This is a genomic window from Pantoea sp. ANP04 (assembly GCF_041982285.1).
GTDB lineage: Bacteria > Pseudomonadota > Gammaproteobacteria > Enterobacterales > Enterobacteriaceae > Pantoea > Pantoea eucalypti.
Genome location: NZ_JAUTYS010000014.1, coordinates 57672 through 114798, shown reverse-complemented (window position 1 = coordinate 114798; position 57127 = coordinate 57672). Strand labels below are relative to the sequence as shown.

Here is a 57127-nt window from a genome sequence, read left to right as displayed (position 1 = left end):
CCCTCGCCATCGATGCGGCCAGTGCCGCTGATAGTGATATTGCGCTGGCCCAGCGCATAGAGCAGCACGTTATGGGACTTCTCAGCACAGCTGAGTGCCTGCACCGCCTGGTAGTCAGCCAGCCGCGGACTGGCGATCAGCACCGCACCCGCTTCCAGGTGCAGTTCAAAATCAGATGGCAGATTCAGGCAGCCGCTGCGATAACGCCCGGCAGGCAGGGTAAGACGCCCCCCGCCGGCCGCCGCAATCTGATCCATGGCGCGCTGCAGCACGGCCGTGTCCGGGGTTTCGCCATCGGCGACAGGATGAAAATCAGCAAGGGAAAGGTGCATCATGCGTCTCCCGCAGGATTGAGGAGGAGAAATTCCAGCACGACACGGCGCGGGAAACCTTTGTCTGGTCGCCAGTACGCCGTTTCGTGCGGGATATCACAAATTACTTCACGGCCCCTTCAGTGACGCCGCTGATAAACTTGCGCTGGAAAATCAGGAACACCACGATCAGCGGCATAATCACAATCATTGCGCCCGCCATCAGCACCGGAATGTCGATGGTGTTTTTGTTCTGGAAAAACATCATGCCAATCGGCAGCGTGCGCAGCTCATCCTTGTTGACCAGAATCAGTGGGATCAGAAACTCGTTCCAGGTCCAGATAAACAGCAGCAGCCCCAGCGTCGACAGCGTTGGCCAGATTGCCGGCACCAGAATGCCCCACAGAATTTTGACCCGCGACGCCCCATCCATCACCGCCGCTTCTACCAGCTCTTTCGGCACCTGCTGAAACGCGCTGGCGATCATCAGCGTGGTAAAGGGCAGCGACAGGGCGATTTGCGGCAGGATCAGCGCCAGATAGGTGTTGGTGAGCCCCATCCAGCGCAGCTCGTGATAGAGCGGAATGATAAAGGCTTCACTCGGCAGCACCATCCCCAGGGCCAGCATCGCCCCAATCACTTTTTTACCGGGGATCTTCAGCCAGGCGAAACCAAAACCAGCCAGAATACCCAGCAGCACGCTGAACAGTACGACCGGAATCACCACCAGCACCGAGTTGAGGAAGTAGACGTTAAAGTGTCCCTGCTGCCACGCGGTCACGTAGTTTTTGAAATTCAGCGAGGCTGGCAGCGTGAAGATGCCCTGAAACAGCTCCATCTGGGTTTTAAACGAGGTCATCAGCGCCATCAGAAACGGCAGAATCGTCATCAGCGCCACGATCCAGATCAGCGCGCGTGAAATCACCGGCGTGCTTCGCATCAGTAACGCTCCTTTAAGGCCAGATGAATCAGATAGTTGATCCCTAAAACAATAATCATGCTGAACACCGCCACCGACGAGGCGTAGCCAAAATAGTGCAGGTCAAAGCCCTGCTTATACATAAAGATGTTGGTGACCATGGTGGAGGTGCCTGGGCCGCCCTGCGTCATCACATAGACCAGGTCAAAGGCTTTCAGGCTGGCGATCACCGTCAGCAGCAGCGCAATCCGCAGCTCGGGCCGCAGGCCGGGCAACGTAATACGCATAAATTTCTGACGGCGCGATGAGCCATCCAGATCGGCGGCTTCCAGCAGTGAGGGATCCATACGCTGCAGGCCTGCCATAAACAGCACCAGACAGAAGCCGAAGAAGTACCAGGTCGCGACCAGACCGACAGCGGGCAGCGCCCAGGTAAAATCACCCAGCCAGGAGAGCGCCAGCTGGGGCAATCCGATCGCGCGTAATATCTGGTCGATGGGGCCAAACGCCGGGTTATAGAGCCAGCGCCATACTACACCCAGCACCGCCATTGGCATGATATAGGGCAGGAAGAAGAGAATGCGCAGCACGCTACGTTCGTTATTGTTGCGCGTGTCATACAGAAAGCTGCAGAGCAGCAGGCCGACGCCAATCGGCAACAGGGTATAGAACAGCATCAGGATGGCGTTATTGCCCAGCGCAATCCAGAACACCGGATCGCTGAACATCCGCATGTAGTTGCTGATGCCACTAAACACCGGCAGTGAGGTGCCGTCCCATTCGGTAAAACTGATGCCCAGCGAGGCCAGCAGCGGGAACAGCAGAAACACCGCATAGACCAGCACCGCAGGCAGAACATAGAGGAAATTACGCCAGCTGCTTAAATTCAACATAACCCTACTCGTGGTTCAGAACGATGCTCAGGCCCGGCTGTTCGCCGGGCCTCCGGCTTAATGCTTCAGGGTTTTCAGGTAACGCTGATAGTTGTTATCAAAATTCACCACCATCTGATCGGGGGTCTGACGACCCGCCAGCAGCAGCTGGACGTTCTGATTCAGCTCGGCGTTCATGGTCGGTGTTGCCCAGTCCACGTAGTGGCCTAAACCGTCATAGTCGTTGAGCGTCAGCCAGACCTGATATGCCTCCGCCAGCAGCGGATTATCCGCTGGCATTTTGGCCGCTTTATTCGTGCTGGCCGGCAGGAAGCCCACTTTCAGCCAGCGGTTCGCCATGGCATCAGAGACCATATAGTTGATGAACTTCGCTGCACCCTCCTGCTGATCTTTGCCTTTGGCGGTGCTGGTAATTGAGAACGCCAGATCGGTACCGCCCACCATCAGCGGCTGTTTCACGCCTTCACCGGCAGGCATCGCGGCGAAGTGAATATCTTTGTTGTCTTTAAACTGGCCGAGATACCAGGTGCCGCTGACCAGGAACGCAGCCTGACCGTTCTGGAACAGCGTCGCCGCATCGTCGTGACCAATGCCCTGGAAGCCAGGGAAGAAGTAGCCTTTGTCGGTCCAGCTCTTCATCATCGTGGCGGCATTGACCAGCTTGCTGTCTTTGAAGGTGCCGCCCACATCGTAAATCAGATTATCCAGCGTCTTGCGGTCATGGCTTTCAATCTGCGCCTGCCACAGCGTGCTAAGCAGTTGCTGGCCCATGTTGCCATCCAGCAGGCCGAGCATCATCGGCGCGGTGCCCTGCTGTTTCAGCTTCGCCATGGCACTCTCCAGCTCAGCCAGCGTTTTCGGCACCGCAATGCCCGCTTTGTCCAGCACCGCTTTGTTGTAATAGAGCCCGACCATTTCGCCCAGGCTGGCGATGCCATACAGCTTGCCGCTACCAAACTCGCCGCTGTCTGACCAGCGGTTACGTTTCAGAATCGAGTCCGGGAAGCGGGTAGTCCAGCCGTCGCTGGCGGCATAGCTATCGAGCGGCAGCAATAGCTTATCTTTAACCAGCGAACCCATATCGCCGCCGCCCTGGTTGACCTGGGCGATCTGTGGGCCATCACCGGCAGTCAGTGCCAGCTTCAGCGGAATACGGGTATCTTCAAAGGAGTGAACCGAGCGGTTAATCACGATGCCGGGATTCTGCTGTGAGAACTCTTTAATCCCTTCATCCACCGCAGCGGTCTGCTCAGGGTAGTTGTAGATATCCCACTCATTCAGAGTGACAGCAGCGTGGGCGGCATGAGAGACGCTGCCCGCCAGCAGGCCCGCTACCAGCAGCCGACCCACATTGCGAATTCGGAACGAACGAACGGAAGAAACAGACATTATGCTCACCTTCTTCAGACCAGGGTCGGCATCCTTTCATCTCACCGCCTGACATCCTGCAGGCTGCAGCCGCACACAAACGCACTCACTCATACTTACTTTAATAAAAAAATAAAGTCAAACAGCCTGCCGACCGAATTGTCAGGCTGTGAGCACGCGCAAATAATCAGCGACATGGCGCGCAAATCAGCACGCCGCGCTGGCTTTTACGCCATTAACCGTGGCGGCACGTCGCCAGCCGCTTTTTCTGCAGCAGGAGATGCCAGAGGAATAATCGCAAAATAACGTCCTGATAAAACATATGAAAATCCTATCACGCTCACACTTTTCTCTTTTGACCGGCCGTGAATCTGCCGCCAGCCGCCCTGTTCCGGGCGTGTTGGCGATCACAGTTGTGCATCCCGATGCCGGTAAACATTGCCGAACCGCCTGCGTTAGTGCGATAAGGTAATTATTCTATCTTGAAAACTAAGTCCACTTTCATTAACGTAACTTTTACCTGCGGAGCTGTTCAATCCCTGACCGGTTCCCTCACTCACGAGAACTCACCATGGCGAATCAAGGTGTCATTCGTCCGGCCACACCGGCGGACTACCCGGCGCTCTACCGCATCTGCCTGGAAACAGCCGATGCGGGCGGCGATGCCCGCGCGCTCTACTCCGATCCTGACTATCCCGGCCAGCGTTTTGCCGTGCCCTATGCGCATTTTGCGCCGGACTTTGCTTTTGTACTGGAGCAGGACGGTGAGGTGCAGGGTTACGTGGTCGCCGCGCCGGATACCCGCGCGTTTGAAGCGCAGCTTCAGGCCGAATGGTGGCCGCAGTTGCAGGAGAAATATCGCGATCGCAGCGCCAGTGCCCCGCTCGACAGCAAAGTGCTCGATTCAATACGCCATCCCGACCAGGCCGCTGAGATCCTGGTGACGCAGTGGCCTGCTCATCTGCATATCAACCTGCTGCCGGCGGCACAGAAAGGCGGCTGGGGTCGCCGGATGATTGAGCATGAACTGGCGGCGCTCCGCGCTGCTGGCGTCAGTGGTGTTCATCTTGGCGTCAGCCTGCAGAACGAGCAGGTTTGTGCCTTCTATGCGCGCATGGGGTTTACCCCAATCATGCGCAGCAATGCCATCTACATGGGCCAGTTACTCTGAGTGAGGTAGCCGATGACCAGCCTGCGCTTGCAGAATGTGAAGAAGTCGTATGAACACGTCAATGTCATTCATGGCATCGATCTGACGATAAACAGTGGCGAATTTGTCGTGTTTGTTGGGCCATCTGGCTGCGGCAAGTCGACGCTGCTGCGGATGATCGCCGGGCTGGAGGAGATCAGCAGCGGGCAGTTGCTGATTGAGGAGCAGGACATGACACAGCAGCCCGCCACTGAGCGCGGCATTGCTATGGTGTTTCAGTCTTATGCGCTCTACCCCAACATGACGGTGCGCGGCAACCTGGCGTATCCGCTGGAGGTAATGAAAAAGTCCAAAGCGGAGATTAACGAGGCGATAGCCCAGACGGCCGCCCGCCTGCATCTCACCGAACTGCTCGACCGCCTGCCGCGTGCGCTCTCTGGCGGACAGCGGCAGCGCGTGGCAATTGGCCGGGCGATTATCCGTCATCCGCGCATCTTCCTGTTTGATGAGCCACTCTCTAACCTTGATGCAGAGCTGCGCCTGCAGATGCGCATTGAGATTGCCCGGCTGCACGCCTCGCTTGGCAACACCATGATTTATGTCACCCACGATCAGCTGGAGGCAATGACGCTGGCTGACCGCATCGTGGTGCTGCGTCAGGGCCGCATTGAGCAGGTCGGTGCACCGCTGACGCTTTATCACGACCCGGATAATCTGTTTGTCGCCGGTTTTATCGGCTCACCAAAAATGAACTTCCTACGGGCGGAAATCAGCGCCACGGGCGCGGGGGAAGTGCAACTGCGGGTGCCGGAACTGAAGATTGAGGGGCTGGTGCTGAAAATCGCCGCCGACTGCCGCGAGGGACAAACCGTCACGCTGGGCATTCGTCCTGAACATTTCCAGCCTGCCGCGCAGACGCCGGACGCATTGCGCTTTCACGGCGAGCTGGCTTATGGCGAGATGCTGGGTCACACCAACTATCTCTACCTGGATATCGGGCGTGAACAGATGCTGGTCGTGGAAGAGCGCGAGGCGACGACGCGCGAGCTCGGAACCCAGGTTGAACTGGGCTTTTCTGCCGCGCACTGCCTGCTGTTTGATGAGCAGGGAATGCGCCTGCGCTAAGGACGCGTGGAAACAAAAACGGGCGCCGCAGCGCCCGTTTTTTTATTTGAGAGATCACTCAGGTGACCGGCTCTTCATCGGCCTGCGCCGCCAGCAGATCAAGCAGCCGGTTGACGGCAAAACCCGCCGCACCCAGCGCCCACATCCGGTTCGATTCCGTCAGGAACTGCAGCGGCGTCATCTGTGGCGTCAGTTTAAGCCGGTAGGCCTGGAAGCTCTGAGTGATGTGATCGAGCAGAATGCGCGACGCCATGTGCGGCTCCATCGCCAGATAAACCACATCCGGATCGTAGGCCACTGACAGGTTCGCCAGCGAAATGCCCAGCTCACGTCCTGCTTCTTCCAGCACCGCCAGTACCTCAGGCGCAGGACGCTGATCCAGCGCCTGCAACGTGAGGCCTTCCACCGGTTCCTGCGCTGCAAGCCGCTGCAGAATGGCACGCGATGAGGCGACATCCTCCAGCAGACGCAGCGAGCCGTCCCCCACCAGCCCATTGCCAATCTCGCCCGCTTTGCCGTGACGGCCACGGTAGAGCTGACGATTCAGGATGATGCCCGCACCAATCCCTTTGCCATAGGTGGCGATCACCGCCGACTGTGCATTGCCAAGCTGACCAAACACCAGCGCCGCCATTGCCATCGCGTTGGCGTCGTTCTCGATAAATACCGGCAGTGAGAAACGTTCTTCCAGCAGACGCGCAATCGGGACGTTGTCCCAGTCGAGCACTTTAGAGCGAATGCAGTAGCCATTTTCAGCATCCACCAGACCCGACAGTGCCAGACCAATCGCACCCACCCGCTTCTCCTCCACGCCGCGCAGGAATTTCGCCAGCGCATCGCCAAGCTGGCGGGGTGTCAGCGTGCCTGTGGGCATCTGCTGTTCGCCCAGCAGATTGCCGCTGAGATCGGTCATAACGATAAGATTACGTTCCGCATTGAGCTGAATGCCAATCACGCTGGCGCGATCGGGATTGAGGCCCAGCAGGGTTTTTGGCCGCCCCATTGATACGCGACGCAGCCCCAGCTCCTGCACAATCTCCTGCGCAAGCAGGCGATTAGTGGCCTGCGACACGGTCGACATGCTGAGTCCGCTTCGGACTTTCAGGTCTGACTGACTGATCGGCGCATTTTCAACAATCAACCGCAGAATACGCGCGGTTACGTTGGGAGCGGTCATAAGTTCCTCGGGTTATCTGGCGGAAGAAGCTCCGCCAGCGTCAGATCGGTAATCGGACAGGCGCCAGCTGCTGCGCCAGTATCAGCGCGCCGCTCAGGGCATCGCCCTGCGGCCTCACCAGCCGGGCCTGAATATCGTCGTCCAGCCAGCGCTGAATCGGCGTGGCCAGGCCACCCATCAGTGCCACCCGCCCGCTGCTCAGCGCAATCAGACGGCGCACCATCAGGCCGATATCGGTGGCAGTCTGATGCAGCAGATCCTGAGCGTGACGATCGCCTGCGTCGGCGGCTGCAAAAATTCGCGGCACTACGCGGGCCCAGTCTGCAGGCGTCGCTGAGCGCGTCCAGAGCAGCATGGTTTCCGGGCTGTCGTCAAACTGCGTCATCAGCTGCTGTGTAAAGGCGCTCTGTGGAATGATCGCCTCATGGGCCAGCAGCGCCAGACGCAGTGCACGACGACCCAGCTCAGCACCCGATCCCTGATCAGAGAGGGCAAAGCCCCAGCCACCCAGCAATGTAAACTGCTCGCCATCCCACGCGGCTCCCTGACTGCCGGTGCCGATAATAAAGACAGCGCCCGGTGCGCCGGAATGTGCGCCCGCACAGGCGATTTCCACATCGCTGACCACCTGTAACGCCGCACAGGCAGGCTGCCAGCTGGCAAGCCTTGCCTGCACCGAGGCGACATTGGCCCCCGCTAATCCGGCAACCAGCGCGGTCTGCGCCAGAGCCTCCGGGGCTAATCCCGCGTGTGACAATATCCGGTCAATCAGTTGCCCGACGCAGGTCAGCGCCGCGTCGTAATCTGACCAGACGTTAGCTGGACCGCCAGTGGCTTCCGCCAGCACACGGCCCTGCAGGTCGGTTAACCGCGCACGACACTGTGTACCGCCGCCATCAATGCCAAGGAGATAGTGTGGTTGCACGCGCTTCCTTCCCTGATTAAGGGTTATAGCCATAATGAGCGAACGATAGGATAAAAAAACTTAAATCGCAATAACAAATAAATATGGCAAAAAAATATCGACACTTTTTCGTTAATTTACATGGTTATAACAAAAATCACCCTCGCAAAATGCGCAGCACGTTATTGACATTAGTTTTTCTGTCGTAATAAGTTGGTGGTCAGATTATCAACAGGCGCGTCCGGACACAGGCGGGCTATGCATCATCCGAATTCAGGAGCAGGGGTTTAACATGAAAGTAGGCATTATCGGTCTCGGCTTTCGTCTGTCCCACGTGATCAAAGAGTTCAGCAAAGCCGACGACGCCTTCTCGGTAGTGGGTTATTACGATCCGGCGCCCGCCGGACTGCCTAATCTGCACAGCTTTGGTATCGCGCCCGGCCAGTCCTTTGCGTCCATCGACGCGCTGCTTGAACACGGCGGAATGGATGTGGTGCTGGTTGGCTCACCCAACTTCCTGCATCTGGAACATGTGGGTCAGGCGCTGGCGGCGGGCTACACCGTGTTTACCGAAAAGCCGGTGGTGATTAATGAAGAGCAGACCATGGAGATGGCGAAACTGGTGCGCCAGTATGGCGAGGCACGCATTCTGGTTGGTCTGGTGCTGCGTTACTCCCCGCTCTATCACGATCTGCTGGCGGCACGCGATGCCGGACAGTTGGGTGAGATCACCTCGATCGAGGCGACAGAACATATCAAGCCTTACCACGGCGCATTCTTCCAGCGCGACTGGCGACGTCTGGAGAAGTACGCCGGTCCCTATATTCTGGAAAAATGTTGCCACGACATCGACCTCTACCAGGGGCTGTTACAGGAGCGTCCGATCCGCGTCGCCAGCTTTGGTGGCCGGAAATCCTTTACCCCCGCGCATGCGCCGCAGGGTGCGATCACCGCGGAGTCAGAGCTCTACCACGTGAAACCCAGCGGCTGGTCGAGCACCGACGCCGTCTTCGACAGCGACGCTGATATCGTCGACTACCAGACTGCCCTGATTGAGTACGAAGGCGGCGCAACACTCGCCTTCCACGCCAACCTGAACGTGCCGGATGAGTTCCGCCGTTTCTGTGTCATGGGCACTGACGGCATGGCGGAAGGCGACTTCGTACGAAACTACTTCCGTGTACATAACGCGCGCAGCGGTGAGAAAGAGGTCGACACCGCCTACAGCGGCAACGCTTATGATGGCCACTATGGCGCAGATGCGCTGATGGCCGAAGAGATCGTTAAACATATTAAACAGGGAACACCGCTGAAAGTTTCAGTCGTGGACGCGCTGGAAGCGGGCCTCACCGCCATAAAAATCGATGAGGCGCGCAAAACCCGCAGCGTAGTGGATATGCGTGAAAGCTGGCAAACATTTGACGCCAACCTGGGAAAAACCGGGGCCTGATAGCCCCATCCTGCGGGTCAGCCTCCCCCTCTGATCCTGGGATTTGAATGGCAGTATGACTGGTAACTTCCTGTACTGGCCTTCGGGCCAGTTACAACCTTTGTACTGAGCCAGCTAATAAAACCTGCGCCAGCGACCACGCACTCACCGCACAAATCCCCACAACCAGCCAAACAAACCGCTCCTCAGCCCGAGGAAACTTACGCACTTATAGTGATGGGAGCATACGCCTGTAGCAAAGCATCGCGCCGCCCGGATAAAAACGCAGGGAGCGTTTTTGAACAACGCAACGCGTTGGCCCGGCAACGGGCGCACCTCAGGGATGAGGTGCGTAATCGCCCGCGCTGAGCCTGCCAGGAATGGCGCTTTTGCGTCTTTGCGAAAGGCGTATGTTCCCTGAGCGTGCACCGCAGACCATAACCGCACACATCTCCTCAGCCAACCCAACCCGCTACAACGCTAGTCCTGAACCGGATCCACCTCATTCTCAAGCTTCTGACGCCGCCGCAGATGCGGAAACAACTTCATCCACAACGCCACCACAATCAGCGTACCGATGCCGCCAATTGCTGCCGCAGGTGCTGCGCCCACCCAGGCGGCCAGCAACCCCGACTCAAATTCACCCAGCTGATTCGAGGTATTAATAAATATCGCGTTAACCGCATTCACCCGCCCGCGCATGGTATCCGGCGTATCCAGCTGCACCAGCGCACCGCGAATCACCATACTCACCATATCAAAGCCGCCGAGGGCGCAAAGCGCCAGCAGTGACAGCCAGAGTTGCGTGGAAAGCGCGAATAGCAGGGTCGCAACGCCAAAGCCTGCTACTGAGCCAAACATAATCATCCCGACATGTTTTTCCAGTTTATGACGGCTCAGCCAGATACCCACCAGCAACGCCCCCACCGATGGCGCACCGCGCAACATCCCCAGCCCCCAGGGCCCGGTGTGCAGAATATCTTTGGCAAAAATCGGCAGCAGCGCCGTCGCGCCGCCCAGTAACACCGCGAACAGATCGAGTGAAATCACCCCAAGCACATCTTTACGGTCACGGATAAAGTGAATACCGGCAAACAGATTCTTTAAATTCATTGGCAAACGGGCCTGCACCGGGCGCTCATAGCGCAGCAGACTCACCAGCGTCAGCGAAATCAGATAAAAGAGTCCGGAAACGCCATACACCACATGCGGGCCAGCAACATAAAGCAGCCCGCCAAGCGTTGGCCCGACAATCACAGCCGCCTGCCCGCCAACTGAATTCATCGCCATAGCACGTGCCAGAATCGAAGGAGGCACCAGTGAGGGCAACATCGAAGACATCGCCGGCCACTCCAGCGCTTTTGCCACCGCAATCATAAAGACCAGCCCCCAAAGCGCGGTCTTATCGGCAGTATGAAATAAGGTAAGCACCACTAATGCCAGCAGTGCGACAAATTCCACCAGTTGGCCGAACAGGACGATGCGCCGCCGGTCATACTGATCCGCCAGATGACCCGCTGGCAGCGCCAGCAACACCGACGGCAGAAACTGCATCAGGCCAATCATCCCTAACGCCATTGCGCTGTTGGTCAGCGCATAGATCTGCCAGCTGATCGCCACCGAGAACATCTGAAAACCAAATGATGAGCAGGTGCGCGCTAGCCAGAAGGCGACAAAAGTCCGATGTCGCCACAGCGACTCTTCCGCTGCGGATGCCATAAATCCCATGTCTTATCCCAAATCAGGTGAGAAAACCCGCGTCGTTGCGCGGTGTTATTGGTGTAAATGTTGACGATACCCGGTTAACAGACCCGGATGAGAGCGCATGGCCTGCGGCTCCAGCCCTGTCTTACTGCGCAATACACTGCATTACTTTGCAGTAACGGTGTGTCAGCCCCATCCTGATTATTAACAACCTATTGATACCTACCATTGAATATATTCCAGCACATCATCAGATACCAAAGGAATTATCATCTCACTGTTAATAGGTATATTTACTTTCTAATCCAACAAAAGGGTGATTTGGATTATGCAGTTGATCTATATTTATTCACGCGTTTAAAAAAATGCGATTTTTTATATGCTTAATTATCAATAAATCCTTTTTATTGCATTTCGTAGAGATAATGAAAAACAGTTTATATAACCCTTATGTTACTGAACCTATTCATCACGTTAAGCGTAATGTCACAGGCATTTGCTATAGCGTGCCTTATCTTGAGCAAAACCAGGACCGCGGAAATATACTTAATACAAACAACATTGTTTCATTGCACAACAAAATTGCAAGTGAAGAAGCATTAATGATTGTTCCGGTTGGCGATATTCGTTTGCAGGAAATGATCGCGATTCCGGACGCCTATGCACATTTACAAAATGAGCGCGTCCGGATTGGAATAAATTATTCCAGCTTAGCTGCGAACAGTGCGTCACTGCTTGAATTAACAACGAAATTTGATTTCTGGCTTTATGATTTTGCACCGCCGGGAGCAGACTGGCGACTACTTGAATCCTTTCCTTTTTCAGGTATTGTTTTAAGTGAATGGTTCTTCAGTGATAATTACGAAAAATTTACCTTTCCCTTTTTTATGGCGACATTCCGTGAAAAAGGTGCAGAGGTCATCGTGCGATGTCATACGCCGCCTTTAACCGCTGAACAGTTTACTGAGATAAACATTAGCGGCTGGCAACAGCAACGCTCGGATGGCGATCTTATTAGCGGCTGATTCACAAATCCTGCCTTCCGGCGTTAAGGGCACATGGCGGTGCGCTTAACGTCCTTTAATCCCTCATAAAATGTCGTATTACTCCAATTGTTAAGCGCTTTAAGCTAAAAAAATCAAACCTCGATCTAATTTTGCTATAACATTTAACACAAAGGGACCGTCTGTCTTATCGGAAGAGATACTCAAGAACACCTTTAATCATTTGTACTTGATAACTGGAAACAGCCTATCTGGTTGTTTTCGTGTGTTTTATGGCAACGAAACGAGGTCGATATTATGGGGAAAAACTCCTCATCTTTTGGCGTAATTCGTTTCCTGACAGTACTGTTCGCAGTGCTGACGGGCGCGTTTATGCTGATTGGCGGTGGCTGGTTAGCCGCCATTGGTGGTTCCTGGTATTACGTTTTCGGCGGTGTGATTATGCTTGTCACCGCTTATCTGCTTTCCCGTCGCAAAAGCACCGCGCTGGTTCTTTATGCGCTGCTGCTGATCGGCACCCTGATTTGGGGCGTGTGGGAAGTGGGTACCGACTTCTGGGCACTGGCACCACGCACTGATGTGCTGGTGATCTTCGGTGTCTGGCTGATCCTGCCGTTTGTTTATCGCAGCTTCAATGCCGGCAGCAAAGCGGCACTGGGTTCGATGGCTGTCGCGCTGATTGCCAGTGCCATCGTGCTGGCTTATGCGGTATTCAACGATCCGCAGGTTATCAACGGGTCTGTACCAGAAACCGCTGACAACGCTCCGCAGGCTACGCCGCTGAGCAACATCCCGGATGCTGACTGGCCCGCGTATGCGCGCGATCAGCAGGGAACCCGTTTCTCGCCGCTGAAGCAGATTAATCACCAGAACGTGAAAGAGTTGCAGGTTGCCTGGCAGTTCCAGACAGGCGACATGAAAACCCCTAACGATCCCGGTGAAATCACCGACGAAGTGACCCCGATTAAAATCCGCGACACGCTTTATCTCTGTTCGCCACACCAGATTCTGTTTGCGCTGGATGCGGCAACCGGTAAGCAGAAGTGGAAGTTCGATCCGGGCATGAAGGTGAACCCGACCTTCCAGCACGTGACCTGTCGCGGTGTCTCTTACCACGAAGTGCCCGCAGCAGCCGATGCAGCGAACACTCAGCCTGCTATCTGCTCACGTCGTATTTATCTGCCTGTGAACGATGGCCGTCTGTTTGCGCTGGACGCAGAGACTGGCGAACGCTGCCCGTCCTTTGGTGTCAACGGCGAGCTGGATCTCCAGCATAAACAGCCTGTCACCACAGCGGGTATGTACGAGCCAACTTCTCCGCCGGTGATTACCAATACCACCATCGTGATGGCGGGTGCGGTTACCGATAACTTCTCGACTCGCGAGCCATCAGGCGTGATTCGTGGCTTTGATGTGAATACCGGCAAACTGCTGTGGGTATTTGATCCCGGCGCGAAAGACCCGAATGCTATTCCGGCTGATGAACACACCTTCACCATGAACTCTCCGAACTCATGGGCCCCGGCAGTTTACGATCCGAAACTGGATACCGTTTACCTGCCAATGGGTGTGACCACGCCGGATATCTGGGGCGGCAACCGCACGCCAGAGCAGGAACGTTATGCGAGCAGCGTACTGGCCCTGAATGCCACGACCGGTAAGCTGGTCTGGTCTTATCAGACCGTGCATCACGACCTGTGGGATATGGATCTGCCGTCTCAGCCGACACTGGCTGATATCACCGATAAAGATGGCAACACCGTACCGGTTGTTTACGCGCCAGCGAAAACCGGCAATATCTTTGTGCTGGATCGTCGCACCGGCAAGCCAGTAGTTCCCGCGCCAGAAACGCCAGTGCCACAGGGTGCCGCTAAAGGCGACCACGTTGCTGCCACTCAGCCCTACTCTGAGCTGACCTTCCGTCCGAAACAGAACCTGACGGACAAGGACATGTGGGGCGCGACGATGTTCGACCAGCTGGTGTGCCGCGTGATCTTCAAGCGTCTGCGCTATGAAGGTCCGTTTACGCCGCCATCTGAGCAGGGCACGCTGGTCTTCCCGGGTAACCTCGGTATGTTCGAATGGGGCGGCATCGCAGTTGATCCTAATCGTCAGATCGCAATTGCTAACCCAATGGCGCTGCCGTTTGTCTCTAAGCTGGTTCCACGTGGCCCGGGCAACCCGATTGAGCCGCCGAAAGGTGCTGAGGGTGGTTCAGGTACGGAAACCGGTATTCAGCCACAGTATGGCGTGCCGTATGGCGTCGAGCTGAACCCGTTCCTGTCACCGTTTGGTCTGCCTTGCAAACAGCCTGCCTGGGGTTATGTCTCCGCGGTGGATCTGAAAACCAACAACGTTGTCTGGAAACAGCGTATCGGTACCGTTCGCGACAGCGCACCGGTTCCGCTGCCGTTCAAAATGGGTATGCCAATGCTGGGTGGTCCTGTCACCACCGCGGGCAAGGTATTCTTCATTGGAGCGACCGCAGATAACTACCTGCGTGCTTTCAGCACCGATACCGGCGAACTGCTCTGGGAAGCACGTCTGCCAGCAGGCGGCCAGGCGACGCCGATGACCTATGAAGTGAATGGCAAGCAGTACGTTGTCATCGCGGCGGGTGGTCATGGCTCATTTGGTACCAAGCTGGGTGACTATGTGATTGCCTACGCATTACCTGATCAGAAGTAATTCACTGGAAAGTGAATAACAAAAGGCGGACTCCGGTCCGCCTTTTTTGATCGCGCTATTTCTGCATTCCGCGCCAGTTAAGCCACGCGCAAAATAACATTACTCCGCAGGTTGCCAGAAACACGGGTCGCATCCCAAACGCACCGGCGATCACCCCACCAAACAGCGGGCCGCTCACCTGGCCGATATATTGCGCCGAGGTCGAAAACCCCAGCATCCGCCCCACCTGTGAGGCCGGCACGTTATGGCGGATAATCGCCGTGATGCACGGCATCAATCCGCCCAGGGCCATCCCCATCAGAAAACGTAATAACACCAGTTGCCAGGCTGCCGTGATAAATGCCTGTGGAATCAGCAGCAGCCCGCTGATTACCAGACCGCCGGTCAGTACCCGCCAGTGCCCCACCCGATCGGCCAGACGACCCAGTCGGGGTGCCGCCAGGATCGTGCCCAGCGCCGCAGCAGACATCACCAGTCCGGCTACCACTGTCACCCGATGGTCACCCCGCACAAACTCGCCCACATAGAGCGTGATAATCGGCTCAATCGACATGCTGGCGAAAATCAGCAACATGCCCGAGAGCCACATCAGCCGCACCAGATTGTGGTTAACCGGCTGCTCTGCAGGCAGCTGTTGCGGATTGCCGCGCGACGTCGCCGCAGCACGCGGCAACTCTCTGAGTAAAAAGGTGGTGGCGAGGAAAGCGAGAAAAATCACCGCGCCCGTCAGCCAGAAAGTCTGACGGATGCCAATCAGCGGCGGCAAGACGCCCCCTAGCAGCGGCCCGACCACGTTGCCCGCCATAATGCCCGAGGAGAGGATGCCCAGCGCCCAGCCCGTCTGCGCTTTTGGGGTTTGCGCTGCCACCAGAATGGTCGATCCCGATGCGTAGCCGCCCAGCAGCCCCGCCAGCAGGCGCAGCGCCACCAGTTGCCACGGCGCCGTCGCCATGCCAATCAGCGACATCGCAATCGCCATTCCGAGACTGGCCCGAATCAGCATCAGTTTACGACCATAACGATCAGCCAGCCGGCCCCACAGCGGTGCCGTCAGCGCGGCGCTGAAAAAGGTTGCGCCATAGGCCAGCCCGGACCAGCGGGCAATAGCCGCAGGCTGCTCAACACCCAGTTGCTGAATATAGAGCGGCAGAAACGGCAGCAGCAGCGTCATCGCCACGATAGTGGTAAATGAGCCAGCGACGCAGACTGCTAAATTCCGTTTCCAGTGATGAAACTCTGCCGTTTCGGGTAACTGTTGCATGGTGATATCCGTTGAATGATCAGGGATACAGGCTAACCGGAGTCGCGCAGCAACAACAGTCGTGGCGGAATAGTTACTCTGTGGCGCTGATTGTTGTCAGCAGGCAACAATCAGCCTGGATTTAGCGCCTCAACCAGTGCATCACACAGTAGCGTCACCGGTGACACCGGATCGGGATGGTCGTGAAGCAGGAGATAGCTTTGCAGGCGATCCATCTGCCACTCCGGCAGCAGCTGCTGGATATCCCCACGCGCCATCGCCTCCTGCGCCATGTAGGAAGGCAAATAGGCGATGCCACTGCCCGCCAGCGCGGCATTAAGCAGCGCCATGCTGTTGTTGGCGCGAAAACGACTGCGCACGTCCAGCGCCAGTCGCTGTTTATCCCGGCGGAACGGCAGCGCGGCGGTGTGTGCCGGACCATGGAACATCAGCAGGTCGTGGCGCGGCAGCATTTCGGGGTGGGTGATGGCGGGCCGCTGCGCCAGATAAGCGGGCGCGGCATAGAGTCCCCAGTCGATATCGCTCAATACCCGGAAATTGCCCTGCTGCGGCGATCGGGATCGGATCACAATCGCCAGATCCGTCTGATCGTCCAGCCGATCATGATTGCGATCGGTCAGATCGAGATCAACGTTGATATGCAGATGACGACGAAGAAAACGGTTCAGAACAGGAACGACACACTGGCAGCCGAAGGTGACGGGTGCCTGAAGTCGGATATGGCCGGCGGGCTGCTGATGCAACTGCTGCACAAAGGCTTCGGCACGCTGCACTTCAGCCAGCATTCGCACACAGTAGGGATAGTATGCCTGGCCCATCTCGGTGAGTGCCAGCCGCCGCGTAGTGCGCTGCAATAATCGGATACCGAGCCGCAACTCCAGCCGGGCGATCTCCCGACTGACATGGGATTTGGACCAGCCCAGTGCGCGGGCCGCTTCACTGAAACTCTGTAACTCTACTACCCGAGCAAATACCAGCATGGCGGTTAAATTCGCGCCGTTTTCCATGTTTCCCGACTCCGAAAATAAAGGGATGCTGGCAACAAACTAACACGTTCAGGCTGGGACGCTGTGGCGGGCGGGAAAAAAAGCGAGGCAGAGGCAGGAGGAGAATGGCGCAGAGCGCGGGCCGACCTTCCCGTCTGCTGGCTGTGACGGGAAGATCTTATCAGGCATCAGCTGGCCATCGCCAGGGGGAACAGCAGCCGATCCGGCTCGACGCGACGCTGACGGCGCAACTGGCCCGGCGTCATCATGAAATAGTTTTTAAAGGTGCGGGTGTAGGCCTGCTGGGTATCGAAGCCGTAGTTCATCGCCACCTGCAGTATCGCTTCGTTGCTGCTCAGCAACGTGAGCGCAGACTCGGTCAGGCGGCGCTGACGGATATATTCTGCCAGTGAAAAACCAGTATGCTGTCGAAACAGGCGTTGCAGATGCCAGCGCGAATAGCCTGAGCGGCGCGCCACTTCATCCAGGTGCAGATCGTGTCCTAAGTTATTCTCAATCCAGTCCAGCAAACTCCGAATAAACTCGCGCTGATTCATGGTTCCTCCTGTCGATTCTGATGTGCAGTGGAACCACTTTACTTGTTTAAATTTATCCCTTAATTAGCAGAAAATTAGCGCAGAATTAGCAAGCACGGAAACGGGTGCCGCATTGCGCGGCCAGACGCGACTCCAGCAAAACGTTAAGGCCGGCAGACTGCCAAAATAATTTGTGCTGAGGCAAGGGCGAATCCCCAAGAGCTGACATCAGTCAGTGACTGGGGTGAGCAAAAGCAGCCAGTGCCGCCACAGTGCGAAGTAAGAGAACAGCGGTCCGCCAAAATAATTCGTACTTTGGCAAGGCGGTCAGACGCAGCCGTCCCAGAGAGCTGACATCAGTCAGTGACCTGGGCGGTAAGTCGCAGCCAACGCCGCCATAGTGCGAAGTATGACGGCGGAAGGATAATTCTGGCCTAACAATTGATGAGTAAACTCTCTCTTATCTTTATGAAGGAGATCAGCCATGCGCGTGTTACTGGTTGAAGATGATGAAATGATCGGCGCTAACCTGCAGCAGGCACTGCAGGGCGCGGGCTGGTCGGTGGATTGGGTGCGCGATGGCGTCTATGCCCAGAACGCCTGGAGCGAAGGCGGCTACAGCTGCGTGCTGCTCGATCTCGGCTTACCACGGGATGATGGCCTGCAGGTCCTGCGCCGGGCGCGCGGGCGCGGCGACGCGACGCCAGTACTCATTCTTACTGCACGCGACACGGTGGCGCAGCGGATTCAGGGACTCGACAGCGGTGCTGACGACTACCTGCTTAAACCGTTCGATTTACAGGAAGTCATGGCCCGGATGCGCGCCATTACCCGACGCAGCCACGGCGCGGCAGATTCCGTATTGGGCAGCGGCGATGTGCAGCTGGATATGATGACCCGTGAAGTGCTCTACAAAGGCCAGCGTGAGCAGCTTACGGCGCGCGAATATGCCCTGCTCTACGCCCTGCTGGAGCGGCCGGGCGCTATTCTGTCACGCGAGCAGCTGGAAAACCGTATCTATGGCTGGGGCGATGAAGTCAGCAGCAACGCGGTGGATGTGTTGATCCACGGGATGCGCCGCAAGCTGGATAACGACGTGATCCGCAACGTGCGCGGTCTGGGCTGGCGGGTGCCGGCAATATGAAACCTTTTCGCTTTATGCGCTCACTGCGCAACAAATTACTCTCTACGCTGCTGATTATTCATCTGCTGATGATCGGTGGCGTCACCTGGTATTTCTTCAGCTGCTACGGCGATATGGTCGGCACCATGAAGGACGATCAGCTGGCCAAAATCGCGGATGCCTGGTCCACCAATAAACAGATGCCCGCCCTGATGCCGATGCTTATTGCGCCTGACAAGGCGAAAAGCGCCTTTGTGGTGCAGCTATGGGACGATCAGGGCCAGTTGCGCGCCAGCTCATGGCCGGAGCTGCAGGCCCCGCTGCAAAACCAGCGTGGCTATCGCGACGTCCATATCGGTCAGTGCGACGACTGTGAATGGCGCATCTATACCCGGCCCGGCTTGCCTGGCAGTGAGATTAAAACCATTCAGGTGATGCACAATCTCAGCTACATGAAGGCATTGATGGTCAAACGGGCGCTGTCAGCGATCATTCCAATGATCCTGATGATGCCGCTGTCGCTGCTGGTGATCTGGCTGGTCGTACGCAAGATCACCCGTGATCTGCAGGTCGCTTCGCGTCAGATTGCCGCGCAGGAGACGCATCATCCGCACAACGTCTCACCGGAAGGTTTACCGGATGAGATCCTGCCGCTGGTGGCCGCCTATAACTCGCTGCTGAGTAAACTGCGTGAGGCCTGGTCGTCACAGCGTCAGTTTTTGGAAGATGCCGCTCATGAACTGCGCACGCCGGTAACGGCCGTGACGTTACAGCTGGAAAACCTGCGTCAGCATATTCAGCCAGGCGAAGCGAGCCGGCAGTTCAGCCAGCTGGAAGCGGGCGTGACACGTACCCGTCACCTGGTCACGCAATTACTCAATGTCTCACGCCAGGATGACCAGAGCGTGGTCGCCAGCGTTGAGCATATCGAACTGGAAGATCTGCTGAAAGAGAGCATTGAGCAGCTGATGGTCGTGGCGGATAAACGCGGCATCGATATCGGCTTTAATGGCTCCACGCAGTACCGTCTGCAGGCCAGCCGTTCCGAGCTGCGAAGCCTGTTCGATAATCTGATTGGTAACGCCATGCTACACACCCCGGAAGGTAGCCTGGTCGATGTACTGCTGCATCGGGTTGCCGGAAAGACCGTGGTCGATATTGTGGATAACGGGCCGGGCATGCCGGAATCCTTTATCGAGCGCGCATTTGATCGCTTTACCCGTTCGCCTGATGTTAAAGCTCAGGGTAGCGGCCTGGGATTATCCATTGTGCGCAACGTCGCTCAAAAGCATCAGATTCACGTCGCCCTTTCTAATTGCCTCTCGCCACAGGGTGCAATTTGTGGTTTGCAGGTTCGCGTTACACTTCCCTGATTCCCGCTGTTTGATCACGAACCAGACAACGTAAACGGTTGCCTGGTTCCGTTCGATCCACGCCGTTATTGTGAAGCTCATCACATTTTAGCTGAATTGTAATGCAACACTTTTTGACAAACGTGAGCAAAATCTATTTTCTATCGATCTGTTACAGGCACGCTACGCGGGCTGAAGAACTGGCTGTTATTTGCTGTGAAACCCTCATTCCCATCAAGGGACCGATTTTTCTCTGACTGCGTCTGCTGTGCGGCGGTCAAAAGCATGTGGCTGATAATAATGAAATATAAAACGTTGATAGCAGGTGCCGTGCTGGCATGTTCATTGAGTGGTGCTGCGCAGGCAGCGGAAAGCGATCCGCAGTATGTCTCCGACTGGTGGCATCAGAGCGTAAACGTGGTCGGTAGTTACCACACGCGTTTCGGACCGCAGTTTAACAACGACGTTTATCTGGAATATGAAGCGTTTGCCAGGAAAGACTGGTTTGATTTCTACGGCTATCTCGACGTGCCTAACTTCTTCGGCGTGGGCAACAGCAATGCCAATGGCGTGTTCGACCACGGTTCACCGATGTTTATGGAGATTGAACCACGCTTCTCTATCGACAAGCTGACCGGCACCAGCCTGGCCTTTGGCCCGTTCAAAGAGTGGTATTTCGCCAACAACTACATTTACGACATGGGCCGTAACAGCGATAACCGCCAGAACACCTGGTACATGGGTCTGGGCACCGATATCGATACGCACAGCGATGTCGGCCTGTCGCTGAACGTCTATGCCAAATATCAGTGGGAAAACTACGGCGCGGCGAACGAAAACAGCTGGGATGGCTATCGCTTTAAGGTGAAATACTTCGTGCCAATCACCACGCTGTGGGGTGGTAACCTGGGCTATGTGGGCTTCACCAACTTCGACTGGGGTTCCGATCTCAATGAGAAAGGCGGTTCATCACGCACCAGCAACTCTATTGCCTCCAGCCACATTCTGTCCCTGGGTTACGATCACTGGCACTTCTCTGCGGTGGCGCGTTACTTCCATAACGGCGGACAGTGGGCGGATGGCCAGGAGCTGAACTTCGGCAAGGGTCCGTTTGAAGTGAAATCGACCGGCTGGGGTTACTACCTGGTGGCGGGTTATAACTTCTGATAATAGCGGGCGGTTGCAACAACCGCCCGTTTAGTCGGTGAGCTGGCCCAGGACATCACGCATCAGGGCCAGCTTTTCAGCTGCAGGCTAATCTGATAAGCACTGCATCTACTCTGCATTTAATTCTGCGGCTTCTCAACATTGATGCGCCATGGAATGTTGAATTTATCAATGAACATCGCGAATCCGTTCGACCAGAACGTCTCCTGCCATGGCGTCGTCACTTTGCCGCCTGCCGATAATTTCTCAAACCAGGCTTTGCCCTTTTCAACATCATGGGTAGAGAGGCTGACCGCGTAACCCGCATGCTCTGACGCTGGAGGCTGTTCGGTATTGCCATCGCTGAGCATCAGCTCACCGTCACCAATGCGTAATTGCGCATGCATGATCTTTTCTGGCGGCTGTGGCGCTGCGGACTCATCGCCGACCTGCTCACCCTGATCCGGCATATCACCGAATTTCATTTTAGAGAGTAACTCTCCACCGGTTGCCTGCAGGTAAAAGTCGATAGCCTCTTCACAACGGCCATAGAGAAACAGATAAGGACTAACTTGCATCGTAACCTCTATTTGTCGGTTGGATTTTTTCAGTACCTTAACAGTGTAGACGATCGACTTTACGTACTGATTTTACTGACAATAACGGCGAAAGAGTTGTGCCATATAACTGCTCATTGGGGTCAGCGTCGTGTCTTTGCGCTGAATCAGATAGAAGATCGCTTTCGGCAAAGGGTCATCGAGCGACAGTGCCACAAGCGAACGGCCCAGAATGGGATCGTCAATCACGTCGACCGACAGAATACTGATGAAATCACTTTGTGCCACCAGGCTGGTGCAGGCCATAAAGGTTTCACAGGTCACCACGATTTTAGGTGCCATGCCGCGCTCGCCAAACAGATCGTGCAGCAAGCGATAGTAACTGCCTTTCGGGGTTGGCATCGTCCAGTCTGCCTGCTGTAATTCTGCCAGAGAACGGGCTTTCTCCAGCGGATGGCCTTTGCGCACCACCACTTTGTACTCGCGTTCCATTACCCGCTCATACATCAGCTCCTGATCGAGATGGCTCTGGTCATACGTATTGATAGTGAAATCAAGCGCTCCCTGACGCAGCTCATGCACCATTGAGACCAGCTGGCCTTCAACAATGCGCACCTTCACGAGTGGGTATTCGCGATGAAACTGGTTTATCACCTGCGGCATGATGGTGCGGGCCACGCTGCCACCCACGCCAATATTCACCTGACCGCCGCCCAGCCCCAATCGCTGCTGGATATCCTCTTCGGCGACCCGCAGCTCTGCCAGTACCAGGCTGGCATGACGAAAAAAGTTATCACCGATATCGGTCAGCACGACACCCTGCTGACGGCGGATAAACAGCTTTGCCCCCAACTCGCGCTCCAGCTCCTGAATCGCTTTGGTTAACGCCGGTTGCGACAGCCCGGAAAGTCGGCTTGCCGCCCGGATACTGCCCTGTCGCGCCACGTCAGTGAAAGCGCGCAGCTGATGAAGTTTGAGATTGGCAGACATAGTTTTTCGATAACCGTTGTTTATCAGTCACAAGATATTCGCATCTTATGCCGCCCAACTCCATTGTGTAGATTCGATGCAGTGCATAAAAAATCAACAACGAGGAGAGAGCCGATGAGACCCCTTTCAGAGCACGTCTGCGCCCTGCTGCCAAAGCTGCAACAGTGGCGTCGCGACTTCCATCACTACGCCGAATCGGGCTGGCTGGAGTTCCGCACCGCGACGTTAGTCGCAGAAGAACTGCATAAGCTCGGTTATCAACTGAAGCTGGGCCGTGAAGTGATCGACGCCGATGCGCGGATGGGCTTACCTGACGAAGCCGTACTGAAGCAGCAGGAGGCGCGCGCGCTAAAGCAGGGCGCGCTACCGCAGTGGATCAGCCACTTCTCCGGCGGATTCTGCGGCATTGTGGCGACACTTGAGACCGGTCGCCCCGGTCCGGTGATGGGCTTTCGCGTCGATATGGATGCACTGGATCTCAATGAAAGCCAGGCCGACGATCATCTGCCACAGCGTGAAGGGTTCGCCTCCTGCAACGCCGGCATGATGCACGCCTGCGCCCATGACGGTCACACCACCATTGGTCTGGGCCTCGCTTCCGTGCTGATGGCGATGAAAGATGAACTCAGCGGCACAATCAAACTGATCTTCCAGCCCGCCGAAGAGGGTGTGCGTGGTGCCAAAGCGATGGTCGCGGCGGGCGTGGTCGATGACGTTGAGCGTTTCACCGCAATTCATATCGGTACCGGCGTGCCGGCAGGCGAAGTGGTATGCGGCAGCGACAGCTTCCTGGCTACTACCAAGCTGGATGTTCACTTCACCGGCGTCGGTGCTCATGCGGGCGGTCGCCCGGAAGAGGGGCGCAACGCCCTGCTGGCTGCCGCACAGGCGACGCTGGCGCTGCATGGCTTAACACAGCACAGCGGCGGCGTGGCGCGGGTTAACGTTGGCGTGCTACAGGCAGGAACCGGCCGCAATGTGGTGGCCGACTGCGCCCTGCTGAAAGTCGAAACCCGTGGCGTCACTAATCAGGTTAATGACGATATTTATCAGCAGGCGCTGCGGGTGATTGCCGGTGCAGCCGCGATGTATGGCGTTGAGCAGCAGGTTTCATTAATGGGTGCTGCACGCAGCTGTACCCCGACGCAACCGTGGGTCGATTTTATCCATCAGCAGGCAGATGCACTCGGCATATTCGACTCTGTGGTCGATCGTAAAGCGCAGGCGGCAGGTTCGGAAGATGCCACTTACATGATGGAGCGCGTAAAGCAGCGTGGCGGCCAGGCCTCTTACGTCATTTTTGGCTGTGACCTGGCGGCGGGTCACCACAATGCGAAATTCGACTTTGATGAGCGGGTCATGCCAGACGCCATCACGTTGCTGACAACACTGACGCTGAATCAGGCACAGTTCGGAGGATCACGATGATAGAAGCATTTATTGCCGGGTATATCGATCGCCATCAGCTCCGCTTCAGCACGCTCAGTGACGCCATCTGGGACACGCCGGAAACCCGTTTTGCCGAAACCCGATCCTCTGCTCTGCTGGCTGACGCGCTGGAAAAAGAAGGATTCACTGTGGAACGCGGTGTGGGTGGCATCGACACCGCCTTTATCGCCAGCGTGGGCAGCGGCAAGCCGGTGCTCGCTATCCTCGGCGAGTTCGATGCGCTGGCTGGTCTGAGCCAGCAGTCGGGCTGTGCACGGCCGCAGCCGCTGGAGGCTAACGGCAACGGACACGGCTGCGGCCACAACCTGCTCGGTACAGCAGGTGTAGCCGCGGTGTGCGCCGTAAAAGCCTGGATGGAACAGCATCACACGGGCGGCACGGTTCGCTTTTACGGTTGCCCTGGCGAAGAAGGCGGATCGGGCAAAACTTTTATGGTGCGCGAAGGGCTGTTTGACGACGTTGATGCCGCGGTAACCTGGCATCCTGAAGGCTTCAGCGGCATGTTCAATTTGCGCACGCTCGCCAATATCCAGGCGGCGTTCAGCTTTAAAGGCATCGCGGCGCACGCGGCCAACTCTCCCCACCTGGGCCGCAGCGCGCTGGATGCCGTCACGCTGATGAATACCGGTGCCAACTTTCTGCGCGAGCATATCGTGCAGGAAGCGCGTCTGCACTACGCCATCACCAATAGCGGTGGCGTTTCACCGAATGTGGTGCAGGCCGATGCAGAGGTGCTTTACCTGATTCGCGCCCCGGAACTGCCGCAGGCGCAGGCGATCTACGAACGGGTGATTAACATCGCCAGGGGCGCTGCACTGATGACCGACACCACGCTGACCGTGCGTTTTGACAAAGCCTGTTCAGACTACGTGCCTAATCGTGCACTTGAAGCGGTCATGGAGCGCTATTTGCATCAGTTTGGTTTGCCCGACTACAGCGACGAAGAGCGCGCGTTTGCGGCGGAACTGCGTGCCACTCTGACCGATGACGATCTGCGCAACGCCCGGCTCAATGCCGCCCTTACGGGTGGCGAAGCCGGTCATGCCTGGGCTGCGCAACTGGGCAATAAGCTGTTCATGGATGAGGTCGCGCCCTATGCGGTTACGCGTGAGCTGCTGTATGGCTCCACCGATGTCGGCGATGTCAGCTGGGTGACGCCGACCGCACAGTGCTTTGCGCCCTGTTTTACCTTCGGCACGCCGCTGCACACCTGGCAACTGGTGGCGCAGGGCCGCACCACTATCGGGCATAAGGGGATGTTTCTGGCAGGCAAAGTGATGGCGGCCACGGTGTTAACACTGCTAACGGATCCGCAGGCGCTGGCTGGCTGCCGGGCCGAGTTTGAACGGGTGCGCGCCGCGCAGCCTTATATCTGTCCGATCCCGGCGGGGATCACACCAACAAAACTGGCCGAATGAGCCACCGGCCGTGTCTCTGACACGGACCACTATAAAAATAGTGCAAACACATCCCTGCTTCAGCGGAGCCGACTCTGAACTCACCGTCGGTCATATACCATGACCGACGCCAGACCGGGCCTGCGCCGATAGGGGAAACACAAGACGAGAACCCATACCATGGAAGCAACATCCGAGAACCGAAGCCCCGGCAGGCTCTTCAGCTGGATCGAGCGTGTGGGCAATAAAGTGCCCAACCCGTTCTTACTGTTTGTTTATTTGATCGTGGTGCTGATGGTGGCAACCGCCATTATCAGTGCACTGGATCTGGCGGTAAAGAACCCCAGTAACGGTGAAATGGTGCGGGTGAACAACCTGCTGAGCGTCGCAGGCATTCAGTGGATCCTGCCCAATATCATCAAAAACTTCAGCAGCTTCACCCCGCTGGGATCGATTCTGGCGCTGGTGATTGGTGCCGGTCTGGCGGAAAAAGTCGGCCTGCTACAGTCACTGATGGTGAAGATGGCGTCGCGCGTCAGCCGTCGTTACGCCAGCTATATGGTGCTGTTTATCGCCTTCTTCAGCCATATTTCCTCGGATGCTGCGCTGGTGGTGATGCCGCCACTCGGTGCGCTGATCTTCCTGGCAGTGGGCCGTCATCCGGTTGCAGGCCTGCTGGCGGCCATTGCCGGCGTCGCCTCTGGCTTTACCGCCAATCTGCTGATTGTCACCACCGATGTGCTGCTCTCGGGCATCAGCACCGAAGCGGCTAAAGCCGTCAGCGATACGGTGCATGTCAGCGTCATCGACAACTGGTTCTTTATGGCGACCTCGGTGATTGTGCTGACGATAGTGGGCGCGCTGCTCACTGATAAATTCGTCGAGCCGCGCCTGCCGCAGTGGCAGGGCAACGGTGAGAAGCTGGCGGCACTGACGCCTCTGGAGAACCGCGGTTTGCGGGCCGCCGGGATCGCCGCGCTGCTGTTTATCGCCCTGATGGCGCTGCTGGTGGTGCCCGAAAATGCACCGCTACGCAATCCCACCACCGGCGCCATCATTCCTTCGCCTTTTATTCAGGGCATTGTGCCCATCATCATTCTGTTCTTCTTTGTGGTGGCGATTGCTTACGGCGTGGTGACACGGCAGATCCGCCGTCCGGATGATATCCCGCAGCTGCTGGTCGATCCGATGAAGGGCATGGCGGGCTTTATTGTGATGGTGTTTCCGCTGTCGCAGTTCGTGGCGTTCTTCAACTGGAGCAACATGGGAAAATTCATGGCAATCGGGCTGACCGATGTGCTGGAAAGCGCAGGCGTCAGCGGCGCGCCCGCCTTTCTGGGCCTGATGTTCCTGTCGGCGTTTCTCTGTATGTTTATCGCCAGCGGCTCAGCAATCTGGTCAATTCTGGCGCCGGTCTTTGTGCCGATGTTTATGCTGCTCGGCTTTCATCCCGCCTTCGCTCAGATGATTTTCCGCATCGCTGACTCCGCCGTACTGCCGCTGGCACCCATGTCGCCCTTCCTGCCGCTGTTCCTGGCCTTTTTGCAGCGTTATCAGAAAGATGCGCAGCTCGGCACCTATTACGTGCTGATTTTCCCCTATCCGCTGGTGTTCTTTATCAGCTGGATAGCGCTGCTGATGGTGTGGTATCTGCTGGGTCTGCCAATTGGGCCGGGTGTCTGGCCGAAACTGCCTTAAGTCTCAGTGCCACCGATGCAGGCATTATCGGTGGCGCTTTCTCTCTTTTCCGGCTGGGGGATATCGGGGCATGGGTTGAGTGCCCGAATAGCCTTCACATCGGCCACCGTATAGCGCGTAACACGACCAGGCACCCGGACGCCGTTTTTGATCTCAACAGCTTCTTCCAGCGATGCTTTCAGCTCGTCAAAAAAACTCACGTTAACCTCATCTTTCCGTAATTGGGTCTGCTTCTTCAGCTCAGCTTTTTCCGCGTCCGTGAAGAAAGTGTCACAAAGCGGGACTATGCTAGCGCAAGGACGCCATTTGCATCCATGCGGACCTGCCCTCACGTGACCGGGCTGAGAGACAGCCCGGAATTTGCGGCATGCAGATCCTGCTCCAGTCGTCGCTGCCGGAGTACGTGCGCCACAGATGGCAAAACCTGCAACGTACATTGCTAAATCGTCAGCAACGCCCCGCTCGGCAACGGCGGATGAATTGATTATTCTGCTATTTCTTCGCTTGCTAACGGTTAACTCTGTTAATCCTTATCTGACCGGCTGCGAGTCGTCTCACACTGCCTGAGGTTCATGCTGAAATGACCACTACCTCCACCAGCCTGCCGCCACTGCACGCTTCACCGGCGGCCCGCAACAGCTTAGCCGCACGGGTTGATGCGCTGCCCTCCTCCACGGGTTTGTGGCGCTTTATTACGCTGCTGGCGCTGGGCGGTTTTTTTGAGCTTTATGACCTGTTTGAAACCGGCTATATCAGCACCGGCCTGCTATCCGCAGGCGTCTTTCACACCGGCGCGGCAGGCGTGCTGGGCTTCTCCGATCAGGCGGCATTCGCCTCGGCCACTTTTCTCGGCCTGTTTTTCGGTGCCAGCCTGCTGGCGCCCTACGCTGACCGCTTTGGTCGCCGTCTGACCTTTATGTGTGCGCTGCTGTGGTATGGGCTGTTTTCACTGCTGATGGCGTTCCAGCAAAGTGCGGAGATGATTATTCTGTTCCGCTTCCTGGTGGGGATCGGGCTGGGCGTCGAGCTGGTGACCATTGACACCTATCTGTCGGAATGGGTGCCGACCAATCTGCGCAGCCGCGCCTTTGCCTTCTCTTTTTTCGTGCAGTTTTTGTCGGTACCCGCCGTGGCGCTGATGTCCTGGTGGCTGATTCCGCTAACGCTGCTCAGTCTTGAAGGCTGGCGCTGGGTGGTGATCGCAGGCGCGGTCTGTTCACTGGTGATCTGGCTGGTGCGCAGAAATCTGCCGGAGTCGGCACGCTGGCTGGCGCAGCAGGGCCGTCATCAGGAGGCGCATCAGGTATTGTCCACGATGGAGCAGCGCTGTGGTATCCCGGCTGGCCCCGCTGTTCAGCCCGATGACGCCCCAGGGCAGCTGCCAAAACGAGGGCGTTTCAGCGAGATATGGTCACCCGCTTACCGCAAGCGCACCCTGATGCTGGTGGTGATGAACTTTTTCCAGGCGATCGGCTTTTTCGGCTTTGGTAACTGGCTGCCTGCGCTGCTGTCAGGCAACGGTGCCACGGTGACGCACAGTTTGCTTTATGCCTTCTTCATCACGCTGGCCTATCCGCTCGGTTCGCTGATCTGCAGCCGCTACGCTGACAAGCTGGAGAATAAGTGGCAGATCGTCCTGTCGTCGCTGATGACGGTGGTGTTCGGCACGCTGTTCGCCTTCCAGACGCAGCCAGTGTTGCTGATTCTCTGCGGCTTCCTGATCACCTGGTCCAACGCCTGGCTGACCTTCAGCTTCCACGCCTATCAGACCGAGATCTTCCCGACCCATATCCGCGCGCGGGCAGTCGGCTTCTGCTACTCCTTCAGTCGCCTTTCTACGGTCTTCAGCAGTATTCTGATTGGGGTGATATTGCAGTATGCCGGCACGCCAGGCGTAATCACCTTTATCGTGCTGAGCATGGTGATGGTGATGCTGTCGGTAGGGATTTACGGGCCGAAAACACGCGGAATCGATCTGGAGAATATTTAAAAAAAAGGCCGTCATCCTGTTGATGACGGCCTCTGTTACTGTCGGTTATTTACCTTCCAGTACGCTGATATCCGCACTGCCCAGCCGATCTTTCTCATCTTTACGCAGCTCAGCGACCTGTTTCGCGCTGACCTGTTTCGACGCCGTGTTGCCCCAGCTGTTGCGCACGAAGTTCACCACGTCCGCCACCTGCTGATCGTTCAGACGCCAGCCAAATGCTGGCATAGTAATGGTCGACGGCGCGCCATTCACGCCAGGCAACTGCCCGCCCACCAGCACGATATGGATCAGGGAGGTGGGATCGTCCGCCAGAACGACCGGATTACCGCGCAGCGCTGGATAGAAGCGTTTATAGCCACTGCCATCGGTTTTATGACATGCCGCGCAGCTGTCAACGTAGGTTGCAGCACCCGTCTGGCTGTCATCACCACGCCACAGCGCTTTTGCCGTGGCATCATCCACGCTGAACGCTGCCTGATGGGGATCTTTCGCACCCAGTGACTTCAGATAGCGCGCAATTGCCGTGATATCAGACTCGCTCAGGTGCTGCAGACTGTGTTCCACCACATCGGTCATGCCACCGAACGCGGCAGTCTGGTCGTTGCGGCCATAACGCAGGAACTGACGCAGATCGTCTTCGCTCCAGCGCCCCAGCCCATCGCGGTTATCGCCGCGCAGGTTGCTGGCGGTCCAGCCATCAATAGGAGCACTGCTGCCCGCCAGATAGTCGCTGCCCTCTTCGTTAGTCAGCGCCTTCTCCTGCATGGTGATGCTACGCGGTGTATGACAGGCCCCGCAGTGGCCCAGTCCTTCAACCAGATAGCGACCGCGTGCCAGCACCGGATCTTCCTCTGCTGCAGGCTGGAATGCTTTCACGTCGGGCGCAAAAATCCCGCGCCAGACCGCCAGCGGCCAGCGCATCGATAGCGGCCAGGGAATGTCGCTCTCCCGATTTGGCTGCTTAACCGCCGCAACGCCATGCATGAAGTAAGCGTAAAGCGCCTTCATGTCTTCATCGCTGACCACGGCGTAGGAGGGATAGGGCATCGCCGGATAGAGCGTATCGCCGTTTTTCGCTACGCCGTGACGCACCGCTTTCTGGAAGTCGTCGTAGCTGTATTCACCAATGCCGGTGTCGCGATCGGGCGTAATGTTGGTGGAGTAGATGGTACCAATGGGTGTCGCCATCGGCAGACCACCGGCAAACGCCGCGCCGCCTTTGCTGGTGTGGCAGGCAACACAGTCCCCGGCACGCGCCAGATACTCACCCCGTTTAACCAGATCGTCCTGGTTGCTCTCCGCCAGTGCGGCAAACGTCAGGGAGCCAAGAACCAGAGCCAGAATGCTATTTTTCATCGCCATATCCTTATGCCTGCACCAGTGGGCCGGGGTTTTTCAGGTAGTGTTCGCGAATAGCTTTGGCTGACCAGTAAGTCAGCGCCGCCACCATGCCGGTCGGGTTGTAACCCAGTCCCTGCGGGAAGGCGGATGCGCCTGGAACAAAGACATTCGGCACATCCCAGCTTTGCAGATAACGGTTAACCGCACTGGTTTTGGGATCGTCGCCCATGATCGCCCCGCCGCTGATATGGGTGGTCTGATACACCGTGGAGTCAAAATGGGTGCCCGGCTTTTTCGCGCCGCCGATGATCATCTTTGGATTCATCGCTTCAGCAATATTGCGCATCTTATCGACCATAAACTGCGCCATTTTGATGTCGTTATCCTGCCAGTCAAAGGTCATGCGCAGCAGCGGCTGCCCATAGGCATCCTTGTAGTTAGGATCGAGATCGAGGTAATTGGCGCGATAGGACTGGTGAGCGCCATGCGCATCCATCGACAGGTGATGCGTGTAGGTGTCCGCTACCGCCGCTTTCCATTTGCTGCCCCAGTTAGGCGTACCCGCAGGCACTGGCAGGCCAGAGATCGGTTTGGTGCCCGCCTGGTTGACCCAGAATGGCGAACCGCCGACAAAGCCCAGTGGCCCATGGTCGAAGTTATCCGCGTTGAAATCATCCACCGCGACGCCTGCACCACCCGCACCGATAAACGGATTGGTGGTGGTGTTTTTATCAAACAGCGCCTTGAGCGTAGAGAGGTTCTGATAGGCGAAGTTACGGCCCACAGTGCCTTCGTTGGTCATCGGATTGTACGGTTTGCCGATGCCCGACAGCAGCATCAGATGCACATTGTGGAACTGGAAGGCGGAAAGGATGACCAGATCTGCGGGCTGAACCTGCTCACGGCCCTGTCCATCCACATAGGTCACGCCGGTGGCACGCGTTTTGTCATCGCTGAGATTGACCCGCAGTACATAGGAGTTGTTGCGCAGCTCAAACTTCGGCTCCTGACGCAGCGCGGGCAGGATATTGACGTTCGGCGACGCTTTGGAATACATGTAGCAGGCGTAGCCGCTGCAGTAACCGCAGAAGTTGCACGGCCCCATCTGCGCGCCATAGGTATTGGTGTACGGACCTGACGTATTGGCGGAGGGCAGATCATAAGGATGATAACCCACTGACTCTGCCGCCTGAGCAAACAACTGCGCCGAGTAAGTACGCTTCTGCGCGGGCAGCGGGAAGTTATCTGAGCGGTCGGGCGCAAACGGGTTACCACCTTTATCTTTGCCGACCACTTTACCTTTGATACTCCAGGCGCTGCCTGAGGTGCCAAAGACTTTTTCCGCCTTGTCGAAGAACGGCTCCAGTTCATCGTAGCTGACGCCAAAATCCTGAATCGTCATGCCTTCCGGAATGAAGTTTTTACCGTAGCGCTCTTCGTAATGGCTGCGCATCCGCAGCTCAACGGGATCAACACGGAAATGGACGCCTGACCAGTGCAGGCCTGCGCCACCGGTCCCGGTGCCGGGCAAAAATGCCGCCAGCTGGCGATAAGGTACCGCCGTCTGAGAAGCGTCATGACGAATCGTCACGGTGCTTTTGGAGAGGTCCTGGAAGAGCTTTTTGCGGACGTTATAGGTCAGCTCATCAATGGACTGCGGATAGGATCCATCGGGATAGGTATCACGATGCGGCCCGCGCTCCAGCGCCAGTACGTTAAGGCCCGCTTCAGTCAGCTCTTTCGCCATAATCGCGCCTGCCCAGCCGAAGCCAACAATGACCGCATCCACTTTTTTCATTTCGTTTGCCATGCTTAGCTTCTCTCTCCGCGAATCGACACTGATGGGAACGGATACCGTTCGCCGCGCTCTACCCAGTCCATAAAGTCGGCGCGAGCGCCAGGGAAGTTGATCAGCTTCCAGCCGACCATGCCCTGATTCCCACCGTGGATAGGATCGCTAAAGAAGCCTTCACGGGTGTTCTGCAGCAGGAAGCTGAAGAAGACTTTTGCCGGCAGCTGGCTGAATTCCGCGCTGCCACTCTCCATCGCCTGCAATAAGGCATCCTGCTGCTCACCGCTGAGCTGAGCAAAGACCTTGCCGTGCTGCTTTTTGCTGTAATTATCCGCATCGGCCAGACCAAGACGGTAAATCTGCTGTGGCACCAGCGGCAGCTGATAGCCCAGCTCTTTCGGCAGGTCGGGATTAAACGGACCCTGCATATACCAGTTCGATCCCGTGGCATACGGCGTATTCATTTGACGATCGATAAATTCCGGCACGCCCGCTTCCAGCGCACCCGGTCCGCGTTCATCGCTGGGAATCAGGCGTGCCACGGCGGCGGTAATAAAGGCAAACTCTTCGGCGGTAAACCAGTTCGGCTGGTAATCACGTGCCTGCTGCGGTGCGGCCGGGGTTTCAGCCGCCTGCGCGGCCAGCGGAAGGGAGAGCGCGCCCATTGCGGTGGAGCCTACCGCCATCGCAGGCGCCAGGGTAATTGTCTTCAGCAAAAAATCCCTGCGTGAATGACCCTTTTTTTGTTCTGACATGACATTGCCTCATTCCCGCACTCACTGGCGGTATGAAAAAGTGGTGGTTGCGTTGTAATGGTTTTTATCAGCAGATACAGGCGTGGCGCCTGCTTGTTACCGGTAACAAACCTGCATATTGTATCACTGCCATTCACAAAGATTTAGTTCAAAGAAACAAAATCGCACAATTTCATTAACATCTATCTTCTTCCTGTCATGAGCAGAAACAACAGACTACAGACAGCGACACGTCAAAAACGTTATAACAAGCAATACACAACAGCGGAGTACCTATGTTTAAGTCTTTTTTTCCGCGGCCAGCGCTGTTTTTCAGCTCTGCGGCTGTCTGGAGCTTATTAGCAATTTTTGCCTGGTTCGGCTTTGCCGCCCATCTGCCAGGCATCTGGCCCACTTTTGAAACCGCAATGAAGCAGCCCCTCCCAACGACGGCGGCGCGTTTTATTGCCGCAAGTCAGCTCTGGTTTTATCTCTATTACTGGATAATGGTAGCTATTTTTGCCGGGGCCTGGCGGCTTATTGATCCGCATCCATGGCGGCGCTGGTCTGTGTGGGGTTCTGCGCTGATCATCTTTGTCACCTGGTTTGGCGTGCAGGTAGGTGTCGCCATTAATGCCTGGTATGGCCCGTTCTACGATCTGATTCAGAAAGCGCTGACCAAAGCGGGATCGGTGCAGATTGCAGAGTTTTACCATGAGGTTATCTCTTTTCTCGGCATCGCATTAATCGCGGTGGTGATTGGCGTACTCAACTCCTTCTTTATCAGCCACTGGGTTTTCCGCTGGCGTACGGCCATGAATAACTACTACATGCACAACTGGCAGCGCCTGCGTCATGTCGAAGGTGCTGCACAGCGTGTGCAGGAAGACACCATGCGGTTTGCAACCACGCTGGAAAACTGGGGGGTGAGTTTTATTCAGGCGATTATGACGCTGGTCGCGTTTTTGCCGGTGCTGGTCGCGCTGTCACATCATGTGAAAGATATTCCGATCCTCGGCAATATTCCTTACGCGCTGGTGATAGCCGCTGTGCTCTGGTCCGTATTCGGCACCGGGTTGCTGGCGCTGGTTGGGATTAAGCTGCCGGGGCTGGAGTTCCGCAATCAGCGGGTTGAAGCCGCCTACCGTAAAGAGCTGGTTTACGGCGAAGACAATGCCGATCGCGCCGGGCCACAAACGGTGCAGGAGTTGTTCAGTCGGGTACGGGTTAACTACTTCCGACTCTATTTCCATTATCTCTATTTCAATATCACCCGCATTCTCTATCTGCAGGTCGATAATGTGTTTGGTCTTTTCCTGCTGTTCCCGTCGATTGTCGCGGGCACGATTACGCTGGGCTTACTCAACCAGATCACCAACGTGTTTGATCAGGTCCGCGGCTCGTTCCAGTATCTGATCGCCTCCTGGTCAACGCTGATCGAACTGATGTCGATCTACAAGCGTCTGCGCAGCTTTGAGCAGATTCTGGATGATGTGCCGCACGATGAGATGATGCGCGAGGCATCGGAAGACGTGTAACGGGTGAGGATTGCCGTTTTTTGACATAAAAAAGCCACTCGTCAGAGTGGCTTTTTCGTTTGCAAAATCTGGAAGTAAAATCTTTTATTTCAGCAGAAACGCCGCCAGGACGCCCGAAGGCGTCCTGTCAACATCAGAGGGTAAATTGCAGCTTATTTCAGCAGCTCAGCAGTCATGTGAACGCCGTTGTTGGTGTAGGCTTCAGTGATTTTATATGAAGCACCAGCATCCTGAGCCTGCGCAGCGATTTTCGCTTCAGCACCGTCCAGCGTAGAGTCGACAGCGGTCACAGATTGGGCGAAGCTGGCGAATGGCAGAACAGAAAGGGCGATAACAGCTGCAAAAGTTTTGATAGATTTCATGGTCAATTCCTCGGTTAATTTTTATCAGGTAAGGCGTGCTGCCTTGTTGATAGATATATTAGCCCTGAAGTTGATCAGTAAAAAGCGGAGGGTTTTGCTTAACTCATTCAATAAAACTGATGATAAAAAGCACATTTCGCACAGTTATCACTCAAAAGGTTAATAATCCAGATTCAATAAAAAAGGCAGCATAACGCGCTGCCTTCAGAGAATTATCCGTGATGCCTTACCCGGCTGAAGATAGTTAGCGCAGCCAGCAGCATCAGTACGCCGCTGGCAACAAACACACCGCCTGCGCCGCGCAGGTCAAACATCCAGCCGCCTGCCGCCGCACCAACGGTAATCGCCAGCTGGATAGTGGCAACCAGTAAACCGCCGCCCGATTCCGCATCATCCGGCACCGCGCGTGAAATCCACGTAGACCAGCCGGTTGGCATCGAACCAAACGCCATCCCCCAGATCGCCACGCCCGCGCCGACCAGCCAGCTGACATCACCAAAGCTCACCAGCAGCAGCGCGGTGATACTCATTAACAGCGCCATGCCACTCAGCGTCAGCGACACACTGCGGGTGACCAGATAACCGGCCAGCGAGGTGCCAAAGAAGTTCGCTACGCCAAAGGCCAGCAGCGCCAGCGACAGCTGATTGAGGTTGAGCTGCGCGACACCTTCCAGGAACGGACGCAGATAAGTAAAGAAGGCGAAGTGGCCGGTAAACATCATGATCACGGCCAGCATGCCCCACCGCATCACACCGATACGCAGCAGTGCCAGCACCCCGCCGTTGCGGGCTTTGCTCTCTGCCGGCATGGCGGGCAGCGTAAAGAATTGCCACAGCAGCGCCACCGCGCCCAGCCCGGCGGTCAGCATAAAGATGTTGCGCCAGCCGACCAGTCCACCGAGATAGCTGCCAAGCGGCGTAGCGATAATTGTCGCCAGCGAGATACCACTAAACACAATAGAGAGTGCACGTGGCACCTGATCGCTGGGCACCAGACGCATAGTGATAGCGGTTGAAAGTGTCCAGAAGCCACCAATGGCCATACCCAGCAGCACCCGCGCCAGCAGGATTACCGTCAGGTCAGCCGCAAAGGCCACCATCAGCGCAGAGGCGATCAGCAACAGTGAAAAAACCAGCATCACAATACGGCGGTCAATTCGCCGCGTGACGCTGCCGGTCACCAGGCTGGTAAACAGCGCGACCAGTGCAGTAATAGTGACGGTCTGTCCCGCCTGCCCTTCGGATACACCGAGACTGTGCGCCATAGGCGTTAACAGACTCACAGGTAAAAATTCGGCGGTGATGAGGCTGAACACCCCAAATGCCATGGCAAATACCGCACCCCACGCGGGACGGGTCGGCGAGGAAACCTCATCAGCCACTTCGGTTGTCAGACTCATGCTGCTTCTCCGGAAGATAAAAAAAGTGAGTGTGAGCATAGAGCGTCGCATCAGGACGATCTATGATGCTTACACCTTCATTTTTGATAATTCGTCTGGAATCACATGAGCCACTATGGAGATCTGACCAGTGAACTGCTGATGGGGATGCGCCTGTATGGCGTATACTACCAGCGCATCGCGGTAAGCGCGCCATTCGGGTTGCGCTACGAGCACGCGCCGGGCCGGGCGCAGTTCCACTTTGTCGGGCGTGGCTCTCTGCTGGTGCGCAGCGCCTCCGGCGAGGTGTTTCAGCTCAACAGCGGCGATGCGCTGCTGGTGCCACACGGTAAACCGCACAGCCTGATCTCCAGTGAGGAGGCGGACTGCCAGTGCATTAAAAACATGGCGAGCAAGCCGCTCTGCGACAGCGTCTGCGCCATCGCCGCCCCGGAAGATGCCGGTGAGGACGAGCACAGCGTACTGCTGTTCAGCGCCTGCATGGCGTTTGAGCTTGGCGGCATGCAGCCGCTGATCAATACCATGCCGGATGTGATGCTGGTGAGCACTCTGCTGTCGCAGTATCCGGAGATTCAGCCGATCCTGGCCGCAATGGAGCGGGAGTCACGCACGCGTCAGGCGGGGTTTGCCGGCATTCTGTCGCGTCTGGCGGATGTCGTTGCCGCGCTGATTGTGCGCGGCTGGGTAGAAAACGGCTGCGGCCAGAGTAGCGGGCTGGTGCAGGCAATGCGCGACCCGCGTCTGAGTCAGGCGATTGCCGCGATGCATCGGGAGCCGGGCGAAAACTGGACGGTAGCGCGACTGGCCAGCGTGGCAGGCTGTTCGCGCTCGGTGTTTGCCGGACGTTTTCTCAATGCCACCGGTATGACGCCGCTGCGTTATCTTACGGAGTTGCGGATGCGGCTGGCGGTGCAGCGGATTGTGAACAATGGGGAAGCGGTGGAAGCCGTGGCCTATCATCTCGGCTACGGCTCGATTGCGGCGTTCAGTCGCGCGTTTAAGCGGATCGTTGGTCAGTCGCCTGGCGCGCTGCGTGCCGGACGCGAAAGCACGCAGGCGCTGGCTTCTTAGCGAAAGACGCTGATCGCTTCCACCAGACGGTTAGCCTGATGGGTCATGCGACCAGACGCCTCGGCGCTTTCTGTCACGCGGGCAGCGTTCTGATGGGTGATATCATCGAGATCTTCTACTGCTGAGCTGACCTCGCTGAGCGCCGTCGCCTGTTCCGCCGTAGCGGCACTGATCTGGGCGATTAGCGCAGTGACATTCTGCACCTGCGACACGATATCCTGCATCGTCCGGCCCGCCGCGCTGGCATGCTCATTGCCCGATTTGACCCGGCTGCTGCTGGTTTCAACCAGCATTTTAATCTCGCTGGCAGCTTTAGCGCTGCGTTGCGCCAGGCTGCGAACTTCACCCGCGACCACTGCAAAGCCTTTACCCTGCTCACCTGCCCGCGCCGCTTCCACCGCAGCATTCAACGCCAGAATATTAGTCTGGAAGGCAATGCCGTCGATCACGCTGGTTATATTGGCGATACGCGTTGAGCTGTCGGCAATTTCGCCCATCATGCCCATCATATCCGTCATCACATCGCCGCCTTTGCTGGCGGCGTGACTGGTGCTGGCTGAGAGGCTATTCGCCTCATGTGCAGTTTCGGTGTTGCTCTTCACCGTCGCGGTCATTTCGTTCATGGTCGCCGCGGTTTGCTGCACGTTAGCCGCAGCCTGTTCAGTACGGCGACTCAGTTCGTTGTTACTGCGGGCGATGGCATCACTGGCACTCAGCACATTGATCGCCTGGCCGCTGACATCATCCACCAGCCAGCGGAACATCAATCCGAGCTGGCCAATGGCGCGGAGTGTGACGCCAACCTCATCCACACGATCCATCTGTTCAACCTGATGGCTGGCACCGGTCGCTACGCGGAGCGCCTGTTTGCACATCCGCTCAATAGGACGTGAAATCTGCTGCTCCAGCCACACACTGCAGAGCAGAAGCAGCGCAGCCATTCCCGCAGCAAAGCCTGCCAGTGCAGTGTGGGTCATGCCCAGTGCCCAGACGCCCGCCACCGAGAGAGGCAATAACGCCATCAGCGTGCTGCGAATCCGCCAGCGCAGGGGCAGCGTCTTCAGGATTGAGGCGGGACGACGCCAGCCGCTGCGCACCAGCAGGCCTTTGTGAAAACGTCGCCCTCTGGCGCGGCCTTCACGAAAATCCTGATAGAGCACTTCTGTCTGACGCACCTCTTCAGCCGTAGGTTTGGTGCGCACGGACATATAACCCTGCACTTTACCGTCGCGTACGACCGGAATGGCATTGGCACGCACCCAGTAGTGGTCGCCGTTTTTCCGGCGGTTTTTGACCAGCGCAGTCCAGGGTTCGCCCTGCTTCAGCGTCGCCCACATATCGGCAAAGGCTTCTGGCGGCATATCGGGGTGACGCACCATGTTATGCGGCTGCCCGTTGATCTCGTCAGCAGTGAATCCGCTTGCTTCGATAAACGCGTCGTTGGCGTAGGTAATGTGGCTGTTGAGATCGGTGGTCGACATCAGTGTCGCATGATCATCGAACAGATATTCACGCTGAGAGACAGGCTGGTTGTTACGCATCAAAAGTCCTTGGAGACCCGACGTCCTGCACGCAACAGTCTGAGGCGCAGCGTGAAAACGGCGGGCTGAGAAATAACGATTACCCTTTTTTATATTTTCGGCATGCCCGCGCCGACTCTTTAGTAATACGCTTTAATTTCTGCCGCGAAAAAAGCCACTTTGCAGCGGCTTTCACACTTTTGATCTGTTTTTATCCGTTAGCCAGACTGGAGAATTCCGGCAGTGGCTTAACTGAGGTCAACATTACGGGTGCCAAACCACCAGGTGAGCAGAAAACCGCCGGTCCATGCGACGATCAGCCCGGCCAGGTAAACTGCCATCCCGGCGAAGATGCCCTGGCTGGAGGTCATCAGTGGCAGAGTGACCAGCCCGGACGGCCCGAATACCGTGTTCATCCCCACTGGCAAACCCAGCCACGCGACCAATCCAATAAAAAAGCCGCCCAGTGCTCCGCCGCCACAGGCGGTGATAAAGGGCTTGAGGCGGGGCAGCGTGACACCATAGATCAGCGGCTCGCCCACCCCAAGCAGGCCGGGGACAATTGCACCTTTGATCTGCGCCCGCAGCAGCGCGCCTTTTTCTGCTTTGCACCAGAGTGCCAGTGATGCGCCGACCTGGCCTGCGCCCGCCATTGCCAGAATCGGAAACAGCGAGTTAAATCCCTGGGTTTCCATCAACGCAAAATAGACAGGAATAAAGCCCTGATGAATACCGAACATCACCGCAATCAGGAACAGTCCAGCCAGCAGCGCGCAGCCAAAGGGATTGCTATTGAGGTGGATAAACAGCCACGACATTCCCTTAAACAGTTCGCCGCCCAGCGGCATAATCAGCAGATAGGTGATGGCGCCCGTGATCACCAGCGTAAACAGCGAGGTGAGGATCATATCCAGGTTGTCAGGAATGATTTTGCGCAGCTGTTTCTCTATCCACGCCCCGATAATCGCCGCCATCAGCACACCGATAATGTTGCCGCGCGGATCGATCGTCAGACCAAAGAAGCTCTCCATACCGCTGTAGTAGCCGGTGGTGGCCGTGGGCACATAGCCGAGCACAAACAGCGAGGCGATGATGGCGCCGTTTACGCCGCTGCCGCCAAAGGCTTTCTGTGCGTTATAGCCGATCAGAATACTGAGAAAGGTGAACAGCCCTTTGCCGAACACCTTCATGTAGGCCACGGTGTGCAGCAGCCAGGGCGCGTGATCGCCGGGCGCATTAAGATGGAGACTCTGTTCAATCAGCGTGGCAAATCCCAGCAGCAGTCCCGCGCCGATAAAGCCTGGGATTAGCGGCGTGAAGATAGTGGCGAAGCGCGACAGGAACTGATGCACCCCACTGGTCTGTTTCGCCTTTAGCTGCTGCTTCTGCTGCGCTGCCAGCTGGCTAAGCGCCGCCGTTTCGCCCTGCGAAGCCATTGCAGTATCACCCTGCGACAGCAGGCTTTGCATTCCCTCGGCGGCGGTTTGCGCTTTTCCTGGCCCCACGACAATCTGTAACTGCGCATCGCTGTCGATGACCCCCAGCACGCCCGGCAGGCTTTTTAACCTGGAAAGATCAGCCTGTTCTGGCTGATTCAGCGTCAGGCGGAGCCGTGTCATGCAGTGACCGCAGGCCGCGATATTCTGCGCACCACCGACCGCCTGCAGGATGTCGCGTAACAGTGCCTCGGTGATTTTCGCCATCAGCGTGCCCCCGCTGCCTGTAGCGCCTGACGGATAAAGCCCTGATGCTGACCGAGCAGCGCTTTGGCCTCATCGGCGTTCAGGTCAGCCAGTACCATCAGGATGGCGGTTTTGCAGTGTCCGCCACAGCCGGTCAGCGCCGCACGAGCAGTCGCGTCATCACAATCCGTAGCCTGCATGACGATGTTGACCTGGCGCTGCACCAGTTTCTGGTTAGTGGCTTCCACATCGACCATCAGGTTGCCATAGACTTTTCCGCTGCGGATCATTGATCCGGTGGTGAGCATGTTGAGCACCAGTTTCTGCGCCGTGCCCGCTTTCATGCGGGAGGAGCCGGTGACCACTTCCGGACCGACCACGGGTGTGAGCGCAATGGCGGCAACCTGTGACATCGCGCTGCCCGGATTACAGCTAAGCGACACAGTGGTCGCGCCCAGTTCATTCGCGTAAGCCAGCGCACCCAGCACATAAGGTGTGCGACCACTGGCGGCGATACCGACCAGCACGTCATGGCGGCTAAAATGGATGTCTTTCAAATCCTGCGCGCCCTGTTCCCGGTTATCTTCGGCGTTTTCAACCGCCTGTAGTATTGCGGTGTGGCCGCCGGCAATCAGGCCAATCACCTGCTCACGCGGCGTGCCAAAGGTAGGCGGGCATTCGCTGGCATCCAGGATGCCCAGCCGCCCGGAGGTGCCCGCACCGCAATAGATCAGTCGTCCACCTGCACGAAACGCGGCACAGATGGCGTCAACGGCGGTGGCGATTTGCGGCACGATGGCCTCAACCGCCAGCGCCACCTTTTTATCTTCGTCATTAATGACGCGCAGCATCGCTTCGGTGGAGAGTTCATCAATGTTCTGGCTGGCCGGGTTGCGGCCTTCGGTGAGCATCTGGCTGAGGTCGAGTTTCATGGCGGGCTCCGCTAAGGAATAAATTATTCGATTTACTCACTATCATAACGAATGATTAATTCATTGAGTGAGATCTTTTTTCAATGGCTGTGGGGTGGGTCATGTTGCGGGGGATTGGGCTGGTTAGCGTTGAGCTTAAGCAGGGTGCCTGGCATTCGGGGCTTAATGGCTTTGTGATCAGAGCCAGTCAGAAAAGGTTCACCTGATCGTAAAGACGCATTCGTCATCCATGACGCTCGGCCCACGCCATCCCTGGCGGTGGGACGCTTTACTCTTCAGGTGAACCTTTTCTTCCCTTAGGCTGTTTTATTGCTGTTTGTAAAGGGCTTGAGCTTGCCGATAAGATTTAAAAATCCGTGCTGTATCGCAAATAAATCCTTCGATACGATCTTTTGATTTTCTTAAAATACAGCGCATAGCTGGCATAAAGGCGGATACAAAGGGGGAGCGGAGTAAAGCGTCCGCCGCATGGATGCGGCGGCCGAGGCCCCAGGGATGGGTTTACGCCGACTTTACGTAGCCACCCTTTGTGTCCGACTGAAAGGCACAATGCGGTTTAAAAGCACGTTGATTTAATCAATATAAAGTTGTGACGTTCTGCAGTCATATAAGGCTGCCAGCTTCTCAAGCGTTTGTTTTTGAGGTTTCTTTCTCGACTCTAACTTCGAAACGCCAGCCTGCGTGATGCCTAATTTGTTCGCGACCTCTTCCTGCGACATTTGCCGATGTAAACGCCAGGCAACATGCAAAGGAACAGATTGCCTCCGGCTGATTTTCATTACGTCATGGGGAATCGTTTCGTCATCATCCGGTCCCGCTTTATAGGTGAGAGGCTCAAATACGTCGTCTAAGTGACGCCCGGCCATGAGCCGGTTAAACAACTCAATGGGGATGACGGCACCCGTGCGGTTCCCGCGCTCGTCTGTCAGAAACTGTATCGCATTCATGGTTAATCACTCCTTACTGCCGCAACAGTCCAGACCTGATCATCTGCTGGCGCGACTTAGCTATGTTCTTATCTGCTCTTAACTCAGTGGTGACGCAGGCTAACCCCAACCGCTTGCTAACGCTTTTTATACGTGGTCGATGTTCTTCTTACGACTTCTAGAATAGCGATAACCACTGGCTGACCTTTCTCTATCTTCCACAGCACGCGGTAGTGACCCACCACCAACTTCATTCGCTTCTCTTTATCATCCGTCAGCTTTTCGACCTTCAGATGGGAATATCAGGCCACTTAGCCAGCGCCTCTACAGCATCTTCGATGGCGTTACCTTCTTTCTGAGGCAGCCCATATAGCTGTTTCAATGCCCTTTTCGTCCAGTTAATTTCTGGCATCCGTCAACACTCCTTGTTGTCAAAGCACGCTTTCAATCCACCTTTAAAAATAACCAAATTCAGTCATAAAAGCAACGAAAAAGCTATCAAAAGCGCTATTTAGTTATATTTATATAACTAATTTTTTGAATGCTCATCCTGCTAAGAACGATGACAAAGCCACACAAACAAAAAGGGCCCAACTTTCGTTGAGCCCCTCTTTACGTTAACGCTGTTCTCAGCTTGCGGTCTGTGTACGCAACTGCAGCTCATACTCTTTTGCCTGTTCAGCGTCGAACTGGTTTTCCCAGCGGGCAATCACCAGCACCGCCAGCGCGTTACCGACCACGTTCAGCGCAGTACGCGCCATATCCATGATGCGGTCAACACCGGCGATAAACGCCAGACCTTCAAGAGGAATACCAACGCTGCCCAGCGTGGCCAGCAGCACCACGAACGACACGCCTGGCACACCCGCGATCCCTTTCGAGGTCACCATCAGCGTCAGGACCAGCACAATCTCATCGGTCAGCGACAGGTCAATGCCGTACAGCTGGGCAATAAAGATCGCCGCGATACTCTGATACAGCGTCGAACCATCCAGATTGAACGAATAACCGGTCGGCACCACGAAGCTGGTTATCGCTTTTGGTGCGCCGTAGGCTTCCATCTTCTCCATGATGCGTGGCAACACGGTTTCTGAGCTGGAGGTAGAGTAAGAGAGAATCAGCTCATCCTTCAGGATACGCATCAGCGTAGTAATCCGCAGCTTACAGAAGCGCGCGACTCCGCCCAGCACCACAAAAGCGAAGAACAGAATTGCCGCGTAAACCAGCAGCACCAGCTTAGCCAGCGGCCACAGCGAGGCAAATCCGAAGTTAGCGATGGTCACCGCAATCAGCGCAAACACACCGACCGGCGCATAACGCATGATCATGTGCGTCACTTTAAACATCGTTTCAGAAATGCCACGGAACAGGTTTACCAGCGGATCGCGCTGTTCCGACGGCAGTGACGACAGACCTAAGCCAAACAGCACCGAGAAAAAGATAATCGGCAGCATGTCGCCCTTCGCCATGGAAGCGAAGATATTCTGCGGGATCAGCGACAGAATGGTGGTGACCAGGCTGTGCGGACCGCCCTGTACCTCTGCCGTTGTCGCTTCATATTTAGAGATGTCCACCGTTGCCAGCGTTGACATATCAATGCCGGTGCCGGGTTGAAATACGTTGGCCAGCGTAATACCGACCACAATGGCAAGGGTGGTGATCACTTCAAAGTAGAGAATCGTTTTGACGCCGATGCGTCCCAGCTTTTTTGCATCACCCACGCCAGCGATGCCGACAACCAGGGATGAAATCACAATCGGTACCACAATCATCTTGATAAGATGAATAAAGATATCGCCTGCAGGACTGAGAATGTTAGCGACTAACCATTCACGATTGTCTGGCTGATTATGCAATACAGCACCCACAACGATGCCAAGCACCAGGGCTGTCAGAATCTGCCAGGCCAGGCTGATTTTAAAACCTTTCATAACGCGTAATTTCCTCAGTCAAAACCCGTTTCTCTCTACTGCGAAGGTGCAGAAGACAATACACACAGGGAGTGAGCAAAAAGCCCGGTAAATTAGAGGGTGTTTAGAAACAGCGCCTCGTATGAAAATCTGATGATTCCCATACCCATTTTCAGACGCGGTCTGAGTTGATACCTGCAGAACAGGGGCGAGATAAGTACCATTTTCACTGTGGTGAATGCAACCCCTGGCAGATCCGATTAAAAGTTAGCCACCTAAGCAGCATAAAGTGCTGCCGGAAGTAAAAATACCTAACCTGCTGTTATGAAAAGTAATACTTAGATGAATTTACGCATAGCTATTCACTACTGGTTAAAAAGGCTGCCGGCGCGTTTGCTTGCTTTTTATCCAGCCCATTCCCTTTTCATACCCCTTCTTAATTCCCCATCGCCGTCAGAGCGTTAAACGAAAGTAGCAATCCGGCTTCACGTTTTGCGGCGGAAGCGCTATCACGTGATCTGTGGCGCAAAAAAGAAACAAAGACTCAGGGCAGGCTTTAATTAACCATTGATTGACATATCATTAACATCTTCAAGGAGATCCGCCATGAGCCAAAATCACATTCATCCTGTTCCAGAGAATATTGCAGCAAACACCCTGATTACAGCAGAGCAGTATCAGGCGATGTATCAGCAATCTGTCGACGATCCAGACAGCTTCTGGGGCGAACAGGGCAAAATCCTTGACTGGATTAAGCCTTACAGCAAAGTGAAAAACTGCTCGTTTGCGCCAGGTAACATTAACATTCGCTGGTACGAAGATGGCACGCTCAACCTGGCGGCAAACTGCCTTGACCGTCATCTCGCCACGCGCGGCGATCACCCGGCGATTATCTGGGAAGGCGATGACGCCAGCGAAAGCAAAACCCTGACCTTCCGCCAGCTGCATGCTGAAGTCTGTCGCTTCGCCAACGTGCTGGAGCTGCTGGACGTGAAAAAAGGCGACGTGGTGGCGATCTATATGCCGATGGTGCCGGAAGCCGCGGTGGCAATGCTGGCCTGCGCGCGTATTGGTGCCGTCCACTCGGTGATTTTTGGCGGCTTCTCACCGGAAGCGGTCGCTGGCCGTATCGTCGATTCCAGCGCTTCGCTGGTGATTACGGCCGATGAAGGGATCCGCGCCGGTCGCAGCATTCCGCTGAAGAAAAATGTCGATGATGCGTTAAAAAATCCCAACGTCACCAGCGTGAAAAACGTGGTGGTGTTCCAGCGCACCGGTAAAGATGTAGGCTGGGTTGAAGGCCGCGATCAGTGGTGGCATGACCTGATGCTCAACGCCAGCACCAACCATTCTGCAGCCGAAGTCGGCGCGGAAGATCCATTGTTTATCCTTTATACGTCGGGTTCAACCGGTAAACCTAAAGGTGTGCTGCATACCACTGGCGGGTATCTGGTCTATGCCGCCACCACCTTTAAGTTCGTCTTTGATTATCATCAGGATGATATCTACTGGTGCACCGCCGATGTCGGCTGGGTAACCGGTCACAGCTATCTGGTGTATGGTCCGCTGGCCTGTGGTGCCACCACCCTGATGTTTGAAGGGGTGCCGAACTGGCCAACACCGAGCCGTATGGCGGAAGTGGTTGATAAACATAAAGTCACCCTGCTTTACACCGCGCCGACCGCCATCCGTGCGCTGATGGCGGAAGGGGACAAAGCGATTGCCGGCACCGACCGCAGCAGCCTGCGCATTATGGGCTCGGTCGGCGAGCCGATTAACCCTGAAGCCTGGGAGTGGTACTACAAGAAAATTGGTAACAGCCGCTGTCCGATTGTGGATACCTGGTGGCAGACCGAAACCGGCGGCTTCATGATCACGCCGCTGCCGGGTGCGACCGAACTGAAAGCCGGTTCCGCCACCCGACCGTTCTTTGGCGTGCAACCGGCGCTGGTGGACAACGAAGGTCAGCCACAGGAAGGTGCCTGTGAAGGCAATCTGGTGATCACCGAGTCGTGGCCGGGACAGGCACGTACCCTCTTTGGCGATCACGACCGTTTTGAGCAGACTTACTTCTCTACCTTTAAAAATGTTTACTTCAGTGGAGACGGTGCCCGTCGCGATGAAGATGGCTACTACTGGATCACGGGACGCGTCGATGACGTGCTCAACGTCTCCGGTCACCGCCTGGGAACCGCTGAGATTGAATCGGCGCTGGTGTCGCACCCTAAAATTGCCGAAGCGGCCGTGGTGGGGATACCTCACAGCATCAAAGGCCAGGCGATTTATGCCTATATCACGCTGAATCACGGCGAAGAGCCTTCGCCAGAGCTGTACACCGAAGTGCGCCAGTGGGTCCGCAAAGAGATTGGCCCCATTGCCACGCCTGATGTGCTGCACTGGACCGACTCACTGCCGAAAACCCGCTCCGGCAAAATCATGCGCCGTATTCTGCGCAAAATTGCCACCGGTGATACCAGCAACCTGGGTGATACCTCTACCCTCGCCGATCCTGGCGTAGTTGAAAAACTGCTTGAGGAGAAACAGTCGATCAAAATGCCTTAAGCGCACGCTGTCCGGCGGGAAGATCGCTTCCCGCCACCCCCGCCCTACGCAGTCTGTTCCGGTAGTCACAAATATTATAACCAGCTGAATCCACGCCCTGTCGTGAGGTTCTTGCCTGCAAGCCCTCTGGAGAAAATGTGATGAATGACGCCCTTTCGAATCAGGATGCAATCAATCAGCAGATTGAACGTAATCCGCTTTTTCATGAGTTAGTCCATAAGCGCCAGGCGTTCGCGACGCTGCTGTCGCTGATTATGCTGGTGCTCTATGTCGGTTTTATCCTGCTGATTGCGTTTGCGCCCGGCTGGCTCGGTACGCCGCTGCATGCCGGAACCAATGTGACGCGCGGCATCCCGATTGGCGTCGGGCTGATTGTGATGTCATTTGTGCTGACCGGTGTCTATGTCTGGCGCGCCAACGGGGAATTTGACCGTTTAACCAAAGCGATCCTCCGCGAGGTGAAATCATGACCCGTCTCACCTTATGGCTACTGGCCCTGATGTTGCCGTTTTCAGCGCTGGCCGCCGATGCGATTACCGGTGCGGTGCAGCGCCAGGCGACCAACTATCAGGCGATTATCATGTTTACGATTTTCGTCGGCGCCACGCTGGGGATTACTTACTGGGCGTCAAAACGCACCCGTTCGCGCAACGACTACTACACTGCGGGCGGCAATATCACCGGCTTTCAGAATGGCCTGGCGATGGCGGGTGACTTCATGTCAGCAGCCTCATTTCTGGGCATTTCGGCGCTGGTTTACACCTCCGGCTATGACGGACTGATCTACTCGCTCGGCTTCCTGGTCGGCTGGCCGATGATTCTGTTTTTAATTGCCGAGCGGCTGCGCAACCTGGGTCGTTATACCTTTGCTGACGTCGCCTCCTATCGTCTGAAGCAGATGCCGATTCGCACCCTGTCAGCCTGCGGTTCGCTGGTGGTGGTGGCGCTCTACCTGATCGCGCAGATGGTGGGTGCCGGTAAGCTTATCCAGCTGCTGTTTGGCCTGAACTATCATGTGGCGGTGGTTCTGGTGGGCATTCTGATGGTGATGTACGTGCTGTTTGGCGGCATGCTGGCAACCACCTGGGTGCAGATCATCAAGGCGGTGCTGCTGCTGTTTGGTGCCTCTTTTATGGCCATCATGGTAATGAAAGCAGCCAATTTCAGCTTTAATACGCTGTTCACCGAAGCGATGGCAGTCCATCCAAAAGGCATCGCGATTATGCAGCCTGGCGGACTGGTGAAAGATCCTATCTCGGCGCTGTCGCTGGGGCTGGGCCTGATGTTTGGTACAGCCGGATTGCCGCACATTCTGATGCGCTTCTTCACCGTCGCGGATGCCAAAGAGGCCCGTAAAAGTGTCTTCTGGGCCACCGGCTTTATGGGTTACTTCTACTTCCTCACCTTTATTATCGGCTTCGGTGCCATCCTGCTGGTGGGCGCTAATCCGGCCTTTAAAGATGCCAGCGGCGCCTTGATTGGTGGGACCAATATGGCGGCGGTGCATCTGGCTAACGCCGTGGGCGGCAGCACCTTCCTGGGCTTTATCTCAGCGGTTGCCTTTGCCACCATTCTGGCCGTGGTCGCGGGCCTGACCCTGGCGGGTGCGTCGGCGGTTTCTCACGACCTCTATGCCAGCGTGTACCGCAAAGGTCAGGCGAGCGAGAAAGATGAGCTGCGGGTTTCTAAAATCACCGTGCTGGCGCTGGGCGTGGTCGCTATTGCGCTGGGTATTCTGTTTGAGAAGCAGAACATCGCCTTTATGGTCGGGCTGGCCTTCTCAATTGCGGCCAGCTGTAACTTCCCGATCATTCTGCTGTCGATGTACTGGTCAAAACTCACCACGCGCGGCGCGATGGTGGGCGGCTGGCTGGGTCTGCTGACTGCCGTCATTCTGATGATCCTTGGCCCAACCGTGTGGGTGCAGGTGCTGGGAAATGCGACACCGATTTTCCCGTATGAATATCCGGCGCTGTTCTCCATGGTAGTGGCATTTGTGGGCATCTGGCTCTTCTCTGTCACCGACCATTCGCAGCAGGGCGCAGAGGAACGTTCGCGCTTCCGCGCACAGTTTATTCGCTCGCAGACGGGCACCGGCATTGAACAGGGTAAGGCGCACTGATCGCCGTTTAACATTGATAACGAGCAGCCAATAAAAAAGGGCGACTACAGAAGTAGTCGCCCTTCTCTTTCACGCAACAGAATCAGAAGCGCAGAGATGCACCCACGTACGGGCCATCGACCAGCACGTTATCTTTGCGTCCATCTTTGTTGTTCAGTTCGATGTACTGATAACCCACACGCAGGTTAAGCAGTGAAACCGGCGTGAAGCTCAGGCCGCCAGCGGCTTCCTGATAGCTGTCGAGGTGATCGGTGAACGACTCTGGCGCGTAATAATACTCACCATACAGGCCCCACATGCTGTTGAAGCTGTAGTGTGCTGCACCACCCAGCGCCACCGCAAATCCATCTTTTCCATCTTCAGGATGGGTGAAAATCGCTTTTGCGGTCGGCGCCAGACGCAGCGGCCCGAAATCAACGTTGTAACCCAGACCGGCACCGTAGGTGCTGCCGTCATGGTCGCTACGCAGCCAGTTACCTTTCAGAAACAGACCGGGTGTTGTGGTGCCCAGACCCAGGTTCAGGTTGGTGTTGTGTTCGCTGACATCAACACTGCCTTCAATTGCCTGAGCGGCGCCGCTCAGTAAAACCAGCCCAAGGGCGCTCCCGGTAACAAGTTGCTTAAACATGATTCCACTCCGTGAAGGACAATTAATTCGGCCGCAAGGTTAACAGCCTGAAACGGAGAGACAACAAAATCCGGGAAACTTTACGTAAAAATACGTGTCGCGTTCAGAATTACCGCTGCCTCTGCGCTACGCAGTGTAGACTATATTGTCCACATCAGGTGTCCAATCAGCGGAGCCAGCACCACGGTCACTACGCCCGAGAGCATCATAACCAGGCTGGCGACCACGCCCTCCTGCTGCCCAAGCTGATAAGCACGCGCCGTTCCGGCACCGTGCGACGCAGCCCCAAACCCGGCCCCTTTCGCCACACCCTGCTTGATTGCGAGGCGCAGAAACAGCACGTCACCTACCGCCATGCCAAACACGCCAGTGATGACCACAAACAGCGCAACCAGATCGGGCTGACCGCCAATTGGTCCGGCTGCGGCCAGCGCAAACGGGGTAGTAATGGAGCGCACCGCCAGACTGCGCTGGATTGACTCTGGCAGCGTCAACAGCCGCGCCAGCCAGACCGAGCTGCAGACAGCGACCACCGTGGCGGTCAATACGCCCGCGCTCAGGGATAGCCAGTGCCGCTTAATAATCTCCACGTTCTCATAGACTGGCACTGCAAACGCCAGCGTAGCGGGTCCCAGCAACCAGAGCAGCCAGTGGTTTTCAGCAATGTAATCCTGCCAGCTGATGTGCGTCAGCAGCAGCAGTCCGACCAGCACCAGCGGCGTCATGACCAGTGGCATTAACAGCAGTGTCCGCCAGCGGCTATAAAGCCGTTTATTCAGCGCATACACCAGCAGCGTAACCGCGACACACAAGAGACTGATGATAAAATCACGCATCTGGATTCTGCTTACGCGCGGCGCGCGCGACTTCATACTGATAAAGCCGGTCCACGACCCAGGCGGTCGACGCCAGCACCAGCGTCGTACTGACACCAATCACCACACAGATGCGCCAGCCATCCACACGCAGCAGCGCGCCATAGTTCACGACCGCCACTACCGCCGGAATAAAAAACAGCAACATTTCGGCCAGCAGCCAGCGTGACCCGGCTTTTACCCAGTTCAGCGGCACAATCCGCGTTACGATCAACGCCAGCAGCACCAGCATCCCGACGATATTGGCAGGCAGTGGCAGGTGCAGCCAGCTCACCAGCTGTTGACTGGCGACAAACAGGCCAATATATAACCCTACCTGCAGTGGCAGGCTAAGCCATTGCACTGCGCGGTTGCTGAGTGGAGTGAGTGCTAACGCCATCGCCTGTCTCCCCGATTAAATTGATGTCGCCAGTATAAAACGCCAACAGAGTGTGAAAAAAATGAATTAAAATTATCGTAATCATGCCTGAAAGGAATAGTTATGGACGTGCGCGCCCTGCGTTACTTTACTGAAGTGGTTCGCCAGCAGAGTTTTACCCGCGCGGCACAAAAGCTGTTTGTGACGCAGCCAACCATCAGCAAAATGCTGCGCCAGCTGGAGGAGGAGCTGGGCTGTACGCTGATCCTGCGCGATGGCCGTCGTCTTCATCTTACCGACAGCGGTCAGGCGGTCTATCAGCGTGGCCTGGCGATCCTGCAGGAGTTTCATCAGCTGGAAGCGGAGATTGGTGACATCAACCAGCTTAAAACCGGCGAGCTGCGACTCGGCATTCCGCCGATGGTCGGTATGCAGATAGCCGGATCGATTTCCGCCTTTCGCCGCCGCTATCCCGGCGTTCAGCTGAAAATCTCTGAGTTCGGCGGTCTGACCGTTCAGCAGGCGGTGCTGGCGGGCAGTCTGGATATCGCCCTGACCGCACTGCCGGTCGACGCTGAGCTGCCGCTGAACACCCTGCCCCTGATGCATCATCCGCTTTGCGTGCTGCTGCCGCGTCGCCCGGAGTGGCTCAGCCGCCAGCAGATTGGACTGGCAGAACTGGCCGCGCATCCGCTGCTGATTTTCAATGAGGAGTTTTCGCTGAATCGTCAGCTAATGCAGGCGTTTCAGCGGCTTAACCTGACGCCCACGGTGGCAGTGCGGAGCGGTCAGTGGGATTTTCTGGCGGCGATGGTGCAGGCGGAAATGGGGCTGGCGATTCTGCCAGAGCCTATCTGTCAGCGGCTGGATAAGCAGTCGCTCTTGTGGCTGCCGCTGGAATCGGAACTGAAGTGGAGTCTGGGTTTAATCTGGCGGGAAGGGAGTTATCTGTCGCGCAGTGCGCAGGCGTGGATCAACTGTTGCCGGGAGCACTGGCCGGATGAGCCGCCGCGCCTGTCGGTGTGAAAGGCTGGCACGCCCGCATGAATGCGCATGCGTGCCGGTCAGACTTACTCTTCTTTTTCGATCAGCAACGCTTCCAGTAGGTCCAAATCGTGCAGTAACGTCTGCATCGTCTCATTGGAAATTTGCTGGGTCGCGCGCAGATGATAGAGCTCCGCGCGCTCGGCACGCAATCCGGTCAGACGGAAGCGACGCTCAAGGTTCTCAGCATACAGCGCGTGTTCGAGGTCATTCTTTCCTTCGGCACGACGACGCAGGTTGCCAATCACTCGCAGACTCACCTCTTTGAGCAGTTCCGGATCGATGTTCTCTTCCGATCCGTTATCCAGTCGCTCTTCCATCTTGTGAAGGCTTTCAATCGCGGCGCCTGCCATTACCGCACGGGCATTCTGCAGCTCACGGCGGTGCGCACCTTTATCAATGGTATCCACGCCACGCAGGAGAATCGGCAGCAGCACTACGCCCACCAGCAATGAGAACAGAATCACACCGGTGGCGATAAACACCAGCTCATAACGCGCCGGGAAAGGCTCGCCATTGGTCAGGAACAGCGGAATCGACAGCACACCGGCCAGCGTAATGGCACCGCGCACTCCAGCAAAAGAGGCGATCAACAGCTCACGTAGCGAGTAGTTAGAGAACTCCATCGGCTTCTTCTTCAGCAGCCGTTTGCTGAAACGCTGCATAATCCACAGCCAGCCAAAACGCACGATCATCAGCGCGGCGTAGACCAGCCCGATATCGGCAAACAGCATCCAGAGTTCGACGTTCGGATCGGCCTGTGCCTGGTCGATTGAGGTCTGCAGAATATCCGGCAGCTGCAGGCCCAGCATCAGGAAGACCATGCCGTTGAACACGAACTCCAGCATCTGCCAGACGCTGTTTGCACGAAGACGCATCGCCAGCGGGGCCTGACGAATAATACCGGAACGGGTGATGGTCATACCGGCCGCCACCGCCGCCAGGATGCCTGAAACACCCAGATGTTCAGCAATCAGATAAGAGGCGAAAGGCAATAGCAGCAGCAGTACGGTCTGAGTGGCCGGATCGTCACCGCTCCAGCGGCTGAGCAGGCGCAACGACTTACCGTAGAGCCAGCAGATTGCCACACCCGCGACCAGGCCACCCACGGCGACCTTCAGAAACTCAATGCTGGCACCGCCCCAGGTAAACACCATCGTGCCCATGGCAACGGCCACGGCAAATTTCAGTGAAACCAGACCCGATGCATCATTCATCAGGGCTTCACCCTGCACAATCGACATAATCTTTTTGGGAATGCGGCCTTCACCCACAATGCCGGAAAGCGCCACGGCATCGGTAGGCGACAACACGGCCGCCAGCGCCAGCGCCGGAATCAACGGGATACCCGGCACCAGCCAGTAGATCAGATAGCCAATGCCGAACACCGTAATCAGCACCAGCGCCAGCGCTAAGCCAATTATCTCGCGGCCATGATGCAGGAACTCACTGATGGGCGTCTTCCAGCCATCCGCAAACAGCAACGGCGGAATGAACAGCACCAGAAACAGCTCTGGATCAAAGTCGACATGCAGACCAAACGTTGGCCAGGCCAGCATCGCACCCACGGCGATCTGAACGAGTGGCAAGGGGATCTGAAAAGGGAGAATACGAGCCGCGACGCCAGAGAGCGACACGACCAGCGTCATGATGAGAATTGTAAAAAAGATTTCCATGCTTTCCTTAGGCGTCGTTTCTTTCAATCATTGGTTAAGCATTAAAGTGTAAAACAAACTGCGGTGAAGGGTGTCAGCTACGCGTGCGCCGGGCGGGAAAAAAGTGACAAATACCGGGCGCACAAGCGCACGCCCGGTTGTGCCGTCAGATAGCCCAGCCACCGGCGTAAAATGCCACCAGCGCGACAGCAATAATGACCGTACCGACGTTGAGCTTACGCCATTCACCGGCAAAGAGACGGCCCACCACCAGGCTGGCAAAACCGATCATGATGCCGGTTACGATGTTGCAGGTGAGCACAATGATCACGGCCGTTAACAGGCCTGACATCGCATCGACAAAATCATTGAAGTCGACTTTTGCCACGTTGCTGAGCATCAGCAGCCCTACATACATTAAGGCGGGTGCGGTCGCGTAAGCCGGCACCAGATAAGCCAGCGGTGACATAAACAGAATAGCGAGAAACAGCAGGCCAACCACAATCGCAGTGAGACCCGTTTTGCCGCCTGCTGCGGTGCCTGCCGCCGATTCGATATAGACCGCAGCCGGTGATGCGCCCACCAGTCCCGCGAACAGGCTGCTGACAGAATCACTGGTCAGCGCACGGCCGCCATTAATAATCTGGCCCTGTTTATCCAGCAGATTGGCCTGACCCGCGACCGCGCGAATCGTGCCGGTAGCGTCAAAGACCGCGGTCATCACGAGTGCCAGCACGCTGGGCAACACCACCGGCTGCATCGCGCCCATAATGTCCAGGCTAAACAGCAGCGACTGCCCGCTGGCATCACGCAGGCTTGGCAGTGCAAACAGTCCCTGCCACTTCACCGCTGGGTCAAAGATCAGGCCCAGCAGTGAAATAGCGATAATCGTCAGCAGAATGCCGCCGGGCACCCGCCGCTTCTCCAGTCCAATGATCGCGGCCAGTCCCAGCAGCGTCATCATCACCGGGAAACTGGTGAAGTGGCCCAGTGCCACCGGCAGGCCCGGTGCCGGATTTTTTACGACCAGCCCGACGCCGTCAGCCGCAATCAGCAGCAGAAAAAGGCCAATCCCGACGCCGGTTCCGTGCGCTACACCCATTGGCAGATTACGCAGGATCCAGGCGCGGATGCCGGTCACCGAGATCAGGGTAAACAGCAGGCCCATCAGAAACACTGCACCCAGCGCCACCGGCACGCTGATGTGCTGACCCAGCACCAGGCTGAAAGCGGTAAAGGCGGTTAAAGAGATCGCACAGCCAATCGCCATCGGCAGATTGGCCCATAGCCCCATAAGGAGGGAGCCAAAGCTGGCGACCAGGCAGGTGGCGACAAACACGGCGGAGGGGGAGAAACCGGCTTTGCCCAGCATTCCCGGCACCACGATGACGGAGTAGACCATCGCCAGGAAGGTGGTGAGTCCGGCCAGAATTTCCTGCCGCACGCTGCTGCCGCGCGCCGAGATCGAGAACCAGGCGTCCAGTTTTCCACTGGCCGGGCGTGATTCAGTTGACATAGTTGAGCCTCAAATTTCTTGTTGTGTGGATCGCTCTGCGACCATCGCTGTCCCTGGAATAAGCGGGTAGACGGCGTCACTGCCCGGTTTAACCTGGCAGGCAAACGTTTACCTTGCCGCAGATAGTTAGCCGCTAAAATCGGCCAGATAAAAAGGCAGGGGATTATCGGGCGTTTAGCGGCACATTTTCAACAGCAACAGGGAGATTCATCAGCATAAAAATCAGAGATAAAGAGGGGATAGGCGTCCGGTACAAGCCATGATCACTCGCTGACATCCTGAAGTTAAAGCGATTTTCCGGAGAAAAAGCGCACCGGCGCAGGCATGAGGAGATCCGACGCGCCGGTGGAAAAGAGAACTAACCTGGCAGTGAAAGCTCGCCGCCCTGATCAATCGCACGTTGCCAGGCAGCACGCTGCTGCACGGTCTGAAGCCATTTCTGCGTGGCAGGCATCTGATCGAGTCCGGCACGTTGCGCCAGCGCCAGCAGCGGAAAGCTCATCTGGATATCCGCAATCGAGAAACGCTGGCCGGCAAACCAGGGATGCGTAGCCAGATGCTGTTCGATCATCTGCATGTGCGGCTTCAGCTGTTTATCCAGGAAAGCTTTCTGCACGCCTTTGCCGAATGCTGCCCCAACCGGACGCAGCAGCCAGGGCACCGGTGCTTTGCCCATCTGACCAAAGATTAGCTTCATGACCAGCAGTGGCATCAGCGAGCCTTCGGCATAATGCAGCCAGTAGCGGCACTGTAGCCGTGATTCCTCATCACTGACTTTCAGTCGGAACGCGTGGTCATGTTTCTCTTCAAGATATTCGAGAATGGCACCGGATTCTGCCACCACCCGATTGCCATCGGTAATGACGGGCGATTTCCCCAGCGGATGCACTTTTCTTAACGCCTCCGGAGCCAGCATGGTCGGTTCGCGTTGATAGCGTTTAATCTGGTACGGCACTTCAAGCTCTTCCAGCAGCCACAGCACCCGATGTGAGCGCGATTTCTCGAGATGGTGAACGGTGATCATCATGATTCCCTGTGTTTTGACCTTCACCAAGTATAGACGTCACTCTGTATCGGTATGTTTATCATCCTGTTCCGGGTCGAGTAGCACGGCACCTGAGCCCTGCTGACCCAGCCGATCGCCGGGGTTGCGCAGCGGGCAGTCGCGCATCGACAGGCAGCCGCAGCCGATACAGCCATCGAGGTCATTGCGCAGGCGGGTCAGGGTTTCAATACGCTTATCCAGCTCTTCGCGCCAGTGCTGCGTCAGGGCATCCCACTCTGGTGTGGACATACGCTTGTTTGCGGGAATATGGTCCAGACTGTCACTCACGGTCGCCAGCGGAATACCGATGCGCTGCGCAATCTTGATAATCGCGACACGTCGCAGCACGTCACGGCTGTATCGCCGCTGATTGCCGCTATTTCGCGTGCTGGAGATCAATCCTTTTGTCTCATAGAAGTGCAGCGCCGAGACCGCCACACCGCTACGGCGCGCCACTTCACCCGGTGTTAAAACCGGTTTTGGATAGTTGCGTTCTTTTTTCATCAGGCTCTTTACCTCAAGTTAACTTGAGGAATTATACTTGCTCTCCATCGAAACCCCTAAACTCCCATTAGCGTTTATTAAACACCAGAAGGATGAGGCCATGATGCAAGAAGAGATCATTCATTCCCTGACGCACTGGATTGACCAGAACCTGGATAAGAGCTTGTCGATTGATGAAGTTGCGGCCAAATCGGGCTATTCGAAATGGCATCTGCAGCGTATGTTCCGTTCCGTAACGAAACAAACGCTGGGTGGCTATATTCGTGAGCGCCGCCTGACGCTGGCAGCTGAAGCTTTGTCACAGACACAGCGACCGGTGTTTGATATTGCGATGCAGTATGGCTATGACTCGCAGCAGACCTTTTCCCGCGTGTTTCGTCGTCAGTTTGCACAGACGCCAACCGCTTATCGGCACACCATGCGTCGTCAGGCGATTCAGCGCCCTCGCCTGCC

Annotated in this window: 49 protein-coding genes and 1 pseudogene (2 of these 50 only partly in view); 19 read left to right on the top strand and 31 right to left on the bottom strand. The window is 56.4% G+C overall.

Annotated elements, in window-relative coordinates; translation table 11 throughout:
- The 4 genes from Q7C21_RS18180 to Q7C21_RS18165 form a co-directional block, all read right to left on the bottom strand.
- Nucleotides 1-332, bottom strand: partial view of a glycoside hydrolase family 28 protein gene (locus Q7C21_RS18180; protein ID WP_008926641.1) — the start only. The gene continues 1000 nt to the left of window position 1, outside the view; 332 of the gene's 1332 nt are visible here — the first part of the coding sequence; it begins with the start codon at nt 330-332; its stop codon lies beyond the left edge, outside the window.
- A gap of 103 nt (nt 333-435) precedes the next feature.
- The gene (locus tag Q7C21_RS18175; RefSeq protein ID WP_003855657.1) at nt 436-1251 is read right to left on the bottom strand and encodes a carbohydrate ABC transporter permease; all 816 of its coding nucleotides are present in this window, start codon (nt 1249-1251) and stop codon (nt 436-438) included.
- Nucleotides 1251-2123: a carbohydrate ABC transporter permease gene (locus Q7C21_RS18170; RefSeq protein ID WP_003855659.1), complete on the bottom strand. Its 873-nt coding sequence runs from the start codon at nt 2121-2123 to the stop codon at nt 1251-1253. Before Q7C21_RS18170 ends, Q7C21_RS18175 begins: the two co-directional genes overlap by 1 nt.
- Before the next feature lie 57 nt (nt 2124-2180).
- Complete coding sequence (locus Q7C21_RS18165) at nt 2181-3512, bottom strand: extracellular solute-binding protein (protein ID WP_003855662.1); 1332 nt, start codon at nt 3510-3512, stop codon at nt 2181-2183.
- A 550-nt stretch (nt 3513-4062) separates the two neighbouring features.
- Between Q7C21_RS18165 and Q7C21_RS18160 the strand changes: the two genes are divergently transcribed.
- The gene (locus Q7C21_RS18160) at nt 4063-4662 is read left to right on the top strand and encodes a GNAT family N-acetyltransferase (protein ID WP_039660638.1); all 600 of its coding nucleotides are present in this window, start codon (nt 4063-4065) and stop codon (nt 4660-4662) included.
- A 12-nt stretch (nt 4663-4674) separates the two neighbouring features.
- Complete coding sequence (locus tag Q7C21_RS18155; RefSeq protein ID WP_008926639.1) at nt 4675-5766, top strand: ABC transporter ATP-binding protein; 1092 nt, start codon at nt 4675-4677, stop codon at nt 5764-5766.
- A gap of 58 nt (nt 5767-5824) precedes the next feature.
- On the opposite strand, the gene Q7C21_RS18150 is transcribed toward Q7C21_RS18155, so the two are convergent.
- Both Q7C21_RS18150 and Q7C21_RS18145 read right to left on the bottom strand, forming a co-directional pair.
- Complete coding sequence (locus Q7C21_RS18150) at nt 5825-6943, bottom strand: ROK family transcriptional regulator (protein ID WP_003855670.1); 1119 nt, start codon at nt 6941-6943, stop codon at nt 5825-5827.
- 40 nt (nt 6944-6983) lie between these two features.
- Nucleotides 6984-7868, bottom strand: a complete 885-nt coding sequence (locus tag Q7C21_RS18145; RefSeq protein ID WP_039660639.1) for a BadF/BadG/BcrA/BcrD ATPase family protein — start codon at nt 7866-7868, stop codon at nt 6984-6986.
- 271 nt (nt 7869-8139) lie between these two features.
- On the opposite strand from Q7C21_RS18145, the gene Q7C21_RS18140 reads away from it, so the two are divergent.
- Complete coding sequence (locus Q7C21_RS18140; RefSeq protein ID WP_003855673.1) at nt 8140-9297, top strand: Gfo/Idh/MocA family protein; 1158 nt, start codon at nt 8140-8142, stop codon at nt 9295-9297.
- A 459-nt stretch (nt 9298-9756) separates the two neighbouring features.
- Here the strand turns inward: Q7C21_RS18140 and Q7C21_RS18135 are convergent, their stop codons facing one another.
- On the bottom strand, nt 9757-11004 hold the full coding sequence (locus tag Q7C21_RS18135) for an MFS transporter (RefSeq protein ID WP_003855675.1): 1248 nt from the start codon (nt 11002-11004) through the stop codon (nt 9757-9759).
- A gap of 401 nt (nt 11005-11405) precedes the next feature.
- Between Q7C21_RS18135 and Q7C21_RS18130 the strand changes: the two genes are divergently transcribed.
- Complete coding sequence (locus tag Q7C21_RS18130) at nt 11406-12005, top strand: hypothetical protein (RefSeq protein WP_375150998.1); 600 nt, start codon at nt 11406-11408, stop codon at nt 12003-12005.
- Nucleotides 12006-12281: 276 nt separating this feature from the next.
- Entirely contained in the window at nt 12282-14672 is a 2391-nt protein-coding gene (locus Q7C21_RS18125; RefSeq protein WP_375150997.1) for a glucose/quinate/shikimate family membrane-bound PQQ-dependent dehydrogenase, read from the top strand.
- Nucleotides 14673-14727: 55 nt separating this feature from the next.
- On the opposite strand, the gene Q7C21_RS18120 is transcribed toward Q7C21_RS18125, so the two are convergent.
- The 3 genes from Q7C21_RS18120 to Q7C21_RS18110 all read right to left on the bottom strand — a co-directional run bounded on the left by Q7C21_RS18120 (nt 14728) and on the right by Q7C21_RS18110 (nt 17476).
- Nucleotides 14728-15933: an MFS transporter gene (locus tag Q7C21_RS18120; protein WP_375150996.1), complete on the bottom strand. Its 1206-nt coding sequence runs from the start codon at nt 15931-15933 to the stop codon at nt 14728-14730.
- 110 nt (nt 15934-16043) lie between these two features.
- Nucleotides 16044-16940: a LysR family transcriptional regulator gene (locus tag Q7C21_RS18115; RefSeq protein ID WP_039660644.1), complete on the bottom strand. Its 897-nt coding sequence runs from the start codon at nt 16938-16940 to the stop codon at nt 16044-16046.
- Between the two features lie 167 nt (nt 16941-17107).
- Nucleotides 17108-17476, bottom strand: coding sequence for a helix-turn-helix domain-containing protein (locus tag Q7C21_RS18110; RefSeq protein ID WP_003855685.1), 369 nt, complete (start codon nt 17474-17476; stop codon nt 17108-17110).
- A 463-nt stretch (nt 17477-17939) separates the two neighbouring features.
- Between Q7C21_RS18110 and Q7C21_RS18105 the strand changes: the two genes are divergently transcribed.
- The 3 genes from Q7C21_RS18105 (at nt 17940) to Q7C21_RS18095 (ending at nt 21097) form a co-directional block, all read left to right on the top strand.
- A complete protein-coding gene (locus tag Q7C21_RS18105; RefSeq protein WP_003855687.1) occupies nt 17940-18599 on the top strand; it encodes a response regulator in 660 nt (219 codons plus the stop codon).
- On the top strand, nt 18596-19951 hold the full coding sequence (locus Q7C21_RS18100; RefSeq protein WP_003855688.1) for a HAMP domain-containing sensor histidine kinase: 1356 nt from the start codon (nt 18596-18598) through the stop codon (nt 19949-19951). Before Q7C21_RS18105 ends, Q7C21_RS18100 begins: the two co-directional genes overlap by 4 nt.
- A gap of 279 nt (nt 19952-20230) precedes the next feature.
- Nucleotides 20231-21097, top strand: a complete 867-nt coding sequence (locus tag Q7C21_RS18095; protein ID WP_033743432.1) for a nucleoside-specific channel-forming protein Tsx — start codon at nt 20231-20233, stop codon at nt 21095-21097.
- Nucleotides 21098-21216: 119 nt separating this feature from the next.
- Here the strand turns inward: Q7C21_RS18095 and yjdN are convergent, their stop codons facing one another.
- The gene (yjdN, locus tag Q7C21_RS18090; protein ID WP_003855690.1) at nt 21217-21654 is read right to left on the bottom strand and encodes a VOC family metalloprotein YjdN; all 438 of its coding nucleotides are present in this window, start codon (nt 21652-21654) and stop codon (nt 21217-21219) included.
- Between the two features lie 72 nt (nt 21655-21726).
- Nucleotides 21727-22623, bottom strand: coding sequence for a LysR family transcriptional regulator (locus Q7C21_RS18085; protein WP_003855692.1), 897 nt, complete (start codon nt 22621-22623; stop codon nt 21727-21729).
- 114 nt (nt 22624-22737) lie between these two features.
- Between Q7C21_RS18085 and Q7C21_RS18080 the strand changes: the two genes are divergently transcribed.
- From Q7C21_RS18080 to abgT, 3 genes are all read left to right on the top strand, one after another.
- Complete coding sequence (locus Q7C21_RS18080) at nt 22738-24051, top strand: amidohydrolase (RefSeq protein WP_286865711.1); 1314 nt, start codon at nt 22738-22740, stop codon at nt 24049-24051.
- Nucleotides 24048-25490 carry a M20 family metallopeptidase gene (locus tag Q7C21_RS18075; protein WP_375150995.1) on the top strand — a complete coding sequence of 481 codons (1443 nt, stop codon included), beginning with the start codon at nt 24048-24050 and terminating at the stop codon, nt 25488-25490. The genes Q7C21_RS18080 and Q7C21_RS18075 overlap by 4 nt, the downstream gene beginning before the upstream one ends.
- A 159-nt stretch (nt 25491-25649) precedes the next feature.
- A complete protein-coding gene (gene abgT, locus Q7C21_RS18070) occupies nt 25650-27167 on the top strand; it encodes a p-aminobenzoyl-glutamate transporter (protein ID WP_008926630.1) in 1518 nt (505 codons plus the stop codon).
- A gap of 80 nt (nt 27168-27247) precedes the next feature.
- On the opposite strand, the pseudogene nadS reads toward abgT, so the two are convergent.
- Nucleotides 27248-27367, bottom strand: a pseudogene (gene nadS, locus Q7C21_RS18065) (NadS family protein); the annotation flags it as partial.
- 380 nt (nt 27368-27747) lie between these two features.
- On the opposite strand from nadS, the gene Q7C21_RS18060 reads away from it, so the two are divergent.
- Complete coding sequence (locus Q7C21_RS18060; RefSeq protein ID WP_375150994.1) at nt 27748-29157, top strand: MFS transporter; 1410 nt, start codon at nt 27748-27750, stop codon at nt 29155-29157.
- 45 nt (nt 29158-29202) lie between these two features.
- On the opposite strand, the gene Q7C21_RS18055 is transcribed toward Q7C21_RS18060, so the two are convergent.
- From Q7C21_RS18055 to Q7C21_RS18045, 3 genes are read right to left on the bottom strand one after another with little or no spacing between them, the layout of a single operon-like run.
- Nucleotides 29203-30513, bottom strand: a complete 1311-nt coding sequence (locus tag Q7C21_RS18055; protein ID WP_008926628.1) for a cytochrome c — start codon at nt 30511-30513, stop codon at nt 29203-29205.
- Between the two features lie 10 nt (nt 30514-30523).
- A complete protein-coding gene (locus Q7C21_RS18050) occupies nt 30524-32308 on the bottom strand; it encodes a GMC family oxidoreductase (protein ID WP_008926627.1) in 1785 nt (594 codons plus the stop codon).
- A gap of 2 nt (nt 32309-32310) precedes the next feature.
- Nucleotides 32311-33045, bottom strand: a complete 735-nt coding sequence (locus tag Q7C21_RS18045) for a gluconate 2-dehydrogenase subunit 3 family protein (RefSeq protein ID WP_008926626.1) — start codon at nt 33043-33045, stop codon at nt 32311-32313.
- Nucleotides 33046-33320: 275 nt separating this feature from the next.
- Here Q7C21_RS18045 and sbmA point away from each other — a divergent pair, with 275 nt between their 5' ends.
- On the top strand, nt 33321-34562 hold the full coding sequence (sbmA, locus tag Q7C21_RS18040) for a peptide antibiotic transporter SbmA (protein ID WP_008926625.1): 1242 nt from the start codon (nt 33321-33323) through the stop codon (nt 34560-34562).
- Nucleotides 34563-34714: 152 nt separating this feature from the next.
- On the opposite strand, the gene Q7C21_RS18035 is transcribed toward sbmA, so the two are convergent.
- Nucleotides 34715-34924, bottom strand: coding sequence for a DUF1471 domain-containing protein (locus Q7C21_RS18035; RefSeq protein WP_003855705.1), 210 nt, complete (start codon nt 34922-34924; stop codon nt 34715-34717).
- Between the two features lie 212 nt (nt 34925-35136).
- A complete protein-coding gene (locus tag Q7C21_RS18030) occupies nt 35137-36324 on the bottom strand; it encodes an MFS transporter (RefSeq protein ID WP_078804882.1) in 1188 nt (395 codons plus the stop codon).
- A gap of 105 nt (nt 36325-36429) precedes the next feature.
- Here Q7C21_RS18030 and Q7C21_RS18025 point away from each other — a divergent pair, with 105 nt between their 5' ends.
- Nucleotides 36430-37395, top strand: a complete 966-nt coding sequence (locus Q7C21_RS18025) for a cupin domain-containing protein (RefSeq protein ID WP_375150993.1) — start codon at nt 36430-36432, stop codon at nt 37393-37395.
- On the opposite strand, the gene Q7C21_RS18020 is transcribed toward Q7C21_RS18025, so the two are convergent.
- The 6 genes from Q7C21_RS18020 to gltP form a co-directional block, all read right to left on the bottom strand.
- Nucleotides 37392-38936 (bottom strand): PAS domain-containing methyl-accepting chemotaxis protein, encoded by a 1545-nt coding sequence (locus Q7C21_RS18020; RefSeq protein ID WP_003855708.1) that lies wholly within the window; start codon nt 38934-38936, stop codon nt 37392-37394. The genes Q7C21_RS18025 and Q7C21_RS18020 overlap by 4 nt on opposite strands.
- A gap of 227 nt (nt 38937-39163) precedes the next feature.
- Nucleotides 39164-40618 carry a PTS N-acetylmuramic acid transporter subunit IIBC gene (gene murP / locus Q7C21_RS18015; RefSeq protein WP_008926621.1) on the bottom strand — a complete coding sequence of 485 codons (1455 nt, stop codon included), beginning with the start codon at nt 40616-40618 and terminating at the stop codon, nt 39164-39166.
- Complete coding sequence (murQ, locus tag Q7C21_RS18010; RefSeq protein ID WP_008926620.1) at nt 40618-41529, bottom strand: N-acetylmuramic acid 6-phosphate etherase; 912 nt, start codon at nt 41527-41529, stop codon at nt 40618-40620. The genes murP and murQ overlap by 1 nt, the downstream gene beginning before the upstream one ends.
- A gap of 572 nt (nt 41530-42101) precedes the next feature.
- On the bottom strand, nt 42102-42476 hold the full coding sequence (locus tag Q7C21_RS18005) for a helix-turn-helix domain-containing protein (protein WP_003855711.1): 375 nt from the start codon (nt 42474-42476) through the stop codon (nt 42102-42104).
- Nucleotides 42477-42744: 268 nt separating this feature from the next.
- Nucleotides 42745-42867, bottom strand: a complete 123-nt coding sequence (locus Q7C21_RS18000) for a type II toxin-antitoxin system RelE/ParE family toxin (RefSeq protein WP_003855712.1) — start codon at nt 42865-42867, stop codon at nt 42745-42747.
- A gap of 217 nt (nt 42868-43084) precedes the next feature.
- Complete coding sequence (gene gltP, locus Q7C21_RS17995) at nt 43085-44386, bottom strand: glutamate/aspartate:proton symporter GltP (protein ID WP_039660663.1); 1302 nt, start codon at nt 44384-44386, stop codon at nt 43085-43087.
- A gap of 585 nt (nt 44387-44971) precedes the next feature.
- Here gltP and acs point away from each other — a divergent pair.
- The 3 genes from acs (at nt 44972) to Q7C21_RS17980 (ending at nt 49049) form a co-directional block, all read left to right on the top strand.
- Nucleotides 44972-46927: an acetate--CoA ligase gene (gene acs, locus Q7C21_RS17990; protein WP_008926618.1), complete on the top strand. Its 1956-nt coding sequence runs from the start codon at nt 44972-44974 to the stop codon at nt 46925-46927.
- A gap of 140 nt (nt 46928-47067) precedes the next feature.
- A complete protein-coding gene (locus tag Q7C21_RS17985; protein ID WP_003855715.1) occupies nt 47068-47397 on the top strand; it encodes a DUF485 domain-containing protein in 330 nt (109 codons plus the stop codon).
- Nucleotides 47394-49049 carry a cation acetate symporter gene (locus Q7C21_RS17980; RefSeq protein WP_003855716.1) on the top strand — a complete coding sequence of 552 codons (1656 nt, stop codon included), beginning with the start codon at nt 47394-47396 and terminating at the stop codon, nt 49047-49049. The genes Q7C21_RS17985 and Q7C21_RS17980 overlap by 4 nt, the downstream gene beginning before the upstream one ends.
- 82 nt (nt 49050-49131) lie before the next feature.
- Here Q7C21_RS17980 and Q7C21_RS17975 read toward each other — a convergent pair whose 3' ends face one another.
- From Q7C21_RS17975 to Q7C21_RS17965, 3 genes are all read right to left on the bottom strand, one after another.
- Entirely contained in the window at nt 49132-49677 is a 546-nt protein-coding gene (locus Q7C21_RS17975; RefSeq protein ID WP_003855717.1) for a YfaZ family outer membrane protein, read from the bottom strand.
- Nucleotides 49678-49817: 140 nt separating this feature from the next.
- Nucleotides 49818-50513, bottom strand: a complete 696-nt coding sequence (locus Q7C21_RS17970) for an LrgB family protein (protein ID WP_039660666.1) — start codon at nt 50511-50513, stop codon at nt 49818-49820.
- Nucleotides 50506-50931, bottom strand: coding sequence for a CidA/LrgA family protein (locus tag Q7C21_RS17965; protein ID WP_033763398.1), 426 nt, complete (start codon nt 50929-50931; stop codon nt 50506-50508). The genes Q7C21_RS17970 and Q7C21_RS17965 overlap by 8 nt, the downstream gene beginning before the upstream one ends.
- A gap of 102 nt (nt 50932-51033) precedes the next feature.
- On the opposite strand from Q7C21_RS17965, the gene Q7C21_RS17960 reads away from it, so the two are divergent.
- Nucleotides 51034-51936, top strand: coding sequence for a LysR family transcriptional regulator (locus Q7C21_RS17960; RefSeq protein ID WP_008926616.1), 903 nt, complete (start codon nt 51034-51036; stop codon nt 51934-51936).
- A 44-nt stretch (nt 51937-51980) separates the two neighbouring features.
- On the opposite strand, the gene Q7C21_RS17955 is transcribed toward Q7C21_RS17960, so the two are convergent.
- The 4 genes from Q7C21_RS17955 to soxR form a co-directional block, all read right to left on the bottom strand.
- Nucleotides 51981-53630 carry a Na+/H+ antiporter gene (locus Q7C21_RS17955; RefSeq protein WP_003855721.1) on the bottom strand — a complete coding sequence of 550 codons (1650 nt, stop codon included), beginning with the start codon at nt 53628-53630 and terminating at the stop codon, nt 51981-51983.
- A 145-nt stretch (nt 53631-53775) separates the two neighbouring features.
- Nucleotides 53776-55125: an NCS2 family permease gene (locus Q7C21_RS17950; RefSeq protein ID WP_110411731.1), complete on the bottom strand. Its 1350-nt coding sequence runs from the start codon at nt 55123-55125 to the stop codon at nt 53776-53778.
- Between the two features lie 358 nt (nt 55126-55483).
- Nucleotides 55484-56149: a glutathione S-transferase family protein gene (locus Q7C21_RS17945; RefSeq protein ID WP_033743428.1), complete on the bottom strand. Its 666-nt coding sequence runs from the start codon at nt 56147-56149 to the stop codon at nt 55484-55486.
- Between the two features lie 39 nt (nt 56150-56188).
- Nucleotides 56189-56674: a redox-sensitive transcriptional activator SoxR gene (gene soxR / locus Q7C21_RS17940; RefSeq protein ID WP_003855725.1), complete on the bottom strand. Its 486-nt coding sequence runs from the start codon at nt 56672-56674 to the stop codon at nt 56189-56191.
- A gap of 100 nt (nt 56675-56774) precedes the next feature.
- On the opposite strand from soxR, the gene soxS reads away from it, so the two are divergent.
- Nucleotides 56775-57127, top strand: the 5' portion of a protein-coding gene (gene soxS / locus Q7C21_RS17935) for a superoxide response transcriptional regulator SoxS (protein WP_003855727.1). Its footprint extends 73 nt past the window's final position; 353 of the gene's 426 nt are visible here — the first part of the coding sequence; the start codon lies at nt 56775-56777; its stop codon lies off the right edge, out of view.

Excerpts from the sequence above, each read along its gene's own strand:
- gltP (WP_039660663.1), bottom strand. The coding sequence starts at position 44,386 with ATGAAAGGTTTTAAAATCAGCCTGGCCTGGCAGATTCTGACAGCCCTG.
- Q7C21_RS18155 (WP_008926639.1), top strand. The coding sequence starts at position 4,675 with ATGACCAGCCTGCGCTTGCAGAATGTGAAGAAGTCGTATGAACACGTC.
- Q7C21_RS18115 (WP_039660644.1), bottom strand. The coding sequence starts at position 16,940 with ATGGAAAACGGCGCGAATTTAACCGCCATGCTGGTATTTGCTCGGGTA.
- yjdN (WP_003855690.1), bottom strand. The coding sequence starts at position 21,654 with ATGCAAGTTAGTCCTTATCTGTTTCTCTATGGCCGTTGTGAAGAGGCT.
- Q7C21_RS18175 (WP_003855657.1), bottom strand. The coding sequence starts at position 1,251 with ATGCGAAGCACGCCGGTGATTTCACGCGCGCTGATCTGGATCGTGGCG.
- Q7C21_RS18050 (WP_008926627.1), bottom strand. The coding sequence starts at position 32,308 with ATGGCAAACGAAATGAAAAAAGTGGATGCGGTCATTGTTGGCTTCGGC.
- Q7C21_RS18060 (WP_375150994.1), top strand. The coding sequence starts at position 27,748 with ATGACCACTACCTCCACCAGCCTGCCGCCACTGCACGCTTCACCGGCG.
- Q7C21_RS18130 (WP_375150998.1), top strand. The coding sequence starts at position 11,406 with ATGAAAAACAGTTTATATAACCCTTATGTTACTGAACCTATTCATCAC.
- Q7C21_RS18110 (WP_003855685.1), bottom strand. The coding sequence starts at position 17,476 with ATGAATCAGCGCGAGTTTATTCGGAGTTTGCTGGACTGGATTGAGAAT.
- Q7C21_RS17975 (WP_003855717.1), bottom strand. The coding sequence starts at position 49,677 with ATGTTTAAGCAACTTGTTACCGGGAGCGCCCTTGGGCTGGTTTTACTG.
- acs (WP_008926618.1), top strand. The coding sequence starts at position 44,972 with ATGAGCCAAAATCACATTCATCCTGTTCCAGAGAATATTGCAGCAAAC.
- Q7C21_RS17970 (WP_039660666.1), bottom strand. The coding sequence starts at position 50,513 with ATGCGTGATTTTATCATCAGTCTCTTGTGTGTCGCGGTTACGCTGCTG.
- Q7C21_RS18030 (WP_078804882.1), bottom strand. The coding sequence starts at position 36,324 with ATGAGTCTGACAACCGAAGTGGCTGATGAGGTTTCCTCGCCGACCCGT.
- Q7C21_RS18160 (WP_039660638.1), top strand. The coding sequence starts at position 4,063 with ATGGCGAATCAAGGTGTCATTCGTCCGGCCACACCGGCGGACTACCCG.
- sbmA (WP_008926625.1), top strand. The coding sequence starts at position 33,321 with ATGTTTAAGTCTTTTTTTCCGCGGCCAGCGCTGTTTTTCAGCTCTGCG.
- abgT (WP_008926630.1), top strand. The coding sequence starts at position 25,650 with ATGGAAGCAACATCCGAGAACCGAAGCCCCGGCAGGCTCTTCAGCTGG.
- Q7C21_RS18120 (WP_375150996.1), bottom strand. The coding sequence starts at position 15,933 with ATGCAACAGTTACCCGAAACGGCAGAGTTTCATCACTGGAAACGGAAT.
- soxR (WP_003855725.1), bottom strand. The coding sequence starts at position 56,674 with ATGAAAAAAGAACGCAACTATCCAAAACCGGTTTTAACACCGGGTGAA.
- Q7C21_RS18045 (WP_008926626.1), bottom strand. The coding sequence starts at position 33,045 with ATGTCAGAACAAAAAAAGGGTCATTCACGCAGGGATTTTTTGCTGAAG.
- Q7C21_RS18020 (WP_003855708.1), bottom strand. The coding sequence starts at position 38,936 with ATGCGTAACAACCAGCCTGTCTCTCAGCGTGAATATCTGTTCGATGAT.
- Q7C21_RS17960 (WP_008926616.1), top strand. The coding sequence starts at position 51,034 with ATGGACGTGCGCGCCCTGCGTTACTTTACTGAAGTGGTTCGCCAGCAG.
- murQ (WP_008926620.1), bottom strand. The coding sequence starts at position 41,529 with ATGAAACTCGACCTCAGCCAGATGCTCACCGAAGGCCGCAACCCGGCC.
- Q7C21_RS18025 (WP_375150993.1), top strand. The coding sequence starts at position 36,430 with ATGAGCCACTATGGAGATCTGACCAGTGAACTGCTGATGGGGATGCGC.
- Q7C21_RS18075 (WP_375150995.1), top strand. The coding sequence starts at position 24,048 with ATGATAGAAGCATTTATTGCCGGGTATATCGATCGCCATCAGCTCCGC.
- Q7C21_RS18000 (WP_003855712.1), bottom strand. The coding sequence starts at position 42,867 with ATGCCAGAAATTAACTGGACGAAAAGGGCATTGAAACAGCTATATGGG.
- Q7C21_RS18105 (WP_003855687.1), top strand. The coding sequence starts at position 17,940 with ATGCGCGTGTTACTGGTTGAAGATGATGAAATGATCGGCGCTAACCTG.
- Q7C21_RS18140 (WP_003855673.1), top strand. The coding sequence starts at position 8,140 with ATGAAAGTAGGCATTATCGGTCTCGGCTTTCGTCTGTCCCACGTGATC.
- Q7C21_RS18125 (WP_375150997.1), top strand. The coding sequence starts at position 12,282 with ATGGGGAAAAACTCCTCATCTTTTGGCGTAATTCGTTTCCTGACAGTA.
- Q7C21_RS18170 (WP_003855659.1), bottom strand. The coding sequence starts at position 2,123 with ATGTTGAATTTAAGCAGCTGGCGTAATTTCCTCTATGTTCTGCCTGCG.
- Q7C21_RS18165 (WP_003855662.1), bottom strand. The coding sequence starts at position 3,512 with ATGTCTGTTTCTTCCGTTCGTTCGTTCCGAATTCGCAATGTGGGTCGG.
- Q7C21_RS17980 (WP_003855716.1), top strand. The coding sequence starts at position 47,394 with ATGACCCGTCTCACCTTATGGCTACTGGCCCTGATGTTGCCGTTTTCA.
- Q7C21_RS17950 (WP_110411731.1), bottom strand. The coding sequence starts at position 55,125 with ATGTCAACTGAATCACGCCCGGCCAGTGGAAAACTGGACGCCTGGTTC.
- Q7C21_RS18135 (WP_003855675.1), bottom strand. The coding sequence starts at position 11,004 with ATGGGATTTATGGCATCCGCAGCGGAAGAGTCGCTGTGGCGACATCGG.
- Q7C21_RS17965 (WP_033763398.1), bottom strand. The coding sequence starts at position 50,931 with ATGGCGTTAGCACTCACTCCACTCAGCAACCGCGCAGTGCAATGGCTT.
- Q7C21_RS18035 (WP_003855705.1), bottom strand. The coding sequence starts at position 34,924 with ATGAAATCTATCAAAACTTTTGCAGCTGTTATCGCCCTTTCTGTTCTG.
- Q7C21_RS17985 (WP_003855715.1), top strand. The coding sequence starts at position 47,068 with ATGAATGACGCCCTTTCGAATCAGGATGCAATCAATCAGCAGATTGAA.
- murP (WP_008926621.1), bottom strand. The coding sequence starts at position 40,618 with ATGGCGAAAATCACCGAGGCACTGTTACGCGACATCCTGCAGGCGGTC.
- Q7C21_RS18055 (WP_008926628.1), bottom strand. The coding sequence starts at position 30,513 with ATGAAAAATAGCATTCTGGCTCTGGTTCTTGGCTCCCTGACGTTTGCC.
- Q7C21_RS17945 (WP_033743428.1), bottom strand. The coding sequence starts at position 56,149 with ATGATCACCGTTCACCATCTCGAGAAATCGCGCTCACATCGGGTGCTG.
- Q7C21_RS17955 (WP_003855721.1), bottom strand. The coding sequence starts at position 53,630 with ATGGAAATCTTTTTTACAATTCTCATCATGACGCTGGTCGTGTCGCTC.
- Q7C21_RS18080 (WP_286865711.1), top strand. The coding sequence starts at position 22,738 with ATGAGACCCCTTTCAGAGCACGTCTGCGCCCTGCTGCCAAAGCTGCAA.
- Q7C21_RS18005 (WP_003855711.1), bottom strand. The coding sequence starts at position 42,476 with ATGAATGCGATACAGTTTCTGACAGACGAGCGCGGGAACCGCACGGGT.
- Q7C21_RS18095 (WP_033743432.1), top strand. The coding sequence starts at position 20,231 with ATGAAATATAAAACGTTGATAGCAGGTGCCGTGCTGGCATGTTCATTG.
- Q7C21_RS18150 (WP_003855670.1), bottom strand. The coding sequence starts at position 6,943 with ATGACCGCTCCCAACGTAACCGCGCGTATTCTGCGGTTGATTGTTGAA.
- Q7C21_RS18085 (WP_003855692.1), bottom strand. The coding sequence starts at position 22,623 with ATGTCTGCCAATCTCAAACTTCATCAGCTGCGCGCTTTCACTGACGTG.
- Q7C21_RS18100 (WP_003855688.1), top strand. The coding sequence starts at position 18,596 with ATGAAACCTTTTCGCTTTATGCGCTCACTGCGCAACAAATTACTCTCT.